We start from the raw sequence: 57,671 nt of genomic DNA, 5'->3' as shown, positions 1-57,671 counted from the left end.
GTGTGCGTCGCAGGCGTCGGATGCGTTTCGTTTGCAGGCGCATCGGGACTGTCGCTGCGATTCGGCGATCTGGCCACCCTGCTTTCCGCCCTGTTCCTGAGCTTTCATGTGCTGTTCACGGCGAAATACGCGCGAGGGCGCGACATGACGCTGCTCACCGTGGTGCAGTTCATCGCAGCGGGCGCACTTGGTTTCGCCGCAGGCATCGCGTTCGAGCCGACGCCTAATTTCTCCGCGTTGGGCCTGGATACCTGGACCAGCTTGGCCTACCTGGCCGTCTTCGCTTCGTGCATAGCGCTGCTGCTGCAAAACGTCGCAGTCGCGCACGTTGACCCGGCTCCGGCATCGTTGTTCTTGGCTACGGAATCGGTTTTCGGGGTAACGTTTTCCATTATGTTTCTGGGCGAAGCCCTCACCGCACCGCTGTTCGCCGGGTTCGCTCTTATCTTCGCCGGCATTGTGGTGAGCGAATACCTACCTTTACGAGCGGAAAAGAAGCGCGCGGCCCGAAAGGCAAAGCCACGTGATTAAACGGTTGCGCGGGCGCGTGACGCCAACCGATAACCGCCCGACAAGCCGATCCGCGCCCAAAAGCAGAACGATAAATGTCACTTGCCTATTAGTAGACTATGTCATATAATAGTACTCGTCTGAAGCACCCTGAACCGGAAAGTCCTCCAACGCTTTCCGGTTCTCCTTTTTCTGGGGCACATCGCGCATCGATCGCTCTTGACACCCTTTGCATGTACCGCGATCGAGCGCACCAGGCAACGCACCGTCAGAACCTTCAATTCATCCCTCTGAAGAAAGAAATACCGAAGACCTAGTACGCTTGGAAGGATGCTGAAACCCGTCTTCTTACTACAATTGAAAAGGCTTATCTCCACGCAAGACGAGGGGTCAAAGCGTGAAGGCCTGCACAAGAAACAACTTACGCACGGGTAGAGGAGATGGTTGATGAAAGCGTACAAAACAGTGGTATACAGCTTTTTTATCGGAGGGTTATTTGCGCTCATTGCCCAAGCCTTGGTGACGGTATGGACCCAGCTTCTTGCCAACACTCCCATGGAATTCTTCATCGGCGGCTCCACCCTTATCAGCATGGGCGTCATCGGATGCGTGCTGGGAGGATTTGCAAACTATCAGATCGTAGAGAAATGGGGGACTTTCGGAGCCCTTCTTCCGTTTTCAGGTTTCGCCATGGCCGTCGGCATGAAGATGATCGGACCTTGGACAAAAGACAATGCTAGCGTCGGAAAAGCCATCATCCCTGGTCTTTGGTTGGTGATTTGGTTCAACCTTGTGGCGGCAGCCATCAGCATCCTGTTTGGCTACATCTACGGCATGGCAGGCATAGAGCCCTTGATCAGCCTCGAAAAAAACACCACCTCCACAGTGTTTCCTCTTTCCTTCTTGATAGGCGGCGCGCTCTGCATGCTGTTCCAAGTTGTCTACTTGATAGTTAAAAAAATAACTCCCAAGTGCAAGCCGCTTTGGATTCTGCTTACGGCATGGTTTTGCGGATCCGTTTTCGCGCCACTGGGCATCTCTGGCGCACTTGCAAGCTTGGCGGGACAAGGCTTCAGCGTACTTATCCCCGTTGGTGGTTACAACATGTACAACGTGGGAATGTCGTTCGCTATGGGAGCTTTCGACGACGGCTTGCTCCATCTAGGCTCGTTCTTCCTCGCCGTCGCAGGACTGTTCTTTACGGGACTTGCAACCTTTTTGATCTATAAGGCAAAGTTTGGCCGAATGCCGCTTGAAGAAGTTCATCGCATGAAAGGCCAGGAGTTCATCGACGGAATATAATGAACCTACGTGCAAACAAAGCGCGGCAAGGAGACCGGCATGTCAAAGAAAGCAAGCAAACAATTCTCTAAGGCCTTCGAAACCATCGAGACTTTGAAGGCAAGCAACCGCAAGGCGTTTATTAAGATCCTTGCGGCCATGGCAGTCGTCCTATTGCTCGGCCTCGGACGCACTGCCCTCGACGTGTACGGCCTCATTCCATCCGAGTCGGTTGGCACAATAGCCAGCGGCGCTGTTTATCTGATAGCTATATTTATGGCTTTCATTGCAGGGCAATCGGGCATCAGCATTGCCAAAAATCGACGCGAGATCGACAGCATCTGTGATCGTACGGGAATTACGAAAGACCGCATCAAGACACACCGGTAGAAGCGCCACCCGTAAAGCAGCTCACCTCTACCGACCTAAAAGCGCTGCCCCTTATAAAAAGGGGCAGCGCAAAACCATGGCATCATTTCCAAAATGAGAAGCCTATCTCATTTTGACATGCGCAACGGTTCGTTCACACGCGTCAGACATGGACGAATATCTTCGGTCAGTTGATCCGTTCTTCCCTTCTTACACGAGTTGTAGCACACTTCACCGCAAATCGTACACACCACAGGCTCGGGAACAGCCATGTCCGTCAAATCAAACCCGCATTTCGTACATGGGTTTGGTTCAGAGAAATGCTCCAGATCCACCGCATTGAACATACCGCACTCCGGACACTTGACCGGGCGTTTGCGCGGCGGTCTGCAACCGCCGCAAATCGGATTACACGACCAACACACGTTCTCTCGCTCCCTTCAACCGATCTAGACGCACGAACACCTTGTCGTCGCTCTTTGCGATCAATGGTAGCAAGAGATAGTCCCTCATCCATCATCCCCAGAGTCCCATATTTAACTAAGGACACACAGGTTCGACCAATCATCCTTCTCAACGCATTCGCTTGCTATATAATATATGACGTAGTCTAGTATGATCGCATGTCACATGCGCGCGACACGCGGAAACTCACGGGGAACAGCGCGCATACTCAACCCATGGAGGCTATCATATGGCAAGCCATCACTTCACTCTCACCTCGTACGACCCGGTTTACGTAGTCGCCGAGGAAATCCGAATTCCCGAAGACGCCATCAAAGACCAGGCAATCCGCTGGTTGAAAAACATGATTTGCAAGGCCGGTGAAGAGCCTAAACTTACCGACAGCTGGATCAGCACCCGCACCGAAGACTTCAAGAGTGTAGATGACCTGTTGATCTTCATTCGATACAACATGTATAAAGACAGCAGGGAGCTTCAAGAACTGGCAGACCAAGACGTTATCTGCAAAGAACTCGCGACGCGTTTGGTTGAAGAGCTCCCCGAAGATCTCGTTGAAGGTGCGCTCAACGACGCGAATGTACGCCTTGAGGAAATGATCGCCCGGAACGGTATGACCCTGGAGAGTTTCAGCCAACAGCGCGGCATCACGGTTGAGCAAGTGTACGCCGACGTCAAAGAGCGCACGCTTCAAAGCCTCCGAGAAGACTCCGCGCTCGAAGCCTACGCAACCCATCAGGGAATAATCGTTGAGCCTGAAGATTATTACGATATCATTCCCGGAGACAGCATCCAGGACAAGGCGCGGAAGAGGCGCCAGATCGAGATGCAGGGCCGCCTCGCCCAAATGGAAGAGTACGCCCGAAAGACCAAGGCCCTAAAAGAAGTCATGGAAAACGCGAGGATCAAACGCAAGGCTACCGACACGGAATGGCTGCGCTACGGAGACACGAGCAACGACGTGCTCAACGCGAACAAGCAGTTCCCTGACAGCTTCGTAGGATTGTAAGACGTAAAGCGCGAAGCATCTAAAAGGATTCTTTTCGATGCTTCGCGCAAAAGAGAAAATCGAAGCCCCGCGCCGCAACGCGAAGGCAAAAGAACCCCCGCCATACTTGAAACCAGGCGGGGGTTCTTTTGCACTATCGGCGAAAAAGCTTAGCGATAGTCTTCGCCCTGGTCGCCACCAAGCAGCTTCGACTGCTCTTTGAAATGTTTGCTCTTTTCGGCAGCAGAAACAAAATTCTCAGGCGCATCTTCGATTTCGAGAATCTCCACTTCGAAATTGAGATTCTGGCCAGCCAAAGGATGGTTCAAGTCAAACACCACCACGCCCTTGCCAACCTCCAAAACCGTCGCAGGCATAGGCGATCCGTCTTCGCCGCTTGCTAGCATAATGCGCTTTCCCACTTTGACGTCGGAAACGGGAATCTGCTCCAAGGGAATGCGCGCCGTATAATCCTCTAAGTACTCACCGTATCCACCGTATTCATCAACGATAAACGTAGCACGCTCGCCCACTTCGTTCATCTCCAGAATAGCCTTCTCGAATCCGTCGATCGCCATATCCATACCCGTTTGAAACTTCATCGGATTCTCCGGCGTAGCGAACCCAAAAACCGTGCCATCATCGAGCTTACCCGTGTAGGTAAGAGTTACCGTAGAGCCAAGTTCCATCTTCGATCTCCTTTTCGAATCGATTGTCCACCACAACGCGACAGACAATCCAGCGGGCAGTTCGCTTATTCAACCGGTTCTTCTACCACCGTGACCACAGCCGTCTCAACCAGCCATTCCGTCGATTTCGACTGACGACACATCTTTCGGACGGACGCCATGCGACCGCTCTTTTCCCAATCTTCACGCGTGCCCTCAAGGCCGCGCTCGCTCGAAAACATTCCATCGATGTCCTCTTCGGAAAGCTCCCAGCCCTTTTGCGCGAACAGGGATTCAAGAGCGCAGTCGATAGCTGCGCGGCGTTCTGCTTCGATCGAGATTTTTTCTTTCATCTTGTCGCCATCAATGCTGTTCTGCAGCATCCATTGCTGCAGGCTGGTTCCCTGCTGCTTGAGCGACTGAATCATCTCGCGTCCGACATCTTGACGAATAAAATCAATGTAATAAGCAGGGACGGCCCCTTCTAGGCGATTGACCAATTGATCAATCGCTCGATCTACCATCAGACCGGGGAGGTCTTTCCCCTTCTGCATATTGATGGCCAATTTCAACTGCTTCCGCAGATCATCAACATTTTCGCAACCAACTTTAACCGCAAATGCGTCATCCACTTCAGGCACGATGCATCTTCGCAAACCCTTGACTTCGACGATCGCGCTCAACTCGCCGTCGCCGTATTCCGATTCGCCTTCGGCATCTTTTGCCTCGAAGTCGAATTCGAGCCTGTCGCCGACTTTCGAACCAATTACCTGAGCATCAAACGATTCGGGCATGGTTCCCTCGCCCAGACCTATCATGCGGTCGGCCGCTCCAAGACCAGACACCATCCTGCCGTGGTTCGTCACGGTCAAGGTCATTTCAACATAGTCACCCCATTCGGCTTTATGCTCAGCATCGTCGATCGTTTCAAAAGAATGGTAATAGCTTTGCAGTTCGCGAATCTGAGCTTTAATATCCTGCTCGGTTGCCTCCTCGGGCGGCATCACGATAGAAACCGGTTCATAACTTGCCAGATGCATGCTCGGCGCAACGGGTCCGGACACATCGAACGAGAACGGCTTCCCTTCTTCCAGCATCTCGGCAACGTTGAATTGAGGATCCCCGATAAAAAGAACTCCCTCATCATCGATAGCTTTGAAGGCAAATTCATTGATAAGCGTCTCGGCAACTCCGCCCATAGCGTTCGCATGACCGCCTACGCTTTGCTCCAAGATATTGCGAGGGGCTTTGCCTTTCCGAAAGCCCGGAATATCTTTTTGAGAGATCTGGCGAAAAAACTCTTTCGCTGATTCTTCGACTTCCTGCACCGTTGCGACCATGGTGAAAGAGAGCTCTTGAACCTCGCCATCATCCACGCGCGTTTTGTCTTTGATTAGCACGATTTCCCCCGAGTAGTTCGAAGATGTTTGGCTTTTTTGAACCCTGTTCAACTTGCATTCAAGCCCGCTGACTGCATGGTAGTAATTGTACCACAATCGCCCTGCTATAATTCTTGTTATATGGCCTTTAATCAGGCTAAACTATCAAAAGCAAGGTGTTTGTAACTTAGCAGAAAACGCCCGAAAACTACGATGAAAACACCGAAACGAATAGGCTTATTTTCCTTTGTTTGCAGGGAGGAAATCATGGGGACCTACGAGCGCGAGCAGCAGCACATCAAACAGGGAATTGCCCAGCGAGGCCAAGCAGCACTCGACTATTTTGCGGAGCTGGATGCCGAGCTTTCTGAAGAGGCATCCTGCCTTACGCATCGCCCGGATTACAGCAAAACGCTCTTCGCACCTGAGCACGATGACATCTACCGGGAATTCTGTTCTTACCTCGACCTACCCAAGCCTCGCTTCTTCGACAAAGTTGAAAGCCCTCTCGTGATCGAAGGGCTCACGGCAGCCGATGTCTACTTTGCTATGAAGTCGAAGAATCCGCGAATTGTTTCGATAGACGGAGCGGCTGTATACAACATGCTCGTCAAGCTTCGTACGCAACCCGAAATCACCAAGCGGGTGCTGAGTTTCACTCCCACGTGCTACAAATGCGGATAGCAGGCTCTACGCAGGATCAGCCGTATTCAAACGAATAGCGCATTTTTGCAGCTCGTCAACCATGTGCATGTCTACCGCTCCATCGCACGCGAGCCCCTGATCAATCTGCGCGTCAATCAAAAAGCAGGCTCGAACGAAATCTTCGTTCTGCTGGCTAAGCATCCCCAAGCGACGCGCGACCTCGAATCCCTTTTCAAGATCGGTCGATTTCGCAACTCGCCAAAGATGCAGCGTCACCAAGCGCACCGACCCTTGAAAACGTCTTTCAACAGGAACTTCCACCGCGCGACCTCCTTGTATTGCCCTCAGCAATGATGCGTCTCGTCATACAAGTCGCCTATACCGACTATAATGGAGCAAGCAAAAAGTCCAACCCCGATCGAACAAATAACCCCAGACCAGCATGCAAAAACCGCATCTTCAACAACCCATTGTCGAACAGATACGAACGGAGCGCCCGCATGTCCGATGAAGCACTCGATGCAGCCCTCGCCGAATACGCCGACGTCGAAAAACGCTACGTGCAAACCCTTGAGAAAAAGGGGTTGATATTCGCTCCAAAATACGCTGACGCCGATCTTTGCGCCCAACTTCGCACACGCCTGATTGCACGAGGAGTTGCTTCGCGCAATAGCGGGGCAAGTCTCAGCGTGGGGCATCTTTCGTCGGCCTGCGTGGAATGCACCGGCAACCGCGGATCGGAAACGTTTTCCACTACGTTCAAGTGCCACCGAGATTGCTATTTTTGCTTCAACCACAACCAACCCGAATACGAAACGTTCTTTCGCGAAGGCTGTCCCTGGAAGGAAACCCTCGAACGATCGGCAAGCGAGAACCAAACTCTTGCTTGCGTGGGTCTAACCGGAGGCGAGCCTCTACTCGATCTGGAAAACGCGATCGACTTTTTACAACATGCAGAAAGAACGTGGCCAAACGCACACAAACGCATGTACACCTCAGGGGATCTGCTGACCGAAGAGAGCGCTGCGAGATTGTGCGCGGCCGGATTGGATGAAATCCGATTCAGCGTAAAGGACGACGATACTCCCGATCAGCAAAAGCAAGTTATTGCAGCTATGCGCGTCGCCAAGCGCCACATTCCCTCGGTCATGGTGGAAATGCCGGTGATTCCCGGTTCCGAGCAACATATGCACAAGTTGTTCCGCGCATTCCAAGAGGTCGGCATCGATGGCATCAACCTTTTGGAATTCTGCTTCCCCTTCTGCAACTGGGACGAATTCAGCAAGCGAGGATTCATGCTGAAGAACCCTCCATTCGAGGTCATGTACGACTACGATTATTCGGGCGGCTTGGCCGTCGCCGGTAGTGAAGCACTTGCCCTTTCGCTTATGGAGTGGGCACTTGACGAGGGAATATCGTTTGGAATGCACTACTGCTCCCTTGAAAACAAGCACCGCAGCGAGCTTCGACAAAAAAACGAACGAGCTGCCAACGCTCATCCGTGCGTAGTATTCGACAACGACGATTTCTTTTTGAAAACGGCAAAAGTGTTTGGAAAGGATGTGCCTCCGGTACGCGCAGCGCTTCAAGAAGCAGGCTGCACCGACTTCATGGAAGACCCGGCCGAACAATCCCTTGCATTCCCTCCGCGCTTTCTCGATACAGCGCGCAGCATCATGGCAAATAACGGGAAGTCCGTCCGCATCATGACATGTTACTTGGTGTGCGAGAGCAATGACTCGGAAAGCTACCTGATTGACGTGGCTTTGCGCGAAGCATAGTGCCACAAAGCTTGCACGGCATCCAAGCGAACTTCAAAGAAACGCCCCGGACGTCCGGGGCGTTTCTTATTCACGCATGCGCGGTCAGGCGTACAGAAACTACGCAACCTTCCAAGGAGCGCCCGCCGGATTCAATTTGCGACGAAGAGAAAGTTCTTCAGCAAAAAGAATGCAGTAGCGCATACCCTTAAGTGTCACGTACAAGCACGCGATCTCATGCTTGCCACCATGGTTGAACACGTCGTACGTCAGGTACTTACGATCAAGCATATCCTGGTATATAGGATTGCCTTTAAGCTTGCTCAAAAGCATGTTCGTAGACTCGCGCCCCAGTTCGTCCTGCTTCAGGCAGATGTTGTACAGGATGTTCTCCTGCTCCTCCGTCAGTCGACCCAGTTCTTCGACTTCTCGCTTGATCTCGTCTTCAGTTGCCATAAGAGCCTTGCCTCCTTGCGCGGTCCGGTGTTCGCTTTTTCGGCGCTTCCCATAGTTTTCAATACGATGCCCGTAAAGCTCTTTCCCCCTGAAAAGCGCTACGGACAACGTAGTGCTCCCCATTTCAAGAAAGGACTCGCCCCGAGAAACAAGCGAGCCCTTTCTCTTCACTTCAGCAAAAGCACATCGCTTAAGCTTATTCCGCCGGCTTGATGTCCTTGAAGCTGCCGCCAAGACCAAGTTCGCCAGCACCTTCGTTACCAGTAGCCTTCGTGGAGGTGTAACCGCCCCAAGCGCGGGCAATGTACTTGCCCTTCACGAAGAAGATCTGCGCCTTCATCAGCTCGGCCTTGGTAATGCCGCACTCAGCCATAGCTTCATCTTGGCTCTTGCCCTCAGCCAGCAGAGCGTTCAGCTTCTCTGCGCCCTCGGGTGCGTCAAGTGCCAAAAATTCGTCACGAGTCATTTCGCCCTCCTTGTCAGTCTTCAACACGATACCGTGGTCACCGGCTACGCAACCGATGGCCACGGTAATCCTACCTAGAGCGCAAGCTTAGAGCTGGAACAGCACCATCGGGCGGTCGAACTCAGCCATCTTGGCCTGCATCTCCTCAAGCGTACCGTAGTACATGGAAGCAGACTCTTCTACCTGCACAGCCATCGGGCGCTGGCCGGCCTTATCGCCGCCCGTTCCCCAATGCTCGGAGAAGATGGACGTCGGGCACGGGATGTAGAACCATTCCCAAGCGTCGCCGTCATTGCCCTCGCCCTTCTTGAACGGACCAACTTCGACTTCCTTGATGCCGAACTGATCGAGAGGAAGGCCGAGCTCTTCCTTGCAGGCAATCTCAGCGGCATGATTGCCAGAGAAATAGGTGTAATCAACGAGCAAAGCGTATTTCTGATCTGCCATTGGTGTCACTTCCTTTCTTGTTAGTCCTGGTCAAGGCTACGGACGCGACGAACGTTGCACATGACGCCCTTGTAAGGAGCACCGAAGCCAAGCTTACCAACATTGAAGTGCGGAACCAGACTGTTGAAGTTGGACTTCCAAACGCCGAACAGGTTGGGCTCTTCGCCATCCTGCTCGGGGAACCACCAGCCATGAGCGCAGTTCAGGATACCGGGCTTGATGACCGGAGTAACCTCGGCCTTGAAGCGAGCCTCGCCGAACATGTTGTAAACCTCGCACCAGTCGCCATCGGTGATGCCGTATTCCTCGGCGGTCTGCGGGTTGAGCTGCACCCACGGCCACGGATCGATCTGACGCAAAGACGGCACGTGACGATGCTCGGAGTGGAACGAGCTGTAACGACGAGAGCCAGACGTAGAAATCAGCGGATACTGACCGGCAAACTCAGGCTTGCTGATCGGGCTGTAGTTCGGCTCTTCGTAGTACGGCAGCGGGTCCTCGCCCCAGGATTCGTACAGAATCGAGTAGGCTTCGATCTGGCCGGTAATGGTGTTGAAGCCGGGCTCGCCGTCGAAGCGGAGCAGACCCTTCTCGTACTTCTCGTACTCGAAGCCATGAGCGCCGGGCTGATACAGGCCAAGCTCCTGGAAGGTCTTCCAGTCGAAGCCAAGCTCCTTCAGCTGATCGCTGTAGAAGTCCTCGACAGCCGTTGCCAGAGCATCGAGGTCGAGGGACTTGCCGTCAGCAGGCTTGTACCACGGCCACCAGCTCGGGTTGAGGCGCTGACCAAACATGAGGCAGATCTCGACGTCGGACTTGCACTCGCCAACCTGCAGAGCCTTGTTCATGGGGCCCATGAACACGGTGTTGCGGCCATAGTGCGTCAGAACGATGCCGTTGTGCTCGGCCCACGTTGCCATCGGCAAGAAGTAGTCGCCCACGGCCATAGCCGTCGGGGTCATGGTGAGGTCCTGAACGACCACGAACTCGAGCTTTTGCAGAGCCTTATGCCAACGCTTCGGCTGAGCGGAGCAGGTCGGAGTCAGGAAATTGGAGCTGTTGAACCAACCCATCTTCAGAGCATAGGGCTCGTCGGATTCCATGGTGTTCAGCGTCTCGTCGGGCTGCGTGGTAGCCATGCCGGTGGACAGACCCGGCCATGCAGCAGCACCGATGCGCTTCTCCCACACAGAGTCTTCCATAGCGCCACGCTGCTCCATACGCCACTTGCCAAGCAGAGCAGACGGAGGACCAAGCGTCAGGCCACCGGGGCGGTCGATCGAGCCAGCCAGAGCGGCAAGAATGATGAACGCCTGGGACAGCTGCACGCCGTTCTTGTTCTGATCGAACGCCAGACCCCATGCCCAACCGACAGGACGCTCGGTACCGATAATGTGCGCAACGCGCTTGATATCCTCGGCGGGAACCGTGGTGATCTCGGCAACCTTGTCGACGGGGTACTCAGCAGCACGCTCTTTGATCTCGTCCAAGCCGTAGATCCACTTCTCAGCGAACTCGTGATCGTACTCGTCGTTCTCGAACATGAGGTTCATGATGGCCAAAGCAAGAGCGGTGTCCGTCTGAGGACGAACCTGCAGGTTGATGTTGCCGTCATGAGCGCCCACCCACGTGATACGGGGGTCGATGGAGATAATCTTGGTGCCAAGCTTCATGAGGTCGACCAGGCAGTGGCCGAAGAAGCCGTCGCCGTTGGACGGAAGAGGTTCTTTACCCCAAACAACAATGTACTTCGGCACTTCGTAACGCGGATCCTGGTAGCTGCCAGGCAGATGGCCGGCATAGTCGAGCTCGGGATAGCCAGCACCCAAAACGTAGTCGGAAATGGAGCAGCGCGGACCGTAGCAGGACCAACCGGACTGCGTGTAGCAGCAGTTGGGCGACTGCAGAACGGAGAAGGTCAGCGCATAGTAGAAGATGCAGGCCTCGCGACCAGTACCGCCGAAGCACACGATCGACTCGGGACCATACGTCTCCTGGAAATAACGAACCTTCTCGCAAATGGTATCCAGAGCCTCGTCCCACGTGGTCTGAACCCACTTGTCCTTGCCGCGATCGGCATAATCGCGCTTCATCGGGTGGATGATACGCGACGGAGCGTACGTGTACTCGCGAAGAGCAAGGTTCATTGCGTTCACGCGACCGGTGGTGATGGGGTTGTCGTCATCGCCCTCGATGCGGATCAGCTCGCCGTCCTTGGTAACAACCTTGACGCCGTACCCTACGGGATGGCTTCCCGGAGGCGACCACGTATTGCTACGGGTTACAACCGTCCCATCCTCCATTACGGTTTGCCACTGTTTACCGTATGCCATGTTTTCCTTCTTTCTGAGCTCGTCACTCGCATACTGAAGAAACTTTTTCCGCCTTGCGGCGAGAAAACCAAAACATAAGCTACTCGGCGATCACCCCCTCCCCGGGCTTTCAAATCTGAAGGATGCCCATCCCCAACGGGCATCGCCAAGTACTGTTCGCCTTAAGCGGTGGGAGGCTTGGGGGCACCGGGAGCCTTGGGGGCACCAGGGGCTGCAGGGGCTGCAGGGGCGCCTGCACCGGGAAGCGGCTTTTCGCCATTGATGTACGGCGTGAAATCGCACTTGCAGAACGGGCACTTTTTCAAAGTAACGCCCGCCATCATCTGGATGGTCTTACCGCACTCGGGGCACTTGTTCATCCCGTCGCCGCCGGACGCATCTGCTGGTCTAAAACACATAAGGGAAGCCTCCGTTCCTCATTTGATCGGCAACCGCAGCAACGTGCCGTCGCCGACCACTCCAACGTATGTCATGCACGATGCAAAACGGGGATTTCGCCACCGTGCCAATGACTTGCCAATACCGGCTTCGGCCATTGCAAGCACCAACGTATCCGGTGATTTCAGAATAGGTAGTTCCGCAAATTGCATATCGAATCACAAGGACAATTTTGGTGTGAATACCATCGGTCCGAGAGGTTGATTTTCGTTTGAGACAAGTACGATATGACTCTGTTTCACCTGATAATAAGCCATTTTTTACATTTCTTGCTTTTGGTGGTCGACGCGCGAACGGGCTTAGGTACGCTATAATCGCGGCAGACCCAAACACCCCTGAGGAGGCCCTGGTGAAAAAGAACAATCGAGTCTATCTGCCCGCGGACGCACTGGCCCGTCACGAGGATTTCGACGTCTGGTACGAAGACGGGGACACGTTTCTCAGCTTCAAGGGAGATTGGTCCAGCGAACGCGACAAAGTGACCATATTTGGACGAATGGGCGGCGAGATGGGGCGTATCAAGCCGGACGCGCAAACGCTTACGTACTATTTGCAACTTGAGCGATGGGAGTATGCGTTCCATACCTTGCGAGTGTTCAAGGACTATTACATAGAGGGCCTGCGCTGGCTGGTCAAAGGAAGCCTATCCAACCCCCCTTTCCACTTCACCAACGAAGACACCTCGAAGCAGGAAGGCCACGTCCGCCTAGTCGACTTCAAAAACCGTGGGGCATGCTACGAAATCAAAACGAGCGACGTCGCCAAGCTGCGCATAGCGACGGCAGCCATCGTGGCCATGGGCATCAAGGAAGAATACAAAGGAAAGAGCGAAAGCTTGAAAGACCCCAATGCGTCGAAAGCCCAGAAGCTCAAGCGATGGATGTTTGAAGGGCGAGGCCTTACCTACGAACAGCTACAAGAGCTCGAGAAGGCCCCTGAGGAAGCTAAGAGCCTCGCTGAAGACGCCAAGTAGGCACACAAGACCACCAACGCCAAGCAAACCGGGAGAGACCCGGACAGCTGTCCGGAAGCACTGATCAAGCCGAGCAAAAAAGAAGCCCTCGCTCCTTCATCGAAGGGCGAGGGCTTCTTGCGTAACAAAACACGTTGCGAAGCCACACGTCGGACGGCTAAGCCGTCAAGGGGAGACGGTCGCGTCGCGAAAGATCCATGCTACTTCTTCTTGTTCTTAGCCAGCTGAGCGCCACCGAACACGAAGAAGTACAGGAAGGGAAGAAGCAGGCCGACAGCCATGAGAGGCAGTGCGTACGGCTGCTTGGACCATCCGGGAACCACCAGGGGGCAAACGATGCACAGCACAGCCAAAATAGCAACGATTACCAGCATAACGCCGAAGCGCATCATACCGTCGCTCTCGGAGTTGCCAAGCTTGTCTTCCTCTTCCGCCAACGCATCCATAGACTTGCCAGCTGTTTCCTTAACGAACAAAACCGTGCAGATGAAGCCCAGGGCAAACGGGACAATAAGCACGAGAACCACCGTCGACCAGTTTGTATTGCCGGCAGCAGTCTGGAACATGGCCATACCGGCAATACCGCCGAGAACGATGGAGGACGCCGAACCGCCGAAGCGGGCGAATGCCTGGCACCAAGAAGTACCAGTATTGCGGATGGCGGTGGGATAGCTCTCGGGCATCAACGGCTGAACAGCGGTGATGGCATAGTTGAGCGCAAAACCGAACAGCAGCATAAGCGCGATGCACAAACCCATATTGTTCGGAGCAACGAAGATGGAGCACAAAATGATAGCGACGATGCAGAACAGCCACGACCCAGCGAGGTTGCGCTTACGGCCAACCTTGTCAGAAACGAAACCAACGGCGATGTTCGAAGCAATAGCCGCCACGTTGTTCCACGTCTGAAGGGCAACGCTGTCGGCCTGCGAATAGCCAAGACCCACGAACCAAGTGGGAATCCAGGCGTTCATGCCGTACACGCAGAACTGGCCGACGAAGTAAGCAGACCAGATAGCGCAGGTTGCCACGATGAACTTGCTCGAGAACAGAACCGAAGGGCCAGTCTTGGCAGGCTTCGGAGGAACGATCAGCAAAGCGGGATCGTAAGTGTGAGAAGAGTGACGCGTTGCCTGCTCGATCTGGGTCAGGCGCTCGCATGCCTTCTCCTTGTTACCCGAGTTAGCGTACCAGTGCGGAGTCTCGTGCATGGTAAAGATGAGAATGATGCCGTAGATCAGAGGGATGCCGCCGATCAGGTAGCAGATACGCCAGTTGGCGTACATGGTAGCCGTACCGCCATCAGCCAGAGCATAGGTCACCTGGTTGGTGAATTCGCCCAAAAGCGGCGTAGCTGCGTTGCAGATAGGATTGGCAATCAAACCAGCCAAAACCCAGCCGACGACCATGAAGGCCATACCGAACGTAACAAAGATACCGCGTTGCTTGGACGGCATGCTCTCGGAGAACACCGTGGTCACAACGGGAATGCAGGAACCAACGCCAAATCCGGCGATCAGGCGGAACGCGGCGAAGAACGCCAGATCATTCGCAAATGCCTGAGGCAAGGTGAACAGCCCGTAAAACATAACGGCGGCAATCAACGTCTTCTTGCGACCAATCTTATCGGACATAATACCGCCGACAGCGCCGCCGATAACCATGCCGAGCAAGCCCCACGTGGTTAGAGACCCCATAAGTGCTCCGGGAGCCGCATCTTCCGGCCAGAATGTATGAGCAACGAACAGGTTGGTCGAATTGACGATCATGAAGTCATAACCATCGAAGATCATAGCAAAGGCGAGCAGCACGAACACGACCCACGTGTGCAAACTGATGCCGATGGAGTCTATGACTTCTGAGATGGTAAATTCTTTTTTATCCATCAAAACCCCCTCTGAAGGAAAGTAAACACTGTTGCAATTCGGCCATATCGGCCAAATTGCAAAAATTAAGTTCACCCTCTACGCGATAGCAAGACGGCAGCAGCGCATTGATGGGAAACTACAGACGCTTCAGTATTCGCAAATTATTGAGGCTTCCGCAGTTTTGAGTTCCGCCCCGTATCGGCCCTCGAATCACCCATAAGAATACGCAGCAGCCGGAAGAAACGACCGCGCACGTCCCCCTTTCCACGATTCTCCTTCGGATAGCCAAGCTGAAAGAGCGCAGCCTGGCCAACCCCCTATCAATCCTTGTCAAAAGAAACCGACGCCGCAAATACTAGGCATCGAAGGATGCAGAGCATCGAATCATGGGGGCAATTTTCAAATGGACCCTATCGTTCCGAGAGGTTGATTTTTATCATTCTTCAATCTCACCACCCCATATAACCCCAGATGGCGCTTGTAGACCTAATATTCTGCATTTGAACGACGATCTGTTTTCGTTTATATTGAACCCACCGATGATTGAGCCGCGAAACATCTGAGGGCGTGACCCATTTCCCCTATCCAACGCATCGGGAAACACCGCATGCGCCTACGCGCAAATGGAGAAGGAAACGGGCCGATTCAAAAACAACTCTGGGGGATACGGGGAGAGTCTCATGGCTTTGTCTTTTCCGCGCGTCAGCATTACGGTTAACGACGACCGAGGCCTAGGTACTCAAGGCGAGCTAAGCGGCTTATCGCTAGGATTAGGCATCCACCAAGCATGGGTGTATTCCGCCATGTTTGGGACTACTACGATTTTTCAAACAGGGGGAGGCACCGCCCAAAACGGCGACTCCATCCCCTCGGTTACGTTTGTGTTCCTGATATCCATCATCGTGTTTGCCGCAACGCTTTTCACCGCTGCGGCAACGGACCAAAAATTCCTTCGCACATACACGCGAAAGCAGACCATGATCGTTGCAGCGGCGCTTACCTTTATCGGAACGCTCTCCGTGTTCGCAGCTTTCGCTCCCGGAATAATCGGCATAGCGGCAACAGCGTTCGCTGGAGTTGCAACCGGGATCGGATCCGCGTTCATGCTCATCTTTTGGGGTGTCGCCTACTCGCGCGACAGCTCGGCGTCTATCGTCGTGAACACGGCGGTGTCCACCGTTATCGCCGTTGCCATATACTCTCTCGTCCTGCACATCGTTCCCGCACCGTACTCCGGAGCGCTTACCGCCTGCCTGCCTTTATTGGAGCTCCCGCTGCTCTGGCAACTTACACCCGAAAGCTATGCCATCCGGCATGCCGTTCCAATATTCAACCCACTACCCGTCAAGAAGGTTCCGTTTTCCCTGCGCCTCAGTTTTCCTGTACTCCTGTTTGGATTCGCGCTGGGCGCCTTGCGATCCGTTTCCACGCAAATCATCTTGCCATCATCCGATCTCACAACGCAGTTGTTAGCGCTATTCGCCGGAGGGGCGGCTACGATTCTGCTTCTTATAACCGTATTCTCGATTGATAAAAGAAGTCATTGGGATTTCCTTTTCAGGCCCATCGTTCCCTTCATTGCCGTCACTCTGTTCTTTTTACCATCGCTCGCTCTGGATAACAGCATGGTGCCCCCGCTTGTCCTGCTGACAGGCTACATGTGCTTCGAATCGCTCATGTGGGTGTTTTTCGGAGAGTTGGCTCAGGAGTTTCGCTTGTCCCCTATTTTCGTGTTCGGAGTCGGACGCGGATGCCTAGCTTTGGGATCTCTTGTAGGATCTCTTCTAGTCGCAGACCCTCACCTCCTAGACGCGCTCACGCCGTTTGGAGAAAACAGCGGCGCCGTCGTCGTCATGTTCACCATGGTGCTAGCGTACGCGTTGCTCCCGCGCGTACGCGATATCAAGCATGCCATTGGCCCCACGAACGCCTCTTTCAGCAAAGCCATCGCATCCATGAATCTTCAGAACGAACAAGCGCACATCGAAAACCAGAGCGAGAAAACAAGCAACAAGGCCGCTGAAACCAGCCCAATCCTCGACAGCGCAAAGAGCAAATCAGAGAACCCCCCTTCCATCGCTTCTGGAGATCCCCGGAGAAAAGCCGGATCGCAAAAAGCGGCAGCCGACGTATTGCCGCTTGACGAAGGGTCTCGCAAAAGCGGCTGGTTCCGCGGTCAGTGCGAGGAGATAGCCAATCGCTACCTGCTCTCTCGACGCGAAACGGAAGTCATGTTCATGCTGGCAAAAGGATACAACGCTGCCTATATCCAGGATCAGCTGTACATCTCCAAGAGCACGGCGAAAACGCACATCTCGCATATCTACCGAAAGCTGAACATCCACAACCAGCAGGAGCTGCTCGCCATGATCGGGGAAGGCCGGGAGCCGCGCGAGTAGGCGTTACTTCGCGCATTATCGCTAGAGGGCGCACGTCGAACTGCAACCCCAGCCGCCGTCCAGGCCGTCCCGCCGCGCCGCCCAAGCCGACGATTCTGCCGCCCTCCCGCATCGGGAATATAATGACGATTGCGTAAAACATAAGGCGGGCTTCCTGCGTTTATGGCAAGATGGAGCATTGCATAGTCGTATACAAAAACGCACGACAGCCAAGGTCGCTCAAACGCGAACCTCAACCATGCGAACGGTCGCGCACCGCACCGTACCGCACGAAATGCCGCGCGCGACCGCAGCGAAGAAGCAGCCGCGCATGCGATAAAGGAGACATGATGGGCTTTCTTTCGAGATTCGAAGGCAAGATGGAAGACACGTTCGAGGGCGCAGCCGACCGCATGGCGAACTCCCCCATCTCGCCGGTCCAGATTGCGAAAAAGGCCGAAAAGCAGATGAGGCGCGAAAAGATGGTAGGCGCCGGCAAGCAGTTCGCGCCAACCCTCTACACGGTGCTGGTCAACCCCGACGACGATCGTCGCCTGTTCGGATACTACCCCACTTTGGCAGGAGAAACGGAAACGTACTTGGCAGCCAAAGCGGCGGAGCAGGGGCTGGTCATGGACGGGCAGCCGCTTGTGCGCTTCATCGTGGACGACGGCCTCAAGCACGGCAAGTTCGACATCATCGCCGAGGCGGTGGCCGCGCCCATCATCGCGCAGCTGCGTCAAGAAGAGATGCAGCGCTACGGGCTTGCCGGAGCGCCGATGGGCTACGCTGCGCCGCAAGGCGGCTACGGTGCGCCCGGCTATCAGGGCGGCTATCAGCAGCCGTACGCGCAAGCTCCGGCGCCGGCCCCTGCGTACGCAGGATACGAAAACCCCAACGCGCCCATGGGCGGCTTCGACGCGCCCGGCCAGTACGACGCGTACAACCAGGGAGGTCAGCTTCCCTACGTTCCCGAAGACGAGATCGACCGATCCATCGATTACGGCGAGTACACCTTCGACAGCCGCGACTTCGACGAGTCCCGCGACGCTCCCGCCGCAAGCCGCGCGCCGCGCGTGGTCGATCCCTTCGACGTGGCGAACGCCAGCATGGGCGGCGCCGTGGGAGCTGCCGCAGGTGCCGGCATGGCCGCAGCAGCAGCCGCAGCGCCGCACGGCGCCGTAGCCGCCGACACCGTCGTGTTCGCCGGCGGGCAGCAGGCAGCCAGCCCCGTCCCCGCGCGGGCCGCCGTGCGCGCGCGCTTGATCGACGAGGCCAACAACCGCGCGTACGACCTAGCATCCTCGCGCCTGCTCATCGGACGCGAATCGAAAAATGACATCTCCGTCCACGACATCAACGCCTCGCGCACGCACGCCGAGCTGCGCCTCGACCAGCAGGGCGTATGGGTGCTCACCGATCTGGGATCCACGAACGGAACCTTCGTCAACGGGCGCGAAATCGCCTCCCACCCGCTATCCGAAGGAGACCGCATCACCATCGGCATGACGAACTTCGTGTTCACCCAAGCCTGAACGCAACGGAAAGGTTAACCCGTGATCGACGTCGTACTGCTCATCATCCGTCTGCTGTTCGTCGCACTGCTGTATTTGTTCCTGTTCGCCATCATGAAGACGGGCATCGGAGTTGTACGCGGACAACGCAAAAAAGAACGCACGTGGAATCTCTCGGTTGAACGAGGGCCGAAAGAGCTGCGCGGCGTATCCATCGTCGTGCGCGGCCCGGTCATCGTGGGCCGCAGCCCTGGAGCCGATATCGTAGTAGGCGCCGGATACGTTTCCGGACGCCACGCACGGTTCAGCCTGATGGGGCAGAACCTGTTCGTTGAGGATCTGGGGTCCACGAACGGCACAGCCGTGAACGGGCAGCTCATAGCCGAGCCTGCCGCTCTTAAGAACAACGACGTGGTCAACGTGGGCGACGTCGCCATTCGCGTAAGGTTTGCCTAATGGCTGAAAAACGCTCGTATCGATCCACTCCGCGCACCCGTCGCGGCGCAGTCACGCCCTTCGGCAGCCGAACCGACATCGGCTGCTTGCGCGACCATAACGAAGACAGCCTGATCGTGGCACCGCCGCTGTTCGCCGTTGCCGACGGCATGGGCGGGCACGCCGCAGGCGAGATAGCCTCGGAAATTGCCGTGAACGTGCTGGCGGAACGCGCGCCGGAGCATCCGGACGGCGAAGCGCTCGCGCAGGCCGTCGTAGACGCGAACCGCGAGGTCATTCGCGCGTCGCACGACGGGCGAGGACGCGAGGGCATGGGAACCACCATGACGGCGGCTATGCTGGAAGGCGAGCGATTGGTCATCGCCCAGGTGGGCGACTCGCGCGCCTACCTGCTGCATCAAGGAAAGCTGCAGCAGCTCACGCGCGACCACAGCCTGATGGCCGACATGATAGAAGCGGGCCAGCTTACGCCCGAAGAAGCACGCTGCCACCCGCAGCGCTCCGTTATCACGCGCGCGCTGGGCAGCGACCCGAACCTGCACCCCGACATCTACGAGATCAACGTGGAAACCGGAGACCGACTGCTCGTGTGCTCCGACGGCCTGTCCGGCATGGTCCGCGACGAAGCCATAGAGCGCACGCTCTGTCGCGTGCAAGACCCCCAGCGATGCGCGTCGCAACTGGTCAACGAGGCCATAGCCGCCGGAGGCCACGACAACGTGACCGTTATCGTGGCAGACGTTACCGGCTTTGCGGAAGCACGGCGCAGGAAGATGGCGTTCAAGACGAAGCTTTCCATTGCCGTGATCCTCGTGCTGTTCGCAGCCATCATCGCAGGTACGGCCTGGGGAACCAGCACGTACCTGAACACGACCGCCTACCTGATGAACGACAATGGCAAGGTTGCCATCTATCGTGGCATTCCCGGCAGCGTGCTGGGATTCTCGTTCTCGCAACACGAACGAACCACTGACGTTCCCGTAAGCGACCTGCAACCGGGAACGGCGAACCGGCTCGACGCCGGCATACGCGTGGACTCCGTCGAGGCGGCGGAAGAACTGGTCAAGGAATACGAGGCCGAAGCCGCCGAGCGCAAGAACGCCGAAGAAGGCAAAAAGGAATCGCCTGCCGAAGGAGCCAACGCAGACGGCGCGCATGACGCGAATCCCCCGGCTCCCGCCAACTCGCAAGGCGGTACCGCATGACCAGGCGCAACCTAGAACTGATACTCCTATGCGTGGCAGCACCGCTTGTGGTGCTGCTGTTCGCCATGATCGCGATCAACCAGGGGCTTGCGCTCGACATGACCACGCTGGGCGTCCCTGCTGGCATTTTCGTCGCCTTCGTGATCGCGCACATCGCCGTGCGCAAATTCGCGCCCGGCGCCGACCCAGCACTTCTGCCCATTTCGTTCGCGCTTTCGGGCATCGGCATTGCGTTCGTCACGCGACTGGCGCCCGATCTTGCCGTCAACCAGGTTGTATGGCTGTTCGTGGGCGTAGCGGCCATGGTGCTGGTGCTGGCGTTTATCCGCAACCTCGACAAGGTTGTGAACTACAAATACACCCTGATGATCTTCGGCTTCCTGCTGCTTCTTTCGCCGCTGATCCCTGGCTTGGGGCAAGAAATCTACGGCAGCCGAATCTGGCTTCATATCGGCGGCTTCTCATTCCAGCCCGGCGAGATCGCCAAAATCGTCATCGTGTTGTTCTTGGCCGGATACCTGGCTCAAAACCGCGAGATGCTCAGCGTGTTCACCTGGCGCCTGGGCCCGTTCAACCTGCCCGACGTGCGCACGCTGCTGCCGCTTTTGCTCATGTGGGGCGTGTCGCTTCTGGTGGTCGTATTCGAGAAGGACCTGGGCAGCGCGCTCGTATTCTTCTTCCTGTTTCTGGTCATGTTGTACGTGGCCACGGGAAAGAAGTTCTACCTGTTCATAGGCTTGGGGCTGATCGCCATCGGCGGCGTTGGCGCCTATCTGGCATTCGGGCACGTGCAGGTGCGTGTGAACACGTGGCTCGACCCCTTCTCCGATGCGCAGAACACGGGTTACCAGCTGGTGCAATCCATCTACTCCATCGCTGACGGCGGATTGTTCGGAACAGGCTTGGGACGCGGCCTTGCCGACCAGATCCCCGTGGTGGAAAGCGACTTCATCTTCGCCGCCATCGCCGAGGAGATCGGCTTGCTGGGTGCGGCGGGCGTATTGTTGCTGTTCCTGTGCTTCGCAGTGCGCGGCTTTGTCACGGCAGCGCGCGCGAAGAGCGACGTCAGCTCGTTCGTGGCCGTGGGCCTTACCACCATGATCGTGCTGCAGGCATTCATCATCGTGGGCGGCGTGACAAGGCTCATTCCGCTTACGGGCCTCACGCTGCCCTTCATCAGCCAGGGCGGATCGTCACTGCTGGCAAGCTTCATCGCCGTAGGCTTCCTGCTGCGCTGCGGCGACGAAGGAACCGGCGTCGGCGCGGAAGTTGTCAGCGCCACGGGAACGCTCCACGCGAACAGCGTGCTGGGGCGCGTATCGCTAGGCAAGCGGCTGACGCACACCATGCTGCTGTGCTCGGCCTTGTTCGCGCTGCTGGTAGCCAACCTCACGCTTATCATGGTGGTGCAGGCAGACTATTACCAGAACATGCCGGGCAACAACCACACGCTGGCCAAGGAATCGCGAAGCGAGCGCGGCACCATTTCAACCTACGACGGCATCATCCTGGCGCAAAGCGCCATCAACCCCGACGGCACGTACAGCCGCTCGTACCCTGCGGGCGATTTAGCCAGCCACGTGGTGGGCTATTCGTCTTCGAGGTTCGGCAATTCCGGTATTGAAGCTGCGTACAACGACGCCCTCAAGGGCCAGCAGAACTTTGCCTCGTGGACCGACGTGCTGAATTCGCTGGCGGGCGTGGGGTCCGCGGGCAACGACGTCACGCTCACGCTGAACTCCAAGATTCAGCAAGCAGCCCAAGACGTTCTGGCGGGACGCAAGGGCGCCGTTGTGGTCATGGACCCGGAAACCGGGGCCGTACTGGCCATGGCCTCCGCCCCCACGTACAACGCCGCCGACGTGGAAACGCTTCTGGAAGCAGCCGGGTCGGGACAAGCAAGCGGCGACAGCTCCCTTGTCAACCGCGCTGCGCACGCGCTGTACGCACCGGGATCCACGTTCAAGATCGTAACGCTTGCCACTGCGCTGGAAGACGATGTCGCCAGCGAGGAAACCGTGTACTCCGCGCCGGGCACCATGACGGTGGAGGGAACCACGGGCACCATATCGAACTTCAACCACAACGACTACGGCAACATCACGTTGGCACGAGCCATGGAGCTGTCCTCGAACACGGCGTTCGGCCAGCTGGGCCTGCAAATCGGCGGAGAGCGCCTTGTAGCCGGCGCCGAGAAGTTCGGCTTCGGCAAAGACATCGACTTCGCCATCGGCCTTAAAACGTCCCTGATGCCTACGCCCGAAGAGCTGAACAACAACAAGTGGAACCTGGCCTGGGCCGCTGCCGGTGAGCCCATGGACTTTGCCGGCCCGAACGCCACCGTGCTCGAAATGGCGATGGTGGGTTCGGCCATCGCGAACGACGGGGGCATCATGCAGCCGTACCTAGTCGACGGCATCTACAACGCCAACGGCGAGCGCAGCTTCACCGCCAACCCTTCCAAGCTCATGCAGGCGGTCAGCAAGGAAACCGCCAACCGCGTGAAAGACGTGCTGATCGGCGTCGTGAACAACGGAACGGGCACCGCCGCCGCTATCAACGGCGTGCAGGTGGCGGGCAAAACGGGCACGGCGGAGAAGGCCAACAGCAACGACAGCTGGTTCGTCGGCATGGCGCCCGCCGATAATCCGCGCGTCGTGGTGTCCATCATCATCGAGGACGGCGAAGAGGGCATCGCAACCGAAAAAGCGCAGAATGTGTTGAAAACCGCTCTAGAAGTTCAGGGGCTTTTGTAGATAAGATATGCTGGTGCGCTGTATCATGACTTTGACATGGCGCATACCCAGCATGTGACCTAAAGGAGCTAAAACGTGACCGGAAACATGATTGGCAGGGTGTTCAACAACCGCTACCAAATAACCGAGCGCATCGGCATCGGCGGCATGGCCGAAGTGTACCGCGCGCAGGACAACGTGCTCGGCCGCTTGGTTGCCGTCAAGGTGATGCTCCCGCAGTACGCCGCGGATCCCAGCTTCACCCAACGATTCAAGCAAGAAGCCGCCGCTGCCGCCAACCTGCAAAGCCCCTACATCGTGAACGTGTACGACTGGGGCCACGACGAAGGCACCTACTATATCGTCATGGAATTCGTGCGCGGATCCGACTTGAAGACCGCTATCAACGAGCGCGGCGCCATCAACCAGCGCAAAGTGGCGGAAATCGGATCGCAGGTATGCCAAGCGCTTTCGGTTGCGCACGGGCTTGACATCATCCATCGCGACATCAAGCCGCAAAACATCATGGTCCAGCCCGACGGCAACGTGAAGGTGATGGACTTCGGCATCGCGCGTGCGAAGAACTCCGTGAAAACGCAGACGTCCAGCGTGCTGGGCACGGCTCACTACATCTCCCCCGAGCAGGCGCAAGGCAAAGACCTGACCGCCACCAGCGACATCTACTCCCTGGGCATCGTGCTGTACGAGTCGGCCACCGGGCGCTTGCCCTTCGACGGCCCCGACGCTGTAAGCGTGGCCATGAAGCAGGTCAACGATCTGCCCGCGCCGCCGCACGAGATCAACCCCGACATCGACCCGGCGCTCGAAGCCATCATCATGAAGGCTATGGCCAAGAACCCGGCCGACCGCTTCGCCACGTCCAAGGACATGCGCCTGGCGCTGAACGACTACCTGGCCGGACGTCCCGTCAATCTGGGCGAGGGCTTCACCAGCGCGCAGACGTCGGTCATGGGCGGCGTGGTGCCCCCTATCGGACCGGCTGCAGTTGACGGAACGGCCGTCATGCCTGCCATGGGCGGCGTCGGCGGCGTGAACCCGGCTGCACCGGTTTCGCCCGCGCGTTCTTATCGTTCGGACGATGGCAACGGCAAGAAGAGCAACAAGAAGACCATCGCCATCGTGATCGGCATCATCGCCGCACTTGCCATAGTGGGCGGCGTAGCATTTGCGCTCATGTCCGGCGGCGGCAGCAACGACAAGGACGCCATCCCGCTTCCCGACGTAGTGGGGCAGAGCGCCGACCAGGCAACGGCAACGTTGACGCAAGCCGGATTCACCAACATCGTCACGGAAGAGTCCTTCAACGAAAAGGTGGAAGCCGGTAAGGTGGTCAGCCAAGATCCGCGCGGCGGCACCAAGCAGAAAAAGGACACCAAGATCACTCTGGGCATATCCAAGGGAACCCAGGAAATCACCGTGCCCGACTTGACCGGAAAGACCGCTGATCAGGCGAAAAAGGAACTGACGGCAAACGGCCTGAAATACTCTGCCGGAACTGCCGAGTACTCCGACAAGGTCGAGAAGGACCACATTGTGCGCCAGGACGTTGCTCCGGGAACGCAGGTTGCAAAGGGAACCACCATCACCTACTACCTGTCTTTGGGCTCTGAAGGTATCGAGGTTCCCAATGTGGTGGGCATGATGCGCGGCGACGCGGTGGCCACGCTCAACAACTTGGGTCTGCTGGTCGACACGAACAACTACACGTATCAGGCCAGCGACAAGCCCGAGGGAACCGTGCTTGCCCAAACCCCGGCCGCTGGCTCTAAGCTGCAGGAAAACGGCATGGTCGCGCTCACCCTGAGCAAGGGTCCCGACAAGAAGTCGTACTCGGTGGCAATCAATTCCAACGGCGGCGGCTCCGTTACGTCGGACGTCACGTCGGTCGAAGAGGGCGGACAGGTAACCATCAAAATCACGCCTGACGCAGGATACGAAGTCGCATCGGTGCGCGGCATCGACGACGTGCCGGCATCGGGCGGAACCTTCACGCTCACCAACGTGAAGGGCAACGTCAACGTCACGGTCACGTTCCAGAAGGCAACCAGCCCAGCGCCTTCCGGAAATGCGACAAGCTAACAGGGCGCGCAGAGAAACAGACGGGCAACGCACGTCGGACTTACGCGAGCTCCGTCAGTAAAGCAGCTAGAATAGGCAACGAGAGGTCCAGGCCCTCGTTGCCTTTCTTTTTCTGCAATTCTCGTTTGAAAGCGAGGTCGACCGCTTGATCGAATCGACGCTTTCCCTGCTCGTGGAAAAAAGATCTTGGTTCTTCGAGCTTTTGATCCAGCATATCGGAATATCCTGCGTGGCCGTGTTCCTTGCAGTTATCATCGGCCTTTCAATCGGCATGGCCATCGCACAATGGAGACGCGGCGCGAAACCCGTTCTTGCGCTGGTGAACTTCATCTACACCATTCCATCCATTGCCTTGTTTGGCTTTTTGATCCCCGTTACCGGAATCGGAAACACAACCGCCATCGCAGCCCTGAGCATCTACGCGCTCCTCCCCATGGTGCGCAACACCTACACCGGCCTCACCAGCATCGACCCTGCCATAACGGAAACCGCACGCGGCATGGGGTCAACCAACGGACAACTGCTCTACCGCATCGAACTGCCTTTGGCCGCGCCCGTCATCGTAAGCGGCATTCGAACCACAACAACCATGACCATCGCTTTGGCCGGTATCGCCAGCTTCATAGGAGCCGGAGGGCTTGGAGTTGCCATTTACCGCGGCATCACCACGAACAACCTGGAAATGACCGTAGCGGGCAGCGCGCTCATCGCCTTGCTGGCCATCACGGTAGACCTGCTGCTGGGACTGATCGAGAAGCGCGCGCGACGGCATTTGGAACCACGCAACGCACAACGCAGTGGCTGGCGGCTGGGAATATGCCTGACCGTTGCCGCGTTGATAGCCGCGTGCGGCATCGTTGCCATGGAACAGGGCCCGAGTCCCTTCGGACCAATGACGAACGAGGGTAAAAGCGGCGTTATCCGCATAGCCACAAAGCCCATGACCGAACAGTACATTCTCGGAGAGATGCTGAACACGCTGATAGAGCACGACACCGACCTTTCCGTTGAGCTTACGCAGGGCATAGGCGGAGGCACCTCCAACATTCAACCCGGCATGGAAAAGGGTGATTTCGATCTGTACCCCGAATACACCGGCACCGGATGGAACGCCGTGCTCAAGCATGACAGCACGTACGACGAATCCATGTTCGACACGATGCAGCAGGAATACCAAGACCGCCTGAACCTCACCTGGGTAGGCCTGTACGGTTTCAACAACACCTTCGGGCTTGCGGTAAGCAAGCAAGTCGCCCAACAATACAACCTGCACACGTATTCCGACCTTGCACGCGCAGCGGAAAGCCTTGCACTGGGCGCTGAACCCGACTTCTTCGACCGGCAAGATGGCTACCCCGGCCTGCAAAAAGCTTACGGGATGAACTTCGGAAGCACGCGCGATATGGACATCAGCTTAAAGTACCGTGCGCTGTTCGAAGGGCGCGTAGATGCTATCGCCATCTCCACAACCGACGGTCAAGCAGCCGACGACCGGCTTGTCGTGCTGCAAGACGACAAGGGGTTCTATCCCACGTATCTATGCGGGAGCGTCGTGCGCGTAGATACGCTAGACGCCCATCCCGAACTGAAAGCCGTGCTCGAAAAGATGCGGGGCCTTATTTCGGACGTCGACATGGCGCGCATGAACAACCAAGTGGAAACCCAAGGTCGTGAGCCGAAAGACGTTGCTGATGCGTTCCTTGCTCAGAAAGGACTCCTATGATCGCAATTGAATTCAACGACGTTTCAAAGCAGTTCGGCAGCACGCGAGCCGTCGACCAGGTAAGCCTCTCCATCGAACAGGGAAGCTTCGTCACCATCATAGGCAGCTCTGGATGCGGCAAGACCACGCTGCTCAAAATGGTCAATGCCCTGGCCATGCCGGACGAGGGGAGCATTTTGATCCACGGCAAGTCCACCGCCGACCTCAATCCCATCGAACTCCGACGAAACATAGGCTACGCGATCCAAGGAAGCGTTCTGTTTCCCCATTTGACTGTCGAGCAGAATATCGCATACGTTCCGCGCTTGCTGAATCGGGGGGATCGTCGAAGAACCGAAGCCGCGGTGGACAAATGGATGAGCATCATTGGACTTTCACCTCAAATCAAAGACCGCTATCCTTCTGAATTGTCCGGTGGCCAGGCCCAGCGCGTGGGCATGGCGCGCGCATTGGCCGCAAGTCCCGACATTCTTCTTGCAGACGAACCTTTCAGCGCCGTCGACGCCATCACGCGAACCGCCCTGCAAGACGAGGTTAAACAGATTCACGACCAAACGGGCATCACGATACTGTTCGTCACGCACGATATAGACGAAGCCCTTGCGCTAGGAGATCGCGTGCTCGTCATGGAGCGCGGGCAGGCCGTTCAATGTGCCTCCCCGTGCGAAATTCTACGCAGCCCCGCCACGGACTTTGTAAAGCGCCTTGTCACCCGCAAGCAGCGCGTATTCTCCTGCTCGGAAACCCTTCCGTAAGATTTCCCCTCAAGGGGCTTCAAAAAAATAGTCAATGCCGTAGCATGGACCGTATGAGGTTGACCGCCCGGTCAAGCAAGAGGAGACGCCATGGTCAACAAGCACGGCAATTTGGAGAAGTTCGAACGACTGCCCGCAGAACGGCAGGAAGCCATCGTGAACGCCGCCGTTGAAGCATTCGGGCGAAACGACTACAAAAACGCCTCCACCGAAAGCATCGCGCGCAAAGCGGGCATCTCCAAAGGCCTGCTGTTCTTCTACTTCAAAAACAAAAAAGAGCTTTACCTTTACCTGATGGAATACTTGATGGAAAAAGTATCGCACCTGGTAGTCGATGATGAATTCTACGCCATTGACGACTTCTTCGACCTGTTCATCTACGCAGGGCAACGAAAATGCGCAGTCCTCTCCAAGTTCCCCTACGCGCTCGAATTCTCCATCCACGCTTTCTACCCCGAGCACAAAGACGTCAAGGACACCATGGAGAACTGGACGCAAAACCAAATCGACCTCATGTTCGCTGCGTATTTCAAAAACGTGAATTTCGACAAGTTTCGCGATGATGTAGACCCGCGCTACGTTGTCAACCTGCTGATATGGCTTGCCGACGGCTACCTACACCAGCAACAAGCCCTGAAAAAGCGGCTTGACATGGACGACATGATGACCGAGATGCATCGTTGGTGCGACATGCTGCGCACCTGGTCTTACAAAAAGGAGTACGTATGACAGGCAGTCAGGCGATTATCGAGCTGCAGGCGCTCACGAAAGACTACGGGGAGGGACGCGGCGCCTTCGATGTAACGTTCTCGGTCGAACGAGGCGAGGTGTTCGGGTTCCTGGGTCCCAACGGCGCAGGGAAAACCGTTACCATGCGCAATCTCATGGGCTTTATCAAGCCCGACAGTGGCACGGCGACCATTGCGGGGCTGCGCTGCTTTCAAGATCGAGCCAAAATCCAAAACCGGCTTGGCTATCTGCCAGGAGAAATCGCATGCATGGACGATATGACCGGCAGCGCGTTTCTCAACTTCATGGCGCGTATGAAGCACGTGGATTCAATGATGCGCATGCACGAACTGATCGACTATTTCGAGCTTGATCCTACGCGCAAGATTCGCAAAATGTCGAAAGGAACCAAACAAAAAGTGGGGCTGGTATGCGCGTTCATGGCGAAACCCGACATCGTGCTGCTTGACGAGCCCACCAGCGGCCTTGACCCTCTCATGCAAAACCGGTTTATCGACCTGGTGCTTGACGAGAAAAGCCGCGGCACCACCGTCTTTTTGTCGTCGCACCTGTTTGAAGAAGTTGAGCGCACGTGTGATCGGGTCGCCTTCATCCGCGGCGGAAGAATTGTTGCAGTCGAGCGCATGGGCGACGTGCAAAAGAACCGCAAGCGCATGTTCGCAATCACCTTCGCCCAACCGGAGGCCCGCGCGCGCTACCTAACAGCCCACCCCGAGGCGCGCGCGATCGGCGGTTCTACAGCAGAGATCGCCGTCACCGGAAACATGGACCTGTTCGTGAAAGATCTGGCCGCCTACCCCGTGCAGGATCTGTCTGCGCGGGAGCAAACGCTCGAAGAGCTGTTCCTGCACCTGTACGGCGCTCAGTTGAAGGGAGGCGTCCATGAATAGCACGCTGCTGGCGAAGGAGCTGAAGTCGAACGCGTTCGTGGCGATTATCATCTTCGCGGTTTTAGGGATGTACATAGCCTGTATCGTCATGATGTTCGATCCCAGCTTAGGCGAAAGCCTGAACATGATGATGGACAGCATGCCGGAGCTGTTCGCCGCCTTCGGCATGGGAACGCAAGCGACCACGCTGCTCGACTTCATGCTGAACTACCTGTACGGGTTCCTGCTGACCGTGTTCCCGTTCGTCCTGATCCTCATTATGGCAAACAAGCTTATGGTGCGTTACCTGGACCGCGGCACCATGAGCTACCTGCTGGCCACCCCCAACAGTCGTGTGCGCGTCGCGCTTACGCTTGCAGGGGCCATGATGATTGTTCTGGCCCTGCTCATGGTGCTCACGACAGCTGCAGAAATTGCCTGCGCGGAGCTTATGTTCCCGGGAGACCTGGACATTCCAGGGCTGTTCCGCGCGAACGTCGGGCTGTTCTGCCTGTGGACGTTCTTGGCGGGCATGTGCTTCTTCTCAGCCTGCGCCTTCTCGAACGCAGGAGCGGCGCTGTGGGTTGGCGGCGGAGCGGGCATTGCGTTCTTCTTGATGCAAATGGTGGCGAAGGTAGGCGACAAGCTGGCCTTTCTGGACAAGGTCAACCCGCTTGCGATGTTCGACAGCTACGGCTTGGCGACAAGCGATGCTTCCGCTTACGCAGGGTCGGCAATCCTGCTTGCCCTCGGCATCGCCCTGTTCGCCCTTGCGATTGGCGTATTCAACCGCCGAGACTTGAGCATCTAGCGTAACAAGGCCGAGGGAGCGAGCGCCGCGCGCACCTCCCCCAGCCTTACGACCAACTGAATTACTGCTGCACGCTCACAGCAGAAAACGCGCCACTCTCTACCGTCGCCTTTACAACGATGGTTGTATTCACATCGGCGGAATCGGTCGCGTTCGCCAGCTTGAACGTTATGGTCGACTCGCCGTTGTTCTGCTGGTCAGCCATAAACCCGAACACGTGCATGCCCGCAGAGCCTATCACGTCGTTCGCGTTTTGGTCGTAGTACGTAGAAGACGGCAGATCCGCATCCGTGTCCTTCAGCACCGAATCGCCGCTCACGTCGGACGTCCACTGATACTGAGCGTCGGCGCTCGAATCCAAAAGCACCAGCATGTCGCCGTTGGAATACGCAACCCATCCGTTCGACACCTTCAAAACCGTTCCTTCGGCCAAGCTGCTGCCGTCGCCCATTTGATTTGCAGCGTTGTCGCTTGCCGCCGAGTTGTTCGCGGGAGCAGCGTTGTCCGAATTCGTTGCGGCATTGGTATCGTTTGAGCAGCCGGCCATTGCAATCAACGACGCCAAAAGCAGCGCCACCGCACTTCCTACCATCGAAAATTTTGCAATTTTAGTCATGAAATCCTCTCTTTCTTTGCATGTACTTCGAAAACCGCACGTTCTTTCGTCTGCGCAAACAGGGATGCGCTCTAACCCATCCTAGGAGCATGTTTCCTGCTCTGAACTGGCCTTGCTCGTACGTTTGGCATCCGTAACCGCACCAATTTCATTCCGAAACCCATCCCCTCGCAACAAGTCGTTATCCAAAACTTTCAACTTTTCTTAAAAAAGTCGTTGACAGAAGATGGGAGTACGGGCATAATATCTTTCGCTGCTTCGACGTGCGCCGTTACCTCAGCTGGATAGAGGGACTGACTACGAATCAGTACGTCGGGGGTTCGAATCCCTCACGGCGCACCATTTAGCATTCAAAACCGTCCAACTGGGCGGTTTTTTTGCGTCTCTTGCAAAACAGAGGAGCTGCCCTTCCCCGAAACAGTGACGAACCTTGCCGGTGCATCGCATTCCGGTGCGCCAGCAACAGGGTTCGCAGCGTCGCTTTCAAGAACCCGCATGCAAGCAGCCCGGCGGCTCGTTTCAAATGCGGCTACGACCACCCGGAGCAACCTTGTAACCTACACAAACAAAAAACACGCCCGGATGCTCGGCCAATGAGGTATGATACGTACCAGTTGCGTTGACAATGCGCTTCGATGGCAGCATGCTCATACGCAAACGCGATCAGACGGTTTGACTGAACGGCACGCCGTTCAGAAGCCCGAAATCCGCAACGACTGGTATCAGCACGTGCGGTTTTTTTATTGGTCAATAGGAAAGGGACTTTGTTGAAGGTTCGAAAATCGAAACCTCACAGTAAGTAGCCCTCCTTCGATTTCCTTACGTCGGCAGTCGAAGGTGGCTGCGGCGCTCGTGTTTGACATAGATTTTACTCCCCCGCATCGTGATGCGCGCAAACGCACGCGTTACCATGGGACACGGTACGATCGCTTGCGAACACGGGCATGAACAGTAAGGGATAAACCATGCTCTACCTCTCTCAAATGATGGGGAAACCCGTCGTAGACGCCACGGGCGAAAAGATCGGCACGATCTCTGACCTGGCCATTTCAACTGGCGAGGTGTTTCCGCGCATCACGAGCCTGGCTTTTCAAGGGCCCGGCAAAGTGCCGTTCATGATCTCATGGCGCAAATACGTCGAGGAGTTCGACGAAACCGGCATCACGCTCACCGTGGAAGCGCACGACATCCGCTTCAGCTATCTGCAACCTGACGAAGTTCTTCTCGCGCGCGACTTGTTGAACCGTCAGATCGTCGATACGCAAGGCATGAAAGTCGTTCGCGTCAACGATCTCAAGCTTTCCGTGTCGGGTTCGCAGCTACGCCTGCTTGGCGCCGAAGTGGGCGCGCGCGGCATCCTGCGCGGTCTGGCCCCCTGGCTCGAACGCGCCGTTGTAGCAGTGGCCAAGGTGTTCGATAAAAAGATCGACGAGCAGATCATCGCATGGAACTACATGGACCTGCTTGACCGCGACCTGTCCGAAGTGCAGCTGTCCGTTACGCACAAGCGCTTGGACGAGCTCCACCCTGCAGACGTGGCCGACATCTTGGAGCAACTTGACCCGCAGCAGCGAGCCAACGTGTTCCAGCACCTCGACGACGCTCAAGCAACCGAGGCTATCTCGGAAATGGAAGACGAGTACCAGGCCGACTTCATCGAAGACCTCGACGACGCCCGCGCCGCCGGCCTGCTGGGGAACATGGACCCGGACGACGCTGCAGACATCGTGCGCGACCTGTCGTACGAGAAAGCAGAAACCCTGCTGCGCCTCATGGGCGTGGAGGACGCCACCGAGATCCGTCGCCTGCTTGGATACAAGGACGGCACGGCCGGCGGTATGATGACCACGCAGTTCGTTTCCGTCAAGGCCGACACCACCGTTGGCGAAACCATAGAAGTACTGCGCGAACTGCCCGAAGACCATCCCACCGTGCATTACGTGTATGTGCTGGACGACTACGATGAATTCATCGGCGTGCTCAGCCTGCGAACCCTTGTGCTGACCGACGATGCGAAACCCGTGCGCGAAGTCATGTTCGACGACGTGATTTCCGCAACGCCAGAAGAAACCGAAGAGGACGTGGCTGCCGACATCTTCAAGTACGAGCTGCCCGCCATGCCGGTGGTGGACGAGCATGGCGTGCTGCTGGGCATCGTCACCGTTGACGACGCCTGGGACGCTATCGAGGAGGACGTCAGCAGCGACAAGACGCAGGTAACCGCGGCGAAGATCGTTGGCGGCATCATTGGCGCCGTACTGTTCTTGGTCCTGTACACGATGGTGTTGTTCCAGATCATCGGCTACGATTGGAGGTAGCCTCATGGTCGAAAAGAACCTCGAGCGCGCGGACGCTGCGCAAGCGATCGACGAAACCGCACCTGAGAAAAAGAAACCCAATAAGCTCTGGCTGCTCTTGGCCGCCATGGGGCCCGGCATCGTAACGGCTATGGCCGGCAACGACGCCGGCGGCATTTCAACGTACTCCACCGTGGGAGCCAAGTTCGGGTTCGCCACGTTGTGGGTCATCCCCGTCATGTGCGTCCTGCTTATCGTGGTGGAGCTGACCGCCGCAAGAATGGGAGCCGTCACCGGCAAGGGCTTTGCGGCCCTCATCCGCGAGCGCTTCGGCATTCGCCTAACGGCGCTGGCCATGTTAGCGCTGCTCGTCGGTAACGTGTGCACCACGTTTTCGGAGTTCGCAGGCATCGCAAGCGGCATGGAAATGTTCGGCGTGTCGAAATATTTGGCAGTTCCGGTAGCCGCAGCTGCGGTGTGGCTGCTTATCGTGGGCGGCAGCTACAAGCGCGTAGAGAAAGTGTTTCTGATACTGTCGTTGGTGTTCGTCACGTACATCGTAGCCGCGTTCATGGCGCAACCGGACTGGGGCCAGGCACTGCAGAGCACCGCCATCCCCCGCATTGTGGAAGACAAGAGCTTCGTTTCCCTGGTCATAGCCATGATAGGCACGACCATCGCGCCGTGGATGATGTTCTTCAACCAGAGCAACGTGGTTGAAAAGGGCATCTCGGTAAAGGATCTGTTCTCCCAAAAAGTGGACGTGATTGCCGGCACGATAGCGGCTTGCCTGGTGGCGTGGTTCATCATCGTGACCACGGGCGCCGTGCTGCATCCGCAGGGAATCGAAATCGAATCCGCTGCCGATGCAGCACGCGCTCTCGCACCGTTCGCCGGGCACTACGCTGAAGCGCTGTTCGCCATCGGCCTGGTAGCTGCGTCGTTTCTTGCAGCATGCGTATTGCCGCTTACCACGGCGTTCGTTATTTGCGAAGCCTTCGGGTGGGAAGCGGGCGTTTCTTTCAAATGGAAGGAAGCGCCGCTGTTCAAGAGCATCTTCACGTGCATTATCGTGTTCTCGGCCGTCATTGTGCTGGTTCCGAACATCGATTTGATGAACGTCATGCTCACGGCCCAGTTCGTAAACGGCCTTGTACTGCCGGTGCTGCTGGTGTTCATGGCAATTATCGCAGCCGACAAGCGCGTCATGGGCGCCTTCCGTTCGCGCATGACGTCTCGCGTGCTCATCTGGCTGACGGTGGGCATCGTAACGGTGCTCACCGTCGCCTTGCTGATCATGCAGCTTCTGGGTATCGGCTAGTTGTCCGCCACCAGGCGCTGGCTTTCCTGCTTGAGACGATCGGAGAGGTATTGCCGGCTGCTTGATTCGTCCTGAACGCACCCGAGCAGCATGTCGATGGTCAAGCTGGAAAGATACGCGTCCATGCTTTCTTCGATCAAGTTGTACGTTTGCTTGATGTTGTCGACCATCTCGCCGCCCTTGCGCGCGTTGCGCTTTTCACGCGTGGCGCGCTTGGAGTCTTCGTCAAGCGCCTTGATGATTTCAAGCACACTGATTTCGGAAGCATCCTTGGCCAGTCGATAGCCCCCGTGCTTGCCCGGTCGGGCCTCGATGATGCCCGCATTGCGCAAAAGCTGCGCAAGCTGGATCAGGTAGTCGCGAGGAATGGACATATCCTCGGCAATGTCTTTGGAGGAGCAGGTAGCCCCTTGCGCAGCCAAGTACAGAATGGCTCGCATGCCGTAATCGGTCGATGCTTTGAGTTGCACTGGTATCTCCTAACTCGATCCATCACCGGACTCATATTGAGATTCGCGGTAAACGGTTCGCCTTATGGTCAAAGGTTGGCTTGAGTGTACCTAATTCCGATCGATTATAGCAAGGTCATTGATAGGCATGTAGGTCAAACCGAATTGAAACGGTTACGTTTACGATACGTTGCATGCACAAATAAGGTGCTACAGGCCGTCAACCGGCAGGGTCACGCGTGCAAGACCGAATCGCGCGAACGGGCACGGCGCGCAATGCAAGCCGGACAGCTTAGGCTATACTGGCTCGCATGGATGAGAAGAAACGTGTTCGAGAAGAAGTCCTTCGTCGTCGAGATGCTTTGAGCGCTCAAATTCGCGCGCGCAAAAGCCTTGAGATTTGCCTTCGGCTGGAACGTTTGATTGCGGAATGCCTATCAACAGACCCCGCAAGCGAAGAAGCGATTTCCCACACCGACGCGAAGCATGCGAGCGGAAGTCCGGGCGCCTGTTTCGACAAGCCTTGCATTGCCGTGTTCTCCGCCATGCGCAGCGAGGTGGATTTGAGCGCTTTCGTGCAAGCGGCGCATACGCGCGCATGGAGCGTGTGCTTTCCCTGTATGCTGCGCGAAGCCGCCGACCAGCCTGCGCGCATGGCGCTCTACCGTGTGACGCGCGCACAGCTCGACCGTGCACGAACGACGTTTCTCGACCATCCGCTTCGCTGCCTGACGCCTGCAACGCTTGAACGCAACGGGTTCGAAGCCGTTCATCCCAACAAGCTCGACGTAGTAGCCGTGCCGCTGGTTGCGTTCGACGGACAGGGCAACCGTCTGGGATACGGCGGCGGCAACTACGACCGCCTGCTCCCCAACCTGCGCGCCGACGCTCTTGTTGTGGGCGTGGCGTTCAGCGAGCAACGCGTAGAGGTCGTGCCCTGCGAGCCTCACGACCAACCGCTTCCGCTTATCATCAGCGCCTAAAAAAGGAGGGCGCGGAACGAATCCCGCGCCCTCCCCTTGTTTCCTTCGAGCTCAAAACTACTTGGCTGCCCCGTACTTCGAACGGTTGAGCACCAGCACGGCCAGCACCATAACCACAGCGCCGCCCGCAAGGGAAATCCACGGATTGCCCGTGAAGCCGGCAACCACGTAACCCGCGAAGCAGATAACCGCAACCACGGAGGCGTACGGCAGCTGCGTGGCAACGTGGCGCAGGTGGTTGCACTGCGCGCCCGCCGACGACAAGATAGTGGTGTCCGAAATGGGGGACACGTGGTCGCCGTACACCGCACCACCCAGCGTGGCGCCGACGGCAACCAGGAACAAGGGGCCTTCAACCGGGAACACGCCGATAACGATAGGCAGAATAAGCGCGATAGTACCCCACGACGTGCCCATAGCGAAGCCGATGAAAGCAGCAACCAGGAAGATCACGGCGGGCAGAAGCTCCAAGCCAACGCCGATGCTGTTCAGGAAGCCGCTGACGAACTCTCCCGTGCCCAGCAGGTAACGGCAGGTACCGCCCAAGCTCCATGCCAGCACCAGGATCATGATGGCGCCCACCATCGAGCGAACGCCTTCCGAAATGCCCTCCATGTAGCCCGAAAGCGTCATGAGCTTGCGGGGCAAGAACATTCCGGCCGACACGACCAGCGCCACGCACACGCCAATGCACAGGCCGAACACCGGGTTCTCGCCCACGGCAGTGGAGAAGTCGACGCCCTGGAAGAAGCCGCCTGCGTACAGCATGCCCAGAATAGAGAACACGATCAACACGATGATCGGCACGATCAGGTCGAACACGCGCCCCTTGTCGGAGATGGTCATGCCCTTGAACTCTTCGACGGCCGCTTTCGCAGCATCTTCAAGCTCGTCTCGCTCGGCAACGATCGTCTCGATCTTGGCCGGCAGCGGGTCGCCTTCGGCGGTGCCGTCAAGGCGAGCCGTGGACACGGCCTCAAGCGCGCTGTCGGGCGAAGGGATGCGCTGCTGCTGGTCGGCCGACTTATGAGCATCGGCCTCTGCTTGGCGCATGGGACCGAAGTCGCGATTGGAGAAGCACATGAAGAATACGAACACGATGGTCAGAAGCGCATAGAAGTTGTACGGGATGGACTGGACGAACGTGGTGAACCCGCCTTCGCCCAAGTAGCCGCCCACGGCAACGGCCCACGACGACACCGGCGCGATGATGCAGATGGGAGCGGCGGTGGAGTCGATGATCCACGCCAGCTTCTCACGGCTGATGTTGAAGCGGTCGGTAACGGGGCGCATGACCGCGCCCACCGTCAGGCAGTTGAAATAGTCGTCCACGAAAATGATGATGCCCAGAAGCGCGGTCAAAACCTGCGCCATTTTCGCGTTCTTGATGTGCGTGGAAACCCACTCGGCGTACGCACGGGAGCCGCCAGCCGCGGCAATGACCACCACAAGCGCGCCTAAGAGCGCCAAGAACAACAGCAACGCCCCGTTGCCCGCTATCTGTTCCGCCATCATCTGCGGAACCATGGTGAACGAGTCCACCAACTGCTCGAACCCGGCACCGTTCAGCGTGAACTGGTAAATAACCATACCCGTGAACACGCCGATAGCAAGCGACGAGTACACCTCCTTCGTGATAAGGGCCAATCCGAGCGCCAAAATCGGCGGAACGATGGACCACACCCCCGCACTGATCAGGTCAAAACCTTCCATACAATCCCCTTCGTCGATATGACAACCGTGCGGTCGGGCGTGCCGGTTCCCTTCGAACGCACACGCGCGGCTGCACAATAATGGTCACTAGTATACCGAACCTCGCTCGAACGCGAAGGAAAACGCGGATGTTTAAGCCGCAAAATAGCGGTATCACCAGGCGAGCGTTACATTCTTGGGGATGTTCGGCGCAAGGTTTTACCGCGTCGCAAAGCTCAGCACGATCGGAATGGTCCACAGCACGAAGATGACCGCGAACGGCCAGCGATGCTCGTTGCTAACCGCCACGAACTCCCGTATGAACGCCGTCGGCCAGAAGTACCGGGCGGTCGTGCTCCCCACGCCTTCGGCGGCAAGACCAATCTTATGCGCGTACTCGGCAGCTCGGAACACGTGGTAGTCGCTTGTCACCACAACTGCACGGTAGCTGTCCTCGCCCGACCGAGCGTCCATGATCGCCTTGCTGTTGCGCAGGTTTTCCATCGTGGCTGAAGACCGGTCCTCCATAAGAACCGCATCGGCGGGCACGCCGCAACGATCGACCAAATACGTCCGCATGGCTTGAGCTTCCGAAACCTGCTCGTCAGGGCCTTTTCCGCCGGATGCCAGCATCAGCGCGCGACAGCCGCCAGCCTTCCACAGCTCCACGCCCTTGTCCAAGCGCCCTGCAAGCAGCGGAGTAGGCTCGGTGCCCGACAAACCGGCGCCGTGCACCACAATGTAGTCGTAGTCGCGACGCTTCGGCAAGCGACGATACAGCCACGAATACAAAAGCAGCGCGAAGAAGGTGAACGCGACGTACGAGCCTTCCATCAAAACAAGGAGGTACAGGGTCAGCACCGGGCCTGGAGCCTGCCAAAGAACCAGCAACGGACCGGCCAGGCACACCGCCACAATGGCTAAAGCCATCAACCCAGGCAGTGCATGCGAAAGCGAAAATCCCTCGCGCCTGATCACGACAACGGCATTCGCCAGCAAGAACACAACCAGAGCAATCGTGCCGAAGGGAATGGCCAGAATTCCCAAGCCGAACAACCATGGCATGTTGAACTGTATGGACATCCCCCAGAAAGCGAACAGGCACAACAGCAAGAAGTACATGGCGTTGCGAAACTGACGAGGCTCTTTACGGTAATTCCGCACGAACAGAAACCCGAAAACAAGAGCCGGCAAGTACGTGAACAGCAGCGAAAGGAGCATGAGAAACCTTTGATAATCGCGGAGGTCTTTTCCCTAGTATATCGCCTGACATTTCTTTGTCGCTAATCTGTTGCAAAGAACGCGCCTTTTGAGCAAACCGCCGAAGAGGGGCGAGCGTTCGGGCGCAGGGCCGACGGCCGGACGAGGGCGGGACGCGGGGCCGGCGGCTGGGGCAAAGGGCCCGCAGCCGGTTCGCGCGGCCGAGCGCAGGGCCGTGCTGTCAAAAAGAACGAGTTTTGCTGGTCCTCGATCAAGGATAAAGGGATGCCACACGCGTATGACCTGGTACGATAAAAACCGCATGCACGAGAACTTGCCTCGAGGGAAGCAAAACCGCCGCAAAACTCGTTCGTTTTGACAGAACTTGACGCCGCGCCTCAAATCCCGGCAGCAACAATCCGGCCGCCGGCCCCAGCCCCACGCCTCGGCCCCGGCCCCGCCCCAGCCCGAAGAACGCAAACCCGCGTGCCAAGAGCCCCTCAAGCCCGGACCCTCGGCACGCAAGCGCAAGCCGCTGCTACTTTGCTTCGGCTTCCAACTCTTGAACGTACTCGCGATCGATGGCTCCCTGAACGCTCGGCGGGTCGATGTCGAAAGGAACGGACTTGGTGAACAGGCTGACCAGGGGAACCAGCACCAAAGAAAGCACCATGGCGATAGCGCCGCAGTTGATGGGAGAAGCGATCAACGGAGCGCCGAAGAAACCCGCGATCATGTTTCCGGTAGTCAGACCCACGCCCACGATAAAGCTAACCCATACGGCAGAGCGCGAAATACGCTTGGAGTACAGCCCCCAGAAGAACGGTCCCAGGAAGGCGCCGGCGAGCGCGCCCCACGAAATGGACATGAGCTGCGCAATGAACGTAATGGACGAGTTGTACTGCACAAGCGCAATCACCGCAGAGATCACGATGAACACCACCAGCAGCACGCGCATGTAGAACAGCTGCATCTGCTCGGGCATCTTCTTCACGATGTTTCCCTTGATCAAGTCAAGCGTCAACGTGGAAGACGACGTCAGGACCAGCGAGGAAAGCGTAGACATAGACGCGCTCAGCACCAGCACGATCACGATGCCAATCAGCAGGTCAGGCAGCGTGGACAACATGGTGGGCATAATGGAGTCGTACACCGGCGTTCCCGCAGCGGTCATTTCCACCTGGTCGCCGTACAGGCGCCCGAAACCTCCCAAAAAGTAGCTTCCTCCGGCAACGACCATGGCGAACACGGTCGAGATGATAGCGCCCTGCTTGACGGCGGGACCGCTTTTTATAGCGTAGAACTTCTGGACCATCTGGGGTAAACCCCAGGTACCCAGGCTGGTCAGCACGATAACGCCGATCAGGTCGGGAAGGTTCGGACCGAAGAAGCTCACAAACGGGCCGGCCATCTGAGAGCCCTCTGCCGGAATAAGCGAAAGCTGGTTAATGGCCTCGGTAAACCCGCCGTTGTTAGACAGCACGGCGGCAATGACGGCAACAATTCCCAGCAGCATGACGATACCCTGGATAAAATCGTTCACGACGGTGGCCATATATCCGCCCAGCACCACGTATATGCAGGTGATGACCGCCATTCCGATAACGCATACCTCGTACGGCAAACCGAACGCCATGCCGAACAAACGCGACAGCCCGTTGTACACGCTCGCGGTGTACGGAATCAGGAACACGAAGATGATGGCAGCGGCAGCGATGCGCAAGCCTTTCGAATGGTAGCGCGCTCCGAAAAACTCGGGCATCGTGGCCGCCTTCAAGCGATGCGTGACCTCGCGCGTACGCGGGCCAAGCACCCACCAGGCAAGCAAGCTTCCCAAAATAGCATTGCCGATGCCAATCCACGTGGCAGCAAGACCGTATTTCCAACCGAACTGTCCCGCATACCCCACGAAGATCACCGCGGAAAAGTAGCTTGTGCCGAACGCGAATGCTGAAAGCCACGGTCCTACGGAGCGACCTCCCAGCACGAACCCGTCAACGCTGGTGGTGTGTCGTCTGCAGTAAATGCCCACGCCTATCGCCACTCCGACAAATATGAGCACCATGCAAATTTTCTCGATCATGCGGATTATTCCTTACGTTGAATGCCTGCAACAAAAAAGCCCGTTCAAGAGCTTGAAGGCGCACACGAATTTCCAACGGATGCGTCGAGGTACGACGACGCGCCAGCAGAACCCCGTGTGCTAGAGGTATCGATAGGAATAATAGGAAACGTAATGAGGCTCGGCGGCGTCGAGCGCGCAGGGCTTCGAGCCCAAGTCGAGCGGTGCGAGAATTTCTGAGGACCGAGGGGCGAAAGCCCGGCACGCCGCCGCGAGAGCCAGCTCCAAACGCCAGCGTTCGTCAACAACGATATGTCCCTTTGCAGAATGCATGGGGACACTTTACCATAGCGCAGCGCCAACAGGCGGCAAAATACCGCGAACGAGCCATGCGCTTCTTCGCGCAGACGCAAGCCGTGGACCGCAAGCCCTAGGCCACAGGTGACGAACCGCGAACCGCAAGCCGCAGTCGACAGGCAACGAACCCGCCTTCTTCACGCGCAGCGCGCAAGACAAAGGCGTCGACAATCCGTCGCGCCAAAGCAAAAACCTCCCCGCACGCCTGCTCAGCGCACGGGGAGGAGCACCATCAACGTATCATCCGCGCAAGCCTCACGCTAAAGCGCATTTAGTATCGGCTGTCGAAGATGCGCTTGGTCTTCTTTTCGCTGCGCGGAAGCTCACCCATGGGAACGCCCTTGGCGTCAGGAGTGCAACCGCATTTCGCCTTGAAGATCATGGCGAGTTCCTGCTCGGCGCGCTCCTTTGCCTCGTTCTGCAACGCGGTCTCGAACAGAACGGTCAGCACGTCTTTGCCGCTGATGTTCTCGATCATCACCTGGTACTCGCTGGAAGCCCCGTCGGTTATCGAGATGACCTCTTCAACCTGAGCCGGGAAAATGTTGCAGCCCTTCACCTTGAACATGTCGTCGGTGCGGCCCGTCAGCGTGTCGATGCGCGGATGCGCCAGCCCGCAGGCGCAGTCGCCGGGGATGATGCGCGTCAGGTCGTGCGTGCGGTAGCGAATGAGCGGCGCGCCCTGCTTGCGCAACGTGGTCAGCACCAGCTCGCCCACCTCGCCGTCGGGCACGGGCGCTCCCGTAACGGGGTCGACCACTTCGATATACACGTAGTCGGCCCACACGTGCATACCGTTGTGCTCGCTGCACGAAATACCGATGCCGGGGCCGTACACCTCCGTCAGTCCGTAGATGTCGAAGATCTCCACGCCCAACTCGCCCGAAATGCGCTGGCGCATCTTGTCGCCCCAGCGTTCGCTGCCGATAACGCCCTTGCGCAGGCAGATCTTGTCGCGCAGGCCGCGCTCGGCAATCTCTTCGGCCAGCAGCAGCGCGTACGAGCTGGTTGCGCACAGCACGGTCGATTTAAGATCCTGCATCATCTTCAGCTGCTTTTCCGTGTTGCCCGGCCCCATGGGAATAGCCATCGCGCCCAGTCGTTCGGCACCCAGCTGGAACCCGATGCCCGCCGTCCACAAGCCGTAACCAGGCGTGATGTGGATGCGATCCTTATTGGTGATCCCTGCGGTTTCGTAGCAGCGCGCAAACTGCACGGCCCAGTCGACAACGTCCTGCTGCGTATAGGGAACGATCACGGGCGTGCCCGTGGTTCCGCTGGAGCTGTGTATGCGCACGATCTCTTCGTCGGGAACGGCTTGCAGTCCCAAAGGATACGCGTTGCGCAGGTCGTCTTTTTCGGAGAAGGGCAGCTTCTCGAAATCTTGCTGAGTCTGCACATCGGACAAGTCGATGCCCTCGAACTTGGATCGATAGAAGGCGGAACGGTTTTTCAGCGTTTCGAATTGCTTTTTGATAAGGGAAAGCTGATCGGCAGTCATCTGCATGAGGGGTCCTTTTCTCTCAACCGGAATGTTCGATTCATAGATGCTTCAAGCCTGCACAGAGCGAGACTTGAAGCTAAAGCCATCGACCAGCCGGACCCACGGCTATACAAGGCATATTGTTGAATACGAATTCCATGCGTTCCATTCTAGGCGAACAATCGAACAATGCAAAGCACTTTGAAAAGGACGAGCCTACCTTGCCGCCACATCGATGGCAGCAAGGTTGAGGTCCACGAAGCGCGGCTTCACGCACGCGCGGACCGCGCGGCGCAAGTCGTCCAGGCTGATCGGGATGCAGTTCGTGTTCAACGCACTAGCCAGCAGCAGCGTGTTGAGCACCTTGCGGCCGCCGGCCGCCTCCGTCAACGCGGCGTCGTCTATGGCAATCAGTCGAGCTTGCGTCCCAGCCAAAGATCGAGCGATGCCGTCCACAACGTCGTCGGCGCGGTAAGGATGCTTGCCCAGCGCCGCAGTCACCGGCTGGATGGCCGTAACCGCAGTAACCATCACCCCGTCGGAAGAAAGATACGGAAGAACGCGCGCCGCCTCGGCGGGCTCGAATGCAATCACCAGATCGGCCGTGCCCTGTGCAACCAATGGCGCGAACACCTCTTCGCCCTGATCGCCCATGCGCACGTGAGACACCACGTTCCCGCCGCGCTGCGCCATGCCGATAGTCTCGGCAGTGCGAACATGCCAACCCTTGTCCTGGGCCGCTTGAGCCAGAACCTTCGCAGCCAGCACGGTTCCCTGGCCGCCGACGCCCGCAAGCAGCACATTACGCATGGGAGCCTCCTTCCATCGCAGAGCCGTTAAGGGGTTTGTCCGCCAACGACGCATTCGCGTCCGACATCGTGATCGCATCGAACGGGCACACCTGGGTGCACAGGGTGCATCCGTTGCATAGGCTTTCGTCAACGAACGCCTGACCGCGCTCTTTGCTCTTTGGCCCGCGCGCATCAACGTTGAACCCTATACCCGGGCAGCCAATTTCCGTGATGCACTTTTTACAGCCCGTGCACAGATCCTGGTCGATCACCGCCGGAGGATTCGGCTTCACCAGCTGAATGCAAGGAGATTCGAACAGGATGGCGGAGGGGCCCTCGAACGAGACGGCCTTCTGAGCGGCCTTCGTGGATTCGTCGAAGTTCAGCGGATCAGCATGGACGATGCATTCGAAGCCCACGGCCTCCAGAACGCGCTCGATAGAAATAGGGGTGCGCGTATCTCCCATCAGCGTCACGCCGGTGCCCGGATGCGGCTGAGAACCGGTCATGGCAGTGGTCGCGTTATCCAGCACGCACACCGTGATGTCGTGGCCGTTGTACACCGCGTTCACAATGCCCGGAAGACCGCTTGCGAAAAACGTCGAGTCGCCCACGAACGCGAGCGTTTTCTTCTGCGGCTCGGCCACGGCAAATCCTTGCGCCATCGTGATACCCGCGCCCATGCACAAGCACGTGTCGACCGCATCGAGCGGTTGGGCGTTGCCCAGCGTGTAGCAGCCGATGTCTCCGCACAGGACGGCAGGCGTACGGCCCAAAGCGCGTTTAATGGCGTAGAAGCTGCCGCGATGAGGGCAGCCTGCGCACAAAACGGGCGGGCGGACCGGCAGCGGAGCGTCAGCGGACTCGTACACGGGCGGCTGGGCGGCGGAGCGCCCGTCGGAAAGGCCCAGGAAGCGGGCGATTCTGACGACGGCATCGTCCACGTCGTTCTCGCCGCGGTCGCGCGCGTCACCGGTAAGCTTGCCCTTCACGTCGAACGACGCATGCGTGCGTCCCGCAAAGACCAGCAAAGCGTCTTCCAGCACGTGGTCGAGTTCTTCAAGCACGAGCACCTGGTCAAGCCCCTGCGCGAAGCGTTCGGCGGTTTCCTCGGGGAAGGGATACGGGGTTCCCACCTGCCAAAAACGATAGGCCGGGATCTCGAAGCCCTCAAGCGCCGCACGCTCCTCGATCATGCGCAAGGCTTCCCGCGCGTAAGCAGCTGAAACGCCGCCCGCCACAATGCCCAAGCGGGGAACGGAAGCTTCCTGCGACGCGTCTTCCGCGGCAGCAGGGTGCGCGGCGCCGCCTTCTTCAATCGGGTTGAACGCCGACAGAACCGGATCGTTCGCATAATCGCCGGCGATGGACCGCAAGCGCTCGTTTATCTCGCCGTGCGCTTCGTATGCGCGGCGCGGGAAGATGACCCACTTCGGATCGCGCTCGAAGCCCTCTTCCGGCACCGGACGGGCAACCGTCGTCTCGGCAACCTCGAAGAACGTGGATGCGTGGCAAATGCGCGTGGTAGGCCGCACGATAACGGGCGTAGCGTAGCGCTCGGACAGGTCGAAGGCGGCCTGCATCATGGCAAACCCCTGGTCGGGAGTAGCCGGATCAAGAACGGGAATCTTCGCGAACGAGGCGAAGCGGCGCGTGTCCTGCTCGGTTTGAGACGATATGGGGCCGGGATCGTCGGCCACAAACAGCACGGTACCGCCCTTCACGCCCACGTAGTTCAGGCTCATCAGCGGATCGCTCGCAACGTTAAGACCCACCTGCTTACAGGTGAACAGCGTACGTGCGCCGCAGTAGGCAGCACCGGCCACCACTTCAAGCGCGCTCTTCTCGTTCGTCGACCACTCCACATGGACGTCGCGCGCGCTGCCTGCGCCGTGCAGTTTCGCTATCGTCTCGATAACCTCGGAAGACGGAGTGCCGGGATATCCCGCCACCACACGCACGCCCGACTCAAGCGCCGCGTGCGCGAACGCTTCGTTCCCCATCAACAATTGCTTCGTCATACGTCTCGCCTGTCTCGCTTTTCGCGGTTCGTGAAGGACCTGCACACGAACGAGTGTTTCACGTGAAACATTTCCGTTCCCATGATAGCAAACCCTTCGCTAGGATTTTCGACGGAGCCGCTGCACATCGGTCGCAGGAGAGCCTTCTCCACAGGAAGTGCCGCGCGACCTCGAACAAGAGGTGCGCTTTGCCCGTTGTCGAACGGCAGTCGATATGCAACGAGAGACGCGCAGCGAAGAAAGCGCAACCGGGCCGTGAGCATTCCGAGCAAAACCGCCCCGCCGAGCAAACATCGGCATCGGGTTGATCGGCGGCCCCTGAAAATGCGGACGCGAGCGGGGACCTGCGACACCGATCGTCGCCTACAAAACCATAAAACCGCGCATTGGCCTTATCCTGGAACGCGGCGGGCATTTTTACGAATACGCCGATCGGAATTGCTCTTCGAAGCTTGATTTCTTTGACATGGGCCCCGTTCGCATCCGCGCAGTTCATCCTCGAACCCCCTCTATGCAGGCAAGAAATTCTTATGTCGTTTCTGATATAAAAGCAAAGAACTTTACCTAAGGCGCGTTTGCGCTCAAAATGGAGGCGCATCGTTTTGCATCCCCGAGAGCAGGAGGTTCCTATGAAATGCCCCCTCTGCAATGTCGACCTGATCATGAGCGAGCGCCAAGGCATCGAGATCGATTACTGCCCGCAATGTCGCGGCGTATGGCTCGACCGCGGCGAGCTTGACAAGATCATCGATCGCTCAACGTCCCTGGCGGCCCCCGCTGCCGCGCCGAGCGCATCGTATGCAAGCGCGCCCGAGCGCTACGACGAGCGCCGTTACGACGATCGCCGCTATGAGGACAAATACCGTGACGACTATTACAAAAAGGGAAAGAAGAAAAAGCGCGGGGATTTCCTGGGCGACCTCTTCGATTTCGGCGACTAGCCAGCTTCGTGCGTCGCGTGGCCGTCCGAAGACTACCGCAATACGTCGTTAGGCGGCCACACGCGCTCGAACCCTCACGATCACCAGTTTCGTTACGGGATACAGAACAACTTCGTACAGCACCTTGAACAGCACTTGCGAAGCGACCATGGCAATGACGACCTCCGGCGAAAACGTTCCGGCGAACGCGATGGTGATAAACACAAGGGAGTCCACCGTTTCCCCCAAAAGGGTCGACGAAACGCAACGAAAGAACAGATGCTTGTCGAAGCGCCGCTTCAAGGACGCCATCACGTACGAGTTGAGCAAACTCCCCAGCAAATAAGCGGCAAGCGAGCCTAGAAGAATGCGCCACGAGCTGCCCAGCGTAATAGCGAAGGCGCTGTCGACGCTCGGATCAAGACCCGGAAGCGCGATGGCAACATGAAACGCCAACGCCGCCAGCGCCGCCAATGCGAATCCCAGCAAAATAGCCGAGCGCATGCGCTTGAATCCGAACACGTCGGACAGCACGTCATTGATTATATACACCACGGGGAACGTCAAAATAGATGCTGGAAGCGTAAAAAGCCCCAGATCAAGAGCTTTTGCGGCCAGTACGTTCGATATAACCAACGTACCGCAAAACAGCGCCGTGAACACTCCGTACACGCGCAAGCCTTCCGCCGAAACGGCCGGGGCGCCGTCTCTTGCCGGGCAGACAAGAGCGGCGCCATCCCCCTGATGCTCGGTCACGTTCGCCTGCTCCTATGCTTCGGCCATGCCCTGCTTGAAGTCGATGATCTTCTGACGCGCGTCGTCGCAGCCCGTGCCCAGCATTTGAACAGCCAAGATAGCGGCGTTCTTCGCGCCGTTGATAGCAACGCACGCTACGGGAACGCCGGAAGGCATCTGCACCATGGAAAGAAGGGAGTCCAATCCGCCTAGGTCGCTGGTCTTCATGGGAACGGTGATGACCGGGTTCGGCGTGTAAGCCGCCACCACGCCGCCCAAATGCGCCGCCTTGCCGGCCGCAGCCACAATCACGCGGATGCCGCGCTCGTGCGCAGTAGACGCCCAGTCGTGCACGTCCGCCGGCTTGCGATGCGCGCTGGCAACTTTGACCTCGTACGGAATGCCGAACTCGTCAAGCTGCTTCATGCACGGCTCCATGGCCGGCATGTCGCTTTCGGATCCCATGATAATGCCCACAAGCGGGGTGTTCGGTTCGCAGGACATGACTGCTCCTTCTCCTCGTTCGCTCCGCGGCGCGGATCCCGCGCGCGATGCGTCTGTTTTCGTTCGCTGCAAGTGTATCATCCGACGATGCGGCGAACGACCTCCTCCACGTCCTCTGCCGACATAAGCCCTTCGGACGGGTTTCGCGCCGCGCGAGACAACGCGAACTTCGCCGCCTCCAACGCCTCGGAAACCACGATGCCCGCCTCTTCAGAAGACGACAGAAGCTCGGGGCACGTGCGCAATTGCGGGCGTTCGTCCAGATACGAAGCTACAAGCGTCCTGAAATCGGCTACGAATTCAAACGCATTGTCCAAGAACATCTTCATAAGCGACGGGGTGTCTTTCACCAACGCAACGCGAAGCGACGATACGTCGCTTTCCCAGTCGAACGACTCAACCACCTGCAAGAACAACGTCAGCGTGGCGGTGAACATGGTAGCGGGCATCAGGCGGTCGAACGCCGCATGAACCGCATCGGGATCAAGGTTGTACGTGCCGATGCCCACGATTGCAGCATCTTTCGTAGGAAAATAATTGAAGAACGTGCCTTGAGACACCTGGGCGCGTTCGGAAATCTGCGCAACCGTTATATTGTCGTACCCTCGCTCTTGCACCAACGTGATAGCTGCGCGCTCGATAGCCGCGCGCGTTGCACGGCGCTTTCGCTCGCGCAAGCCGCGCGGAGCCGCATCGTTAGACATAGTCAACCCTTCGTTTGCAATATCGATTCGAATTATACGAAGCTGTGCTGAACCTTGCAGCAATATTATTGTTTACCTATAAAATTGTAGTGACTATAAATTTAATGTTGCTATAATGCAAGTCAAATACACGCAACCGCGCAAATGCGCACGCAGAGAACCGCTAGGCACGGAAACTTGCTCAAGAAGGAGTGCAGTATGAGGATATTCGGCATGGGAATGCCTGAACTTGTTTTGATTCTGGTAGCCGTCCTGCTTATCTTCGGTCCGAAAAATCTGCCGAAGCTGGGGGCCATGCTCGGCCGAGGCGTGAAGAAGCTGCGCGGTCGCGTCGAAGACGACGACATGGAGCCGAGCGCCAAGCAAGGAGCGCAGCGCCGCTCTTAACCGCATGCGTTTCATGCCCCCGAAAACGTCCCGATCGCCGGGGCGTTTTCGTATATAAGGGCCGATAAAGACGGTGTGCGAGCGAAAACTCGCAACCCTCCAGCACCGCACGCCCGATCAGAGGCAGACGAAAGCCCAGACACGAAAAAGCGCCCCGATAGGGGCGCTTCGCAATGCAATGGTGGTCGGAGGGGGACTTGAACCCTCGGCACGCGGATTTTCAGTCCGCTGCTCTACCAACTGAGCTACCCGACCATTTCGCTATCCGTAAAGGACGCGGATTGATATTTTACCGATGTAGCCGCCTGCGGTCAAGCCCTACTTCGCGCTTTTCTCAACAAGGCCTCCAAGATTCGTGGAACCGTTCGTCGTTTCAAGGTATGTAACGTTAAACGTCGAGGCCACGCTTTCGACCGACCCGTCCGCCAACAGCTTTCCCGTCATGGAAAAGTTCATGATCTCGCACCGATAAGCGCCGTTCTCCAACGCCCGAACCACATCAAGAGCGGCGCTGTAATTGGAAGTTGTAAACGAAACCGTCACCGGGCGACGCACCAAATGCCCGTCAAGCACGGGCTGCTCGAACTTCAGATCGTACGTAATCGCAGAAGCCATCAATGCGTTGAGCTGGTCAAGCTCGTTTTTCAGGTTGTCGTACACCGCCACCTCGGGAACCGGCTGCTGCTTGCCCAGTTCATCCAACTCGGCCTGCATACGCTGACGAACGCTTGCCAGCATAGTCTGCTGGTCAACTTGCAATCGAATGTCCTCAAGCTGCTGTTCGTTGGCAGCCACGGTGTCGGCTACGCTCTTCACCACAAAAAAGTAATAGCAGGCACCCACCAGCAGAACGACTAGCACCAGCAGCAGGCCCTTTTCGCGACCGGAGAACGAGCGATTCAAGAAACTACGCCGCGCCATTGCTGCCTCCCTTCTTCGCCACGTCGCCCTGCGCTTCCACCATCGCCTTGCCAGCCGCCTGGTCGAGCGCGCCCTTGAAGGTTATCTCGATGGTGGCCGACGCAACCGCGTCGGTTTCTCCTTGCGCGGTGGAAACCGTTACGTGCGCTACGCGATCGTCGCCTTCCAGGTCTTGGACCAGGTGCGACACCTTGGTAAGATCCACTCCCAAGCAGGTAACGGTCGCTTTGTTTCCCGACACCTTCAGCGAGGACAGGTACCCTACGCTCAATACCTTCTGCTCCAGCAAATCGAGCACCGTATCGCGGTCGACCAGGTTCATCTCCTCTTCGGAAAGCCCCGTGACCACGTAGCGAGCGTACTGCTTGTTCAGTTCTGCGTAGTCGGCGTTCTGATCCCTCAGCGCATCAAGCTGGGCTTGCGCGGCCGCAACGTCTCGACCGCTTGCCGCGCTTGCAGCCAACGGGTCCACAACCGCGAACTTGGCGAACAGGGCAATCAGCACCAAACCTATCGCGAACAAGGCAACGTAGGTTGCACGCGACCCACGTTGCTGCTCGACCGCCACAAGGTTGATGAACGTTTTTGTGGGATAGGAATCCTTCTTCGCCGAGGGCGAGAACCCTTTGATGGAAACCGGTTTTTTCAGCTCCACGCCCCTCACCTCGCATTCCTGGTAGCGCCCACGGCGGCCGGGCACAAGGTGCGCAAGTCGCGATCGCTTGTGGTGAAGGGCATAAGGTCGATAATGGGGCGAAGTTCGATGTTCGTGTGGGCATCGATGGTTTCCATAAGAGGCTCCAGCAGCGTTCCGCCGCCGCAGCAATACGCCACCTCGATAGCTGCCGTAGGATTATTGAAGCTGTAGAAGTTCAAAGCCCTTCCAAGTTCTACGGCGATAGATGCGTATATCGACTGAACTTCCTTAGAATGCTGCGCGTCCTCAAAATCCGCCAGCTTGTACTTCACGGCAACATGCTCGTCAACGCCGCGTTCGCGAGCGAGTGCGCGATCGATATCCATCCCGCCGATCTCAATAGAGCGAGCAACGTCGTACATTCCGTCCAAGAAGAAGTGCAGCTTCGTGGCGCGATACGAAAAGTCGATGACGCAGCAACTCTGAAACGCAATCGGATTTTTCCTGATCAGATTCTGAAACGCCGCTTGCTCGGGCAACGCGACACGCAACCGCAAGCCGGCGCGACAAAACAACTCCGCAAAGTCGGCGATCGTCTGCCGAGGCGACACCACAGCCAAAAGATCCATGGTTTCAGGCGTTCCGTCCGGGGCTTCGTTCATGGAAAGCACGGCGTAATCGTACAGGTACCGGTCTTTGCCTTGTGCTATGTAATCGCGAAACTCGTAGGGAAGGTTGAGCTTCAGCTCTTTCTCGGTCATGGCGGGCAACGTAAGCCGACGCACTAGATTGTCGGCCGCAGGAAGCACCAACGCAACGTCCTTGGAGATACCGCCTGCGCTTTTGGCCAGGCTTTTTATGAAATCGGCCATAGCGTCGCGACTCACGATGCGGCCGTCGACAACAAGACCCTCGGGAAGGGACTCCACTACCACCTTTTTAACAGCATCCCCCTCGCACACCGCAAGTTTGATGCTGCTTTCGCCGATGTCGACGCCTGTGCACGTTTTGCCCATGCGGCGTGATCCTTTCAACCTTCTTTTGAACCCTACAAGAACAATCCCGTATACCACGTAAGAGCCGCCGGTCCCACCAGCAACGTCAGCACCGTTGCAAAGGAGATAGCGGGACCGAACGGGATCGCCTTTGTCCGGAAGCTTTCAGAACCCGAATCCGCCGCACCGTCTGCAACGGCATCGGGCGAAGCGGAAAGCCCCCGGACAAGGGCGAACACCAACCCGGCAATGCAAGCGATCAGCAGGTTCAGCAACGAACCGGCCAATCCCAGAAACAACCCCACCGCAAACAAGAGCTTTACGTCGCCGCCACCCAGGGAAGCGCGCTTCGTTGCGGCATCGAACATGATGGAGAACAGCAGGATGCCGCCGCCTACGCCAAGGCCGCCTGCCAAACCGTCGAGCGCCACCGACGCCCACCCGAAACCCGTCAACGAAACGAACAGGCTGCCCACGCCAAAGCTTCCGTTTGCCGGAGGAGACATGAACCCTACGGAAGCCGCCCAAACGAGCAGCGCCGCGACAACGAACCCATTCGGGATGGTAAACGTGTCCAGGTCAACCAAAGCCGCGCCCATGAGAATGGTCGCGAGCGCCATGTACGCCAAGACGGAAATGCCGAAGCCATGCACCACCGCAAGCGCGACGAACACGATTGCCATAACAACCTCGACAAGCGCGTAGCGAGGGCTGACCGGGGCTTTGCAGTGACGGCATCGGCCTCTCAAGGCCAGCCACGATACGACGGGCACCAAGTCGAGGGGGCCGAGCGCATGGTCGCACGCCGGACAATGGCTGCGCCCATGCAGGACGCTTTCGCCGTGCACCATGCGCCATGCCAAACAGTTGATGAAGCTGCCCATGCACGCGCCAAGGAGGGCGACCATCCCCAGAAGGATGGCCGCCTCACCTGGCGTGAAGATGTTGATGGGGAGGGGCAATTAAGCAGCAGGGGTTACGTCGCTTGAGGAAACAACAGCCGTTACGGTGTATCCCTTATCTCCATTTACCGGCACGGCGTCATCCTTATCGCCCTCTTTCCACTCGGCAATAGTCACTTGACCAACATTGCCGTTCTCGTCAACCGTTGCCGTCGCAGTCCATTTTCCGGACTTAAGATCCTCGGGGCCTTTTTCCAGAATGATTTCAGTTGCCGCCACAGCCTTTACAGCACGAATATCGGCCGCCTTAACCGCCTCATTCGCCTTATCCAGCGCGCCCGTGAACACCGGCACGGCGATGGCGACCAGCACGAGCACGATCGCAACCACGATCAGGAGCTCGGCCAGCGTAAAGCCGCCCTTCTCCTCGCGAATCTTCTTGATCATTTCCTTCATAGTTGTTCCTTTCTCCTGATCTAGCACTTCCGTCGTGCCAAATTCACGTTATATTCTGCACAATGCAACGAAAGTAAGTCATAGCTTATCTATTTCATTACATTGCAGCATACATGGTAAACAGCGGCAAGTACAACGCCACCACGATGAAGCCCGCAAATATCGCCATCAGAACCAGCAGGGTCGGTTCCATAAGCGAAAGCGCGCGATCGGTCACGCGTTGCGTTTCGCTATCGTAAAACGACCCCATGGTTTCCAAGGTCTCTTCAAGTTCTCCGGTGTGTTCGCCCACGGTGGTCATCTCGATAAGCGTGCGCGGGAACCAGCGGCAGTCGATCATGCACTCGCCCATCGTTCGGCCTTCTTCCAGCCCTGCTTCCATGCGCCCCACTTCGCGCGACAGCACGTAGTTGTCCATCACGCGAGACGTCACCGACACCGCACGAGGCATGGAATGCCCCGACGATATGAGCATGGCCATGGTATTCGCAAACTGCGAAGCACCCGAGTACTTTCCTATCACGCCAAGAACCGGCAAGTTCAGCCGCATCTTCGCGAACTGCGTTTTTCCGGATTCGGTGGTGCTGTACAGCTTGATGCCCAGCACCAACAACGCCACGATCACCAGCACCATCACGATATTCGCCGAAACCCAGTTGGAGGAATCGATCAAAAACTGCGTGATGCCCGGCATGTCGCTTCCCAGCGACGAAACCATGCCGGCTATGGCCGGCACCACCATCACCATCATCACCGCCACTACAACCACAGCGATGATCAGCACGAAGATGGGATACGTGAGCGCGCTGGCCACCTTGGCGGCCACCTTGGATCGCTTATCGTAATACGCGTGCAGGCGCGCGAAGCACTCGGGCAGGTGCCCGCTTTCCTCACCGGCGCGCACGGTTTCGACGAACACGCGCGGCAAGTTCTCGCCCTTGTTCTCAAAGCTTTCGGCAAGCCCGTACCCCGCCGATACGTCGGCGGCAACCTCGACCAGCACGCGCTTGAGGTACTTGTCGGCGGTCTGGTCGGCCACCAACGACACCGCGCGTCCAATAGGCAAGCCCGCTTTCAAGATGGTCGAGAACTGCGTGCACATGATGGCGAGGTTCTTCGTTTTCGCCTTCGGCTTGGTAATGTCCATGGTTAAAATATTGGCGCCTTTTTTGACCTCTTTGACGCTTTGGACCACGCGGCACAGTTCGCGGGCCTTTTCCATGGCCTCGATCTCGTCGAACGCCTCGACCACGCCGTTGATGCGCTGTCCGTCGTTGGCAACTCCCATGTAGGTGTATGCAGGCATTAGCGCGCGTTCCTTCTCACGTAGTCTTCATCGTACGCTGCGGCAGCTGCCGTTTCCAAGCTGATGGCGCGCGTGCGTACCAACTGGATCAGCGCATTGTCCATGGACACGCTGCCTGCCGCCGCCGAAGTGGCAAGCGAGCTGGCGATTTGCGGCGTTTTTGCCTCGCGAATAAGGTTGCGGATAGCGGGCGTCACCATCATGAGCTCGCAGGCCAACGCGCGGCCCGCCCCGTCGCGGCGCGGCAACAGCTGCTGTGAAAGAACAGCCACCAGGCAGGTGGAAAGCTGCATGCGAATCTGTCGCTGCAAGCCCTCGGGAAACACGTCCACCATGCGGTCGATGGAATCCGCCGCTGACTTCGTGTGCAACGTGGCCAGCACGAAGTGGCCGGTTTCGGCAGCGGTCAGCGCCGTTTGGATGGTTTCCAAATCGCGCATCTCCCCAATAAGGATGACATCGGGGTCTTCGCGCAGGACGGCACGCAGGGCGTCATGGTAGCTAGCCGTATCCTGACCGATTTCGCGCTGAGAGACAATCGAGCGATCCGGCGTGTAGATGTATTCGATGGGGTCTTCCATGGTGATGATGTTTTGGTCGCTCGTATGATTGATGCTGTTGATGAGCGCAGCCAGCGTGGTCGACTTGCCGCTGCCCGTTTCACCCGTAACCACCACGATGCCGCGCTGGATACGGGGGAAATCGAGCACCGCAGGCGGAAGCCCCAGCGATTCGAGCGCGGGTATGGCGTCGGACAAAAGGCGCAGGGCGGCACTGACGTGGCCTTGCTGCCGGAACAGGTTGATACGAACGCGCACACCGGCAATGGTGGCGGCTCGGTCAAGCTCTCCCGAGCGCTTGATGCGCTCGAAATCGTCGCCGGCCAGCTGCCGTGCAAGCTGCTCGCAATCGTCGTGCGTCAACGGCGCGTCGTCGGCGAATCCCGCGTTCGTCAATCGACCCGCAACGCGAAACTTGGCCGGAAGGCCGCACACCAGATGCACGTCCGACGCCTGCGCACGATGCGCGGAAGCTATGAGTTCCTCTACGTTCATGATCGGCTCCTTGCTATTCCAACGCCGTAATGGTCTTGCGGGCGTCCTCGGCGGTTGTCACGCCAGAGAGCACCAGCTCACGGCAGGAAGCTTCCATGGTTTTGAACGAACCCGAACGCTCGATGGCGCCCTGCAGCTCTTCGCGCGTCGCGCCTCCTGTGATCGAGGTGCGCAAAGCGCGGTCGAGCGTCAATATCTCGAACACGCCGGTCCTTCCACGATACCCCGTTCCGAAGCACAGGGGACAGCCCGCCCCGCGGTAGAACTTGACGTGCGCGTCGTACGGCAGCCCGATCGTCTCGAATTCTTCAGGCTGAGGATCGTACTCCTGCCGACAATGCGGACACACCAAGCGAACCAGGCGCTGGGAGATAATGCCGCGAATGCCGCTTGCGATAAGGTACGGCTCGACGCCGATGTCGACCAGGCGATCGATCGTAGACGCAGCGTCGAACGTGTGCACGGTGGACAGAACCAGGTGCCCGGTGATAGCGGCACGCATGGCTATCTCGGCCGTCTCGCCGTCGCGGATCTCGCCCACCGCCACGATGTCGGGGTCCTGCCGCAAAATAGCGCGCAGGCCGTTCGCGAACGTCATGCCCGTTTTCTCGTTGATCTGGACTTGGTTCACTCCGTCGATGTTGTATTCCACGGGGTCCTCGAGCGTAACCAGGTTCACCGAATCGGTGTTGAGATGGCGGATCATGGTGTACATGGTGGAGCTTTTGCCGCTGCCCGTGGGCCCGACGATCAGAACCATGCCGTTGTTCGAGCTGATCAGGCGATTGTATTTTTCCAGGTTCTCCCCAGTAAGGCCGATGCCCTGAGGGTCGAACAGGCTGTCGTTCTTGTCGAGCAGGCGAACAACCACCGTTTCGCCGTGGATAGTGGGCAGCGTGTTGATGCGCAGATCGATATCCTGTTTCTTCAGGCGAATACTCGCGCGACCGTCCTGGGGAACGCGGCGCTCCGAGGTGTTCATGCCGCCCATGATTTTAAGACGCGAGATAACGGATGCCTGAAGCTCCTTCGGCACCGTCAGTATCGTTCGCAGCAAACCGTCGATGCGCATGCGCACGTGCAGGTCGGCTTCGCGCGGCTCAAGGTGAATATCGCTTGCCCGTTCGGTCGCTGCGCGCTCGATGATGCTGTTCACCAAGCGAACCGTGGGCGCGGACTGGGCGTCGGCATCGTCGCCGAGCGACGTAGCGGCAAACCCGCTGGACGAATCGTCCGCCGGGCGCGCATCGCGCTTCATTTCCTCGATCGCGCGGGCGGCGCCTTCGTTGCCGTACAGCGTCATGATGGCGCGCATGATGGCGTCGTGCATGGCAACCATGGGGACAACACGCTTGCGGGTGGCGTGCTTCACCGCTTCGATGGCCATGAAGTTCAGCGGGTCACTCATAGCTAGGTACACTTCGTCAGGCGTAGTGCGAACCGGCACGACGTTGTACTGGCGCGCGACGTTTTTGGACACCACGCGGCTCATCTCGGGATCAAGATCAACCTGGGACAAATCGATGAACTCGACGCCCAACTGCATCTGCAACGCCTCGATCAGACCCGCTTCCGTAATGATGCCCTCGGCAATAAGTTCGTCGCCCAGACGGCGCTTCGTTGTTTTCTGCTCCGAAAGCGCGTGCTCTATCTGGTCCTCGGTCACGAGGCCCGCATCGAACAGCACGTCTCCCAAACGTTTGTAAGGCATTTACGATCCTATCCTCAGTACGTTCATGGTGGTTTTGGCAAGCGATTCCTGCGCGACGTCTCCTTCGGCGTACACGCCCAACTCGAAAGACCAGGTCTTGGAGGCGGCATTGTACGAGAGCATTTCAAGTCGCGGCGTAAGGCCGTCTTCGGCAGGAGCAAGAAGAGCCTGCGCGCCCTCGGCGTTCAACCAGATGCCTTGCTGACCGTCGGACTGCAACAAGGCGATTTCATGCCGCGTGGAGCTTGTGAAATACAGGGGGTTCTCGTCAGACTGCACCCCGTCGCCCTCCACTTCAAGCGCGTACGTTAGCTCGTCGATTACCTCCTCGACCGCCTGCATGAGCATCGCGTTGGCTTTCGTCTGCACGGTAATGCGACTGTACGAGTTCATGGCCGCCTGCAATCCGGCGGTTACCGCAACGCACAGCAACCCGATAAACAAGATGCTGATCAGGTGTTCGCCCAGCATGAATCCCCGCGTATCGCGCACGCGGCTGCGGAGCATGGCTCTGTACTTCACGTTTCTCATGCGCGCTTGCCTTCGCAATAGCGCTCATAATCGCCCGAACCGTAAAGCGTCACCGCCGGCTCCGGGTCATTCGCCCCTTCCGAATTGGGGATATAGACTTTTACCTTGGTTAGGTATATATCGGGTTTCCTTTTACCCGAATTCACAAGATTCGATTCCGCATCGTACGAAGCGTCCAGCGCGCGCTCGCTCTGAATCGCCGTGCTCGCAGACGCCATCACCATAGTGGCCAGCATCGTTGCGCCCAGCACGGCAATCAAGATGGCCACAAGCGCTTCAACCATGGAGTCGCCCCG

General features: G+C 57.7%; 54 protein-coding genes and 2 tRNA genes (1 of these 56 running past the window's edge). 24 read left to right on the top strand and 32 right to left on the bottom strand.

Annotated elements, in window-relative coordinates:
* The 4 genes from ACMNI9_RS02560 to ACMNI9_RS02545 form a co-directional block, all read left to right on the top strand.
* A protein-coding gene (locus tag ACMNI9_RS02560; protein WP_418830731.1) for a DMT family transporter crosses the window boundary here: on the top strand, positions 1-531 show its 3' portion. 405 nt of this gene lie to the left of the window's left edge; the window shows 531 of its 936 coding nt (coding positions 406-936); its start codon lies beyond the left edge, outside the window; the stop codon is at positions 529-531.
* Between the two features lie 426 nt (positions 532-957).
* Complete coding sequence (locus ACMNI9_RS02555) at positions 958-1,812, top strand: SpoVA/SpoVAEb family sporulation membrane protein (protein ID WP_418830730.1); 855 nt, start codon at positions 958-960, stop codon at positions 1,810-1,812.
* Positions 1,813-1,851: 39 nt separating this feature from the next.
* Entirely contained in the window at positions 1,852-2,181 is a 330-nt protein-coding gene (locus ACMNI9_RS02550; RefSeq protein WP_114566726.1) for a hypothetical protein, read from the top strand.
* Between the two features lie 673 nt (positions 2,182-2,854).
* Positions 2,855-3,631, top strand: a complete 777-nt coding sequence (locus tag ACMNI9_RS02545) for a hypothetical protein (RefSeq protein WP_114566727.1) — start codon at positions 2,855-2,857, stop codon at positions 3,629-3,631.
* A gap of 149 nt (positions 3,632-3,780) precedes the next feature.
* Here ACMNI9_RS02545 and ACMNI9_RS02540 read toward each other — a convergent pair whose 3' ends face one another.
* Positions 3,781-4,299, bottom strand: a complete 519-nt coding sequence (locus ACMNI9_RS02540) for an FKBP-type peptidyl-prolyl cis-trans isomerase (protein ID WP_114566728.1) — start codon at positions 4,297-4,299, stop codon at positions 3,781-3,783.
* Between the two features lie 65 nt (positions 4,300-4,364).
* Complete coding sequence (gene tig / locus ACMNI9_RS02535; RefSeq protein ID WP_225749634.1) at positions 4,365-5,678, bottom strand: trigger factor; 1,314 nt, start codon at positions 5,676-5,678, stop codon at positions 4,365-4,367.
* A gap of 246 nt (positions 5,679-5,924) precedes the next feature.
* Between tig and ACMNI9_RS02530 the strand changes: the two genes are divergently transcribed.
* Positions 5,925-6,341 (top strand): hypothetical protein, encoded by a 417-nt coding sequence (locus tag ACMNI9_RS02530; protein ID WP_114566730.1) that lies wholly within the window; start codon positions 5,925-5,927, stop codon positions 6,339-6,341.
* Positions 6,342-6,347: 6 nt separating this feature from the next.
* Here ACMNI9_RS02530 and ACMNI9_RS02525 read toward each other — a convergent pair whose 3' ends face one another.
* Positions 6,348-6,623, bottom strand: a complete 276-nt coding sequence (locus tag ACMNI9_RS02525) for a hypothetical protein (RefSeq protein ID WP_216529306.1) — start codon at positions 6,621-6,623, stop codon at positions 6,348-6,350.
* Between the two features lie 29 nt (positions 6,624-6,652).
* On the opposite strand from ACMNI9_RS02525, the gene ACMNI9_RS02520 reads away from it, so the two are divergent.
* Positions 6,653-8,083, top strand: coding sequence for a radical SAM protein (locus ACMNI9_RS02520; RefSeq protein WP_216529305.1), 1,431 nt, complete (start codon positions 6,653-6,655; stop codon positions 8,081-8,083).
* Positions 8,084-8,182: 99 nt separating this feature from the next.
* Here ACMNI9_RS02520 and ACMNI9_RS02515 read toward each other — a convergent pair whose 3' ends face one another.
* The 5 genes from ACMNI9_RS02515 to ACMNI9_RS02495 all read right to left on the bottom strand — a co-directional run bounded on the left by ACMNI9_RS02515 (position 8,183) and on the right by ACMNI9_RS02495 (position 12,162).
* Positions 8,183-8,518 carry a hypothetical protein gene (locus tag ACMNI9_RS02515; RefSeq protein WP_114566733.1) on the bottom strand — a complete coding sequence of 112 codons (336 nt, stop codon included), beginning with the start codon at positions 8,516-8,518 and terminating at the stop codon, positions 8,183-8,185.
* Positions 8,519-8,714: 196 nt separating this feature from the next.
* Entirely contained in the window at positions 8,715-8,984 is a 270-nt protein-coding gene (locus ACMNI9_RS02510) for a hypothetical protein (protein ID WP_114566734.1), read from the bottom strand.
* An 87-nt stretch (positions 8,985-9,071) separates the two neighbouring features.
* The gene (locus ACMNI9_RS02505) at positions 9,072-9,431 is read right to left on the bottom strand and encodes an oxidoreductase (protein ID WP_114566735.1); all 360 of its coding nucleotides are present in this window, start codon (positions 9,429-9,431) and stop codon (positions 9,072-9,074) included.
* A gap of 20 nt (positions 9,432-9,451) precedes the next feature.
* Positions 9,452-11,764, bottom strand: a complete 2,313-nt coding sequence (locus ACMNI9_RS02500) for a molybdopterin-dependent oxidoreductase (protein WP_216529304.1) — start codon at positions 11,762-11,764, stop codon at positions 9,452-9,454.
* A gap of 161 nt (positions 11,765-11,925) precedes the next feature.
* Positions 11,926-12,162: a hypothetical protein gene (locus ACMNI9_RS02495; RefSeq protein ID WP_418830726.1), complete on the bottom strand. Its 237-nt coding sequence runs from the start codon at positions 12,160-12,162 to the stop codon at positions 11,926-11,928.
* A 389-nt stretch (positions 12,163-12,551) separates the two neighbouring features.
* Here ACMNI9_RS02495 and ACMNI9_RS02490 point away from each other — a divergent pair, with 389 nt between their 5' ends.
* Positions 12,552-13,175 (top strand): hypothetical protein, encoded by a 624-nt coding sequence (locus ACMNI9_RS02490; protein WP_216529303.1) that lies wholly within the window; start codon positions 12,552-12,554, stop codon positions 13,173-13,175.
* 200 nt (positions 13,176-13,375) lie between these two features.
* Here the strand turns inward: ACMNI9_RS02490 and ACMNI9_RS02485 are convergent, their stop codons facing one another.
* Positions 13,376-15,061, bottom strand: a complete 1,686-nt coding sequence (locus tag ACMNI9_RS02485; RefSeq protein WP_216529302.1) for an MFS transporter — start codon at positions 15,059-15,061, stop codon at positions 13,376-13,378.
* Between the two features lie 785 nt (positions 15,062-15,846).
* Here ACMNI9_RS02485 and ACMNI9_RS02480 point away from each other — a divergent pair.
* The 11 genes from ACMNI9_RS02480 (at position 15,847) to ACMNI9_RS02430 (ending at position 30,339) form a co-directional block, all read left to right on the top strand.
* Positions 15,847-17,442: a response regulator transcription factor gene (locus tag ACMNI9_RS02480; protein ID WP_225749637.1), complete on the top strand. Its 1,596-nt coding sequence runs from the start codon at positions 15,847-15,849 to the stop codon at positions 17,440-17,442.
* Between the two features lie 326 nt (positions 17,443-17,768).
* Positions 17,769-18,956, top strand: coding sequence for an FhaA domain-containing protein (locus tag ACMNI9_RS02475; protein ID WP_231088176.1), 1,188 nt, complete (start codon positions 17,769-17,771; stop codon positions 18,954-18,956).
* A gap of 21 nt (positions 18,957-18,977) precedes the next feature.
* Positions 18,978-19,391 (top strand): FHA domain-containing protein, encoded by a 414-nt coding sequence (locus ACMNI9_RS02470; protein ID WP_123193062.1) that lies wholly within the window; start codon positions 18,978-18,980, stop codon positions 19,389-19,391.
* Positions 19,391-20,596 carry a Stp1/IreP family PP2C-type Ser/Thr phosphatase gene (locus tag ACMNI9_RS02465; RefSeq protein WP_216529300.1) on the top strand — a complete coding sequence of 402 codons (1,206 nt, stop codon included), beginning with the start codon at positions 19,391-19,393 and terminating at the stop codon, positions 20,594-20,596. Before ACMNI9_RS02470 ends, ACMNI9_RS02465 begins: the two co-directional genes overlap by 1 nt.
* Positions 20,593-23,352 (top strand): FtsW/RodA/SpoVE family cell cycle protein, encoded by a 2,760-nt coding sequence (locus ACMNI9_RS02460; RefSeq protein ID WP_216529299.1) that lies wholly within the window; start codon positions 20,593-20,595, stop codon positions 23,350-23,352. Before ACMNI9_RS02465 ends, ACMNI9_RS02460 begins: the two co-directional genes overlap by 4 nt.
* An 87-nt stretch (positions 23,353-23,439) precedes the next feature.
* A complete protein-coding gene (pknB, locus tag ACMNI9_RS02455; protein ID WP_114567968.1) occupies positions 23,440-25,431 on the top strand; it encodes a Stk1 family PASTA domain-containing Ser/Thr kinase in 1,992 nt (663 codons plus the stop codon).
* Positions 25,432-25,576: 145 nt separating this feature from the next.
* A complete protein-coding gene (locus ACMNI9_RS02450; RefSeq protein ID WP_418830723.1) occupies positions 25,577-27,154 on the top strand; it encodes a glycine betaine ABC transporter substrate-binding protein in 1,578 nt (525 codons plus the stop codon).
* Positions 27,151-27,909: an ABC transporter ATP-binding protein gene (locus ACMNI9_RS02445; protein ID WP_216529297.1), complete on the top strand. Its 759-nt coding sequence runs from the start codon at positions 27,151-27,153 to the stop codon at positions 27,907-27,909. Before ACMNI9_RS02450 ends, ACMNI9_RS02445 begins: the two co-directional genes overlap by 4 nt.
* A gap of 90 nt (positions 27,910-27,999) precedes the next feature.
* Positions 28,000-28,638 (top strand): TetR/AcrR family transcriptional regulator, encoded by a 639-nt coding sequence (locus tag ACMNI9_RS02440; RefSeq protein WP_216529296.1) that lies wholly within the window; start codon positions 28,000-28,002, stop codon positions 28,636-28,638.
* On the top strand, positions 28,635-29,549 hold the full coding sequence (locus ACMNI9_RS02435) for an ABC transporter ATP-binding protein (protein WP_216529295.1): 915 nt from the start codon (positions 28,635-28,637) through the stop codon (positions 29,547-29,549). The genes ACMNI9_RS02440 and ACMNI9_RS02435 overlap by 4 nt, the downstream gene beginning before the upstream one ends.
* Positions 29,542-30,339 carry an ABC transporter permease subunit gene (locus tag ACMNI9_RS02430; RefSeq protein ID WP_418830720.1) on the top strand — a complete coding sequence of 266 codons (798 nt, stop codon included), beginning with the start codon at positions 29,542-29,544 and terminating at the stop codon, positions 30,337-30,339. The genes ACMNI9_RS02435 and ACMNI9_RS02430 overlap by 8 nt, the downstream gene beginning before the upstream one ends.
* 61 nt (positions 30,340-30,400) lie before the next feature.
* On the opposite strand, the gene ACMNI9_RS02425 is transcribed toward ACMNI9_RS02430, so the two are convergent.
* Positions 30,401-30,955, bottom strand: a complete 555-nt coding sequence (locus tag ACMNI9_RS02425; protein ID WP_225749642.1) for a protease inhibitor I42 family protein — start codon at positions 30,953-30,955, stop codon at positions 30,401-30,403.
* Between the two features lie 265 nt (positions 30,956-31,220).
* Here ACMNI9_RS02425 and ACMNI9_RS02420 point away from each other — a divergent pair.
* The 3 genes from ACMNI9_RS02420 (at position 31,221) to ACMNI9_RS02410 (ending at position 34,573) form a co-directional block, all read left to right on the top strand.
* A tRNA-Arg gene (locus ACMNI9_RS02420) sits at positions 31,221-31,297 on the top strand.
* Between the two features lie 623 nt (positions 31,298-31,920).
* On the top strand, positions 31,921-33,273 hold the full coding sequence (locus ACMNI9_RS02415) for a magnesium transporter (RefSeq protein ID WP_114567952.1): 1,353 nt from the start codon (positions 31,921-31,923) through the stop codon (positions 33,271-33,273).
* Positions 33,274-33,277: 4 nt separating this feature from the next.
* Positions 33,278-34,573: an Nramp family divalent metal transporter gene (locus ACMNI9_RS02410; protein WP_216529292.1), complete on the top strand. Its 1,296-nt coding sequence runs from the start codon at positions 33,278-33,280 to the stop codon at positions 34,571-34,573.
* On the opposite strand, the gene ACMNI9_RS02405 is transcribed toward ACMNI9_RS02410, so the two are convergent.
* Positions 34,570-35,043 (bottom strand): RrF2 family transcriptional regulator, encoded by a 474-nt coding sequence (locus ACMNI9_RS02405; RefSeq protein WP_114567950.1) that lies wholly within the window; start codon positions 35,041-35,043, stop codon positions 34,570-34,572. The genes ACMNI9_RS02410 and ACMNI9_RS02405 overlap by 4 nt on opposite strands.
* A gap of 290 nt (positions 35,044-35,333) precedes the next feature.
* On the opposite strand from ACMNI9_RS02405, the gene ACMNI9_RS02400 reads away from it, so the two are divergent.
* Positions 35,334-36,005, top strand: coding sequence for a 5-formyltetrahydrofolate cyclo-ligase (locus tag ACMNI9_RS02400; RefSeq protein ID WP_418830718.1), 672 nt, complete (start codon positions 35,334-35,336; stop codon positions 36,003-36,005).
* A 57-nt stretch (positions 36,006-36,062) separates the two neighbouring features.
* Here ACMNI9_RS02400 and ACMNI9_RS02395 read toward each other — a convergent pair whose 3' ends face one another.
* From ACMNI9_RS02395 to ACMNI9_RS02365, 7 genes are all read right to left on the bottom strand, one after another.
* Entirely contained in the window at positions 36,063-37,718 is a 1,656-nt protein-coding gene (locus tag ACMNI9_RS02395) for a Na+/H+ antiporter NhaC family protein (RefSeq protein ID WP_216529290.1), read from the bottom strand.
* Positions 37,719-37,916: 198 nt separating this feature from the next.
* On the bottom strand, positions 37,917-38,918 hold the full coding sequence (locus ACMNI9_RS02390; RefSeq protein WP_418830716.1) for an ElyC/SanA/YdcF family protein: 1,002 nt from the start codon (positions 38,916-38,918) through the stop codon (positions 37,917-37,919).
* A 517-nt stretch (positions 38,919-39,435) separates the two neighbouring features.
* Complete coding sequence (locus ACMNI9_RS02385; protein WP_114566304.1) at positions 39,436-40,980, bottom strand: sodium:solute symporter family protein; 1,545 nt, start codon at positions 40,978-40,980, stop codon at positions 39,436-39,438.
* A gap of 120 nt (positions 40,981-41,100) precedes the next feature.
* Positions 41,101-41,292 carry a hypothetical protein gene (locus tag ACMNI9_RS02380; RefSeq protein ID WP_147269851.1) on the bottom strand — a complete coding sequence of 64 codons (192 nt, stop codon included), beginning with the start codon at positions 41,290-41,292 and terminating at the stop codon, positions 41,101-41,103.
* Between the two features lie 295 nt (positions 41,293-41,587).
* Positions 41,588-42,823 carry a phenylacetate--CoA ligase family protein gene (locus tag ACMNI9_RS02375; protein ID WP_216529287.1) on the bottom strand — a complete coding sequence of 412 codons (1,236 nt, stop codon included), beginning with the start codon at positions 42,821-42,823 and terminating at the stop codon, positions 41,588-41,590.
* 192 nt (positions 42,824-43,015) lie between these two features.
* Positions 43,016-43,609: an indolepyruvate oxidoreductase subunit beta gene (locus ACMNI9_RS02370; protein ID WP_225749647.1), complete on the bottom strand. Its 594-nt coding sequence runs from the start codon at positions 43,607-43,609 to the stop codon at positions 43,016-43,018.
* Entirely contained in the window at positions 43,602-45,611 is a 2,010-nt protein-coding gene (locus tag ACMNI9_RS02365; RefSeq protein ID WP_418830713.1) for a thiamine pyrophosphate-dependent enzyme, read from the bottom strand. The genes ACMNI9_RS02370 and ACMNI9_RS02365 overlap by 8 nt, the downstream gene beginning before the upstream one ends.
* A 629-nt stretch (positions 45,612-46,240) precedes the next feature.
* Between ACMNI9_RS02365 and ACMNI9_RS02360 the strand changes: the two genes are divergently transcribed.
* Positions 46,241-46,552 (top strand): zf-TFIIB domain-containing protein, encoded by a 312-nt coding sequence (locus tag ACMNI9_RS02360; protein WP_418830711.1) that lies wholly within the window; start codon positions 46,241-46,243, stop codon positions 46,550-46,552.
* Between the two features lie 48 nt (positions 46,553-46,600).
* On the opposite strand, the gene ACMNI9_RS02355 is transcribed toward ACMNI9_RS02360, so the two are convergent.
* The 3 genes from ACMNI9_RS02355 to ACMNI9_RS02345 form a co-directional block, all read right to left on the bottom strand.
* Positions 46,601-47,287: a queuosine precursor transporter gene (locus ACMNI9_RS02355; protein ID WP_114566310.1), complete on the bottom strand. Its 687-nt coding sequence runs from the start codon at positions 47,285-47,287 to the stop codon at positions 46,601-46,603.
* A gap of 12 nt (positions 47,288-47,299) precedes the next feature.
* Positions 47,300-47,770, bottom strand: a complete 471-nt coding sequence (gene purE, locus ACMNI9_RS02350) for a 5-(carboxyamino)imidazole ribonucleotide mutase (protein ID WP_114566311.1) — start codon at positions 47,768-47,770, stop codon at positions 47,300-47,302.
* A 77-nt stretch (positions 47,771-47,847) separates the two neighbouring features.
* Positions 47,848-48,474, bottom strand: a complete 627-nt coding sequence (locus ACMNI9_RS02345) for a TetR/AcrR family transcriptional regulator (protein ID WP_418830709.1) — start codon at positions 48,472-48,474, stop codon at positions 47,848-47,850.
* A 198-nt stretch (positions 48,475-48,672) separates the two neighbouring features.
* On the opposite strand from ACMNI9_RS02345, the gene ACMNI9_RS02340 reads away from it, so the two are divergent.
* Positions 48,673-48,861 carry a twin-arginine translocase TatA/TatE family subunit gene (locus tag ACMNI9_RS02340; protein ID WP_418830707.1) on the top strand — a complete coding sequence of 63 codons (189 nt, stop codon included), beginning with the start codon at positions 48,673-48,675 and terminating at the stop codon, positions 48,859-48,861.
* 179 nt (positions 48,862-49,040) lie between these two features.
* Here ACMNI9_RS02340 and ACMNI9_RS02335 read toward each other — a convergent pair.
* From ACMNI9_RS02335 to ACMNI9_RS02285, 11 genes are all read right to left on the bottom strand, one after another.
* Positions 49,041-49,116, bottom strand: a tRNA-Phe gene (locus ACMNI9_RS02335).
* A 63-nt stretch (positions 49,117-49,179) separates the two neighbouring features.
* Complete coding sequence (locus tag ACMNI9_RS02330) at positions 49,180-49,782, bottom strand: hypothetical protein (RefSeq protein WP_418830705.1); 603 nt, start codon at positions 49,780-49,782, stop codon at positions 49,180-49,182.
* Positions 49,769-50,437 carry a hypothetical protein gene (locus ACMNI9_RS02325; RefSeq protein ID WP_418830704.1) on the bottom strand — a complete coding sequence of 223 codons (669 nt, stop codon included), beginning with the start codon at positions 50,435-50,437 and terminating at the stop codon, positions 49,769-49,771. Before ACMNI9_RS02325 ends, ACMNI9_RS02330 begins: the two co-directional genes overlap by 14 nt.
* Positions 50,438-50,442: 5 nt before the next feature.
* Complete coding sequence (gene pilM / locus ACMNI9_RS02320) at positions 50,443-51,435, bottom strand: pilus assembly protein PilM (RefSeq protein ID WP_418830702.1); 993 nt, start codon at positions 51,433-51,435, stop codon at positions 50,443-50,445.
* A 32-nt stretch (positions 51,436-51,467) separates the two neighbouring features.
* Complete coding sequence (locus ACMNI9_RS02315; protein WP_225749789.1) at positions 51,468-52,322, bottom strand: prepilin peptidase; 855 nt, start codon at positions 52,320-52,322, stop codon at positions 51,468-51,470.
* A gap of 54 nt (positions 52,323-52,376) precedes the next feature.
* Positions 52,377-52,772, bottom strand: coding sequence for a prepilin-type N-terminal cleavage/methylation domain-containing protein (locus ACMNI9_RS02310; protein WP_114566328.1), 396 nt, complete (start codon positions 52,770-52,772; stop codon positions 52,377-52,379).
* Positions 52,773-52,869: 97 nt separating this feature from the next.
* Positions 52,870-54,078 carry a type II secretion system F family protein gene (locus ACMNI9_RS02305; RefSeq protein WP_418830700.1) on the bottom strand — a complete coding sequence of 403 codons (1,209 nt, stop codon included), beginning with the start codon at positions 54,076-54,078 and terminating at the stop codon, positions 52,870-52,872.
* Positions 54,078-55,133, bottom strand: a complete 1,056-nt coding sequence (locus tag ACMNI9_RS02300) for a type IV pilus twitching motility protein PilT (RefSeq protein ID WP_418830699.1) — start codon at positions 55,131-55,133, stop codon at positions 54,078-54,080. Before ACMNI9_RS02300 ends, ACMNI9_RS02305 begins: the two co-directional genes overlap by 1 nt.
* 13 nt (positions 55,134-55,146) lie before the next feature.
* Positions 55,147-56,844 (bottom strand): GspE/PulE family protein, encoded by a 1,698-nt coding sequence (locus ACMNI9_RS02295; protein WP_418830698.1) that lies wholly within the window; start codon positions 56,842-56,844, stop codon positions 55,147-55,149.
* Positions 56,845-57,375, bottom strand: coding sequence for a hypothetical protein (locus ACMNI9_RS02290; protein ID WP_418830697.1), 531 nt, complete (start codon positions 57,373-57,375; stop codon positions 56,845-56,847). It abuts the gene before it with no gap.
* Positions 57,372-57,671, bottom strand: a 300-nt coding sequence (locus ACMNI9_RS02285) for a type IV pilus modification PilV family protein (RefSeq protein WP_418830695.1), incomplete at its 5' end; no start/stop codon positions are given. The genes ACMNI9_RS02290 and ACMNI9_RS02285, both read right to left, overlap by 4 nt.

It is taken from the genome of Paraeggerthella sp. (genome assembly GCF_048427265.1).
Classification (GTDB): domain Bacteria; phylum Actinomycetota; class Coriobacteriia; order Coriobacteriales; family Eggerthellaceae; genus Paraeggerthella; species Paraeggerthella hominis.
Note: the sequence above shows the minus strand (reverse complement) of the source record. Positions and strands in the feature narration are given on the sequence as shown.

Coding starts and splice junctions, on each gene's coding strand:
- ACMNI9_RS02370 (WP_225749647.1), bottom strand. CDS start 43,609: ATGCGTAATGTGCTGCTTGCGGGCGTCGGCGGCCAGGGAACCGTGCTG.
- ACMNI9_RS02380 (WP_147269851.1), bottom strand. CDS start 41,292: ATGCATTCTGCAAAGGGACATATCGTTGTTGACGAACGCTGGCGTTTG.
- ACMNI9_RS02390 (WP_418830716.1), bottom strand. CDS start 38,918: ATGCTCCTTTCGCTGCTGTTCACGTACTTGCCGGCTCTTGTTTTCGGG.
- pilM (WP_418830702.1), bottom strand. CDS start 51,435: ATGGGCAAAACGTGCACAGGCGTCGACATCGGCGAAAGCAGCATCAAA.
- ACMNI9_RS02540 (WP_114566728.1), bottom strand. CDS start 4,299: ATGGAACTTGGCTCTACGGTAACTCTTACCTACACGGGTAAGCTCGAT.
- ACMNI9_RS02500 (WP_216529304.1), bottom strand. CDS start 11,764: ATGGCATACGGTAAACAGTGGCAAACCGTAATGGAGGATGGGACGGTT.
- ACMNI9_RS02415 (WP_114567952.1), top strand. CDS start 31,921: ATGCTCTACCTCTCTCAAATGATGGGGAAACCCGTCGTAGACGCCACG.
- ACMNI9_RS02425 (WP_225749642.1), bottom strand. CDS start 30,955: ATGACTAAAATTGCAAAATTTTCGATGGTAGGAAGTGCGGTGGCGCTG.
- ACMNI9_RS02550 (WP_114566726.1), top strand. CDS start 1,852: ATGTCAAAGAAAGCAAGCAAACAATTCTCTAAGGCCTTCGAAACCATC.
- ACMNI9_RS02385 (WP_114566304.1), bottom strand. CDS start 40,980: ATGATCGAGAAAATTTGCATGGTGCTCATATTTGTCGGAGTGGCGATA.
- ACMNI9_RS02510 (WP_114566734.1), bottom strand. CDS start 8,984: ATGACTCGTGACGAATTTTTGGCACTTGACGCACCCGAGGGCGCAGAG.
- ACMNI9_RS02495 (WP_418830726.1), bottom strand. CDS start 12,162: ATGTGTTTTAGACCAGCAGATGCGTCCGGCGGCGACGGGATGAACAAG.
- ACMNI9_RS02400 (WP_418830718.1), top strand. CDS start 35,334: ATGGATGAGAAGAAACGTGTTCGAGAAGAAGTCCTTCGTCGTCGAGAT.
- ACMNI9_RS02485 (WP_216529302.1), bottom strand. CDS start 15,061: ATGGATAAAAAAGAATTTACCATCTCAGAAGTCATAGACTCCATCGGC.
- ACMNI9_RS02445 (WP_216529297.1), top strand. CDS start 27,151: ATGATCGCAATTGAATTCAACGACGTTTCAAAGCAGTTCGGCAGCACG.
- ACMNI9_RS02375 (WP_216529287.1), bottom strand. CDS start 42,823: ATGCAGATGACTGCCGATCAGCTTTCCCTTATCAAAAAGCAATTCGAA.
- ACMNI9_RS02475 (WP_231088176.1), top strand. CDS start 17,769: ATGATGGGCTTTCTTTCGAGATTCGAAGGCAAGATGGAAGACACGTTC.
- purE (WP_114566311.1), bottom strand. CDS start 47,770: ATGTCCTGCGAACCGAACACCCCGCTTGTGGGCATTATCATGGGATCC.
- ACMNI9_RS02520 (WP_216529305.1), top strand. CDS start 6,653: ATGATGCGTCTCGTCATACAAGTCGCCTATACCGACTATAATGGAGCA.
- ACMNI9_RS02295 (WP_418830698.1), bottom strand. CDS start 56,844: ATGCCTTACAAACGTTTGGGAGACGTGCTGTTCGATGCGGGCCTCGTG.
- pknB (WP_114567968.1), top strand. CDS start 23,440: ATGATTGGCAGGGTGTTCAACAACCGCTACCAAATAACCGAGCGCATC.
- ACMNI9_RS02410 (WP_216529292.1), top strand. CDS start 33,278: ATGGTCGAAAAGAACCTCGAGCGCGCGGACGCTGCGCAAGCGATCGAC.
- ACMNI9_RS02305 (WP_418830700.1), bottom strand. CDS start 54,078: ATGCCTGCATACACCTACATGGGAGTTGCCAACGACGGACAGCGCATC.
- ACMNI9_RS02365 (WP_418830713.1), bottom strand. CDS start 45,611: ATGACGAAGCAATTGTTGATGGGGAACGAAGCGTTCGCGCACGCGGCG.
- ACMNI9_RS02315 (WP_225749789.1), bottom strand. CDS start 52,322: ATGGTCGCCCTCCTTGGCGCGTGCATGGGCAGCTTCATCAACTGTTTG.
- ACMNI9_RS02340 (WP_418830707.1), top strand. CDS start 48,673: ATGAGGATATTCGGCATGGGAATGCCTGAACTTGTTTTGATTCTGGTA.
- ACMNI9_RS02395 (WP_216529290.1), bottom strand. CDS start 37,718: ATGGAAGGTTTTGACCTGATCAGTGCGGGGGTGTGGTCCATCGTTCCG.
- ACMNI9_RS02505 (WP_114566735.1), bottom strand. CDS start 9,431: ATGGCAGATCAGAAATACGCTTTGCTCGTTGATTACACCTATTTCTCT.
- ACMNI9_RS02530 (WP_114566730.1), top strand. CDS start 5,925: ATGGGGACCTACGAGCGCGAGCAGCAGCACATCAAACAGGGAATTGCC.
- ACMNI9_RS02300 (WP_418830699.1), bottom strand. CDS start 55,133: ATGAACGTAGAGGAACTCATAGCTTCCGCGCATCGTGCGCAGGCGTCG.
- ACMNI9_RS02430 (WP_418830720.1), top strand. CDS start 29,542: ATGAATAGCACGCTGCTGGCGAAGGAGCTGAAGTCGAACGCGTTCGTG.
- ACMNI9_RS02360 (WP_418830711.1), top strand. CDS start 46,241: ATGAAATGCCCCCTCTGCAATGTCGACCTGATCATGAGCGAGCGCCAA.
- ACMNI9_RS02310 (WP_114566328.1), bottom strand. CDS start 52,772: ATGAAGGAAATGATCAAGAAGATTCGCGAGGAGAAGGGCGGCTTTACG.
- ACMNI9_RS02465 (WP_216529300.1), top strand. CDS start 19,391: ATGGCTGAAAAACGCTCGTATCGATCCACTCCGCGCACCCGTCGCGGC.
- ACMNI9_RS02480 (WP_225749637.1), top strand. CDS start 15,847: ATGTTTGGGACTACTACGATTTTTCAAACAGGGGGAGGCACCGCCCAA.
- ACMNI9_RS02330 (WP_418830705.1), bottom strand. CDS start 49,782: ATGGCGCGGCGTAGTTTCTTGAATCGCTCGTTCTCCGGTCGCGAAAAG.
- ACMNI9_RS02345 (WP_418830709.1), bottom strand. CDS start 48,474: ATGTCTAACGATGCGGCTCCGCGCGGCTTGCGCGAGCGAAAGCGCCGT.
- ACMNI9_RS02290 (WP_418830697.1), bottom strand. CDS start 57,375: ATGAGAAACGTGAAGTACAGAGCCATGCTCCGCAGCCGCGTGCGCGAT.
- ACMNI9_RS02515 (WP_114566733.1), bottom strand. CDS start 8,518: ATGGCAACTGAAGACGAGATCAAGCGAGAAGTCGAAGAACTGGGTCGA.
- ACMNI9_RS02440 (WP_216529296.1), top strand. CDS start 28,000: ATGGTCAACAAGCACGGCAATTTGGAGAAGTTCGAACGACTGCCCGCA.
- ACMNI9_RS02460 (WP_216529299.1), top strand. CDS start 20,593: ATGACCAGGCGCAACCTAGAACTGATACTCCTATGCGTGGCAGCACCG.
- ACMNI9_RS02555 (WP_418830730.1), top strand. CDS start 958: ATGAAAGCGTACAAAACAGTGGTATACAGCTTTTTTATCGGAGGGTTA.
- ACMNI9_RS02545 (WP_114566727.1), top strand. CDS start 2,855: ATGGCAAGCCATCACTTCACTCTCACCTCGTACGACCCGGTTTACGTA.
- ACMNI9_RS02435 (WP_216529295.1), top strand. CDS start 28,635: ATGACAGGCAGTCAGGCGATTATCGAGCTGCAGGCGCTCACGAAAGAC.